A 56,548-nucleotide genomic window follows, 5' to 3' on the forward strand; every position below is an offset into this window, starting at 1 on the left:
GAGTACGGCCACCAGTGCGGCGGCGGACACACGCTTGACGAGGTTCACATCTCCTCCGGGGGATGGAAAGGGGCGGGCGTGCCCACGCATGTGGCGCGTCTGCGGGAGGCGCGCGGGCACGCCCGCCGGTCTCGCCCAGCGGCGCGGAGTCGGTGTCGTCACACCGCCGGGGAGTCGTCTACAAGGGAGTGACCGGGGCGCGTTCGCACTCGCGCCCCGGGGTGGCCGGGATCGGGGATTGCCTCCCGGCCGGTGATGCGTCAGATTGCGGTGGTGCCTTTCCGGGGTCGTACTCGGGCCGGAACGCGTTGCCGCGTTCACTGGAAGCACGGTCTCGAATGGCGCTTTCTTGGGACAAGAAGACGATCGGGAAAGGCAATGCCGCCCAAGTGCTTGGCGTTGCGGGACAACGTGTTATCCCGGAAGCGCGCCAACTCCTTTGCCAGTTGCGACATAGCAAAAACGCGGTTTCCGCGCAGGGCCTGGCAACTGGTGCCCAGGACGTGGTAGAAAACTGACCGGATTCGGGCGGACGCACCCGACCGGATTCCCTTACCAGCAAATCCTTTCCACCGTTTGTTCGGGCCGGCTGCGGTGCACGCACAACTGCACGACCGACGCGTCCGCGCCATCGCCACATAGGGCATGGCCGCCAAGAGGTCCCTACGAGAGGTGGAAATGCCGACCAAACGAGAGCAGTTCGTCCAGACGATCCGGGCCCAGTGGCTCGGCCAGCGGATGCGTGAGCTACGCGAAGAGCGCGGCCTCACGCTGAAGTACATCGCGGCATACCTCGGCGTGGAGTTCTCCACGCTGGCGCGATACGAGCGGGCCGAGTGGCCGTTCCGACGTGACCACGTGGTCGCGCTCCTCGACGTCTACGGCGTGTACGACGAACGGGAGCGGGCGCAGCTCGTGCAGCTCGCCCAGGACGCGTGGCGGGTCAACCGCTGGGACGACGATTTCGAAGGAACCGTCTACGACCAGACCTTTGTGGACTACCCGTGGCTGGAGTCGCGGGCGGAGGAGATCTGCACCTACTCCACGATGGTCCTGCCCGGCCTCCTGCACACCCGCGACTACGCCGAGTCCGCGATTCGGTACAGCGAGGGCGCGCAGGCCAATCCGCAGAAGATCGACCGGTGGGTGCGACTGCGCATGGAGCGGCAGCTCATCCTCGACGAGAAGCCGCCCAAGCGCCTCGCCGCACTCGTGGAGGAATCGGTGTTGCGGCGCCAGATCGGCGGCCGGTTGGTGCTTCGCGCTCAACTCGAGCACCTCGCGCGCGCGGTGGAGCGGCCCCACGTCGAGGTGCGGGTGATCCCGACACAGGTGGGTCTGCACGCCGGACTGGGCGGCAGTTTCACGCTTTTCAAGATGCAGCGGCCATATCCGGAGGTGGCCTATGTGGAGCATCTCGGCGGGCGACTCTTCATGGAAGCCACTCGCGCGCATCGCTACTCGAAGGCGTACGATGGCTTGCGGGAGGTCGCACTCAGCACCACTGAGTCGATGGCGCTCATCGCAACACTCGCGGAGGAGTTGTCATGAGCGAGACACTGCCAGGCGTCGCCTGGCACATCAGCACCCGGAGCGACAATCTCGGCGGCAACTGCGTCGAGGCCGGCCCGCTTGCCGACGGCAGCGGCCGGGTCGCGGTGCGGCACAGCAAGGCCCCCGACGGCGCCACGATCGTCTACACCCGCTCGGAGTGGGAGGCGTTCATCGGCGGCGTCAAGGATGGCGAGTTCGACTTCGGCGCCTGACGGTCGAGTCGCCAGCGCTCACACCGCCTGACGGCCGAGCCGTTTCGCGGTCGAGGCGCCTGACGATCCGGCTCTGAGTGGGGGCAGGCGATCCTGCCCCCACTCAGGGTCTACTTTGGATGACTGTCACACGCGCTTCCAACCTTGCCACCGCCTCGTCGTGATGCACTCGACGAAAGACCCGGGCAGACCTCGCTACTGTCCGGTTGGCGGCGGGTCGCTACCGAGTTCCTCAGCCGTTTGCTCTGGCGGCGCCGCCCGATATTTGTCGAGGGCGGCCCGCCGTGGGTGATACGGGCGGGCGACGGTAGAGGCGACCTTCGACCACATGTCGCGTTCGGCGGCGATCGTGTCCGGGAGCCGCAGTCCCATCGCCTCGGCGAGCGGCTGGCGGCCGAGGTTGACCAGTGATCGCACGCCGGCGGCCCAGTCGTCGGTGGCCCGGATCGCGAGTTCGTACCAGACGCGGGTCAGCGCGAACGCCGCGACGGCGAGAAGGTAGAGCGGCCACGCACCGGGGGCCGCCACCAGCGTGCAGCCGAGGGTGGCGACCGCGAGGAGCAGGTTGCCGTAGAGCATGGCGATGGTCATGTCCACTGTGGTGCGTGCCTGTTCGACCTGTTTCGTGGTGCGTTCGGGAGCGGCGGCGCTCAGTTCGTACCACATCCGTTGCGAGTCGAGCCGAAACCGGTCGTACCCGTACTCCTCCAGCCGCCGGATCGCGTTGCCGAGCCGGGTCGGCACCACCTGCCGCTCGTCCACCGGGTAGCGACCCAGCCGTTCCCGCAACAGCCCCAACTGGGAGGCGCTGCGAGCCAGGTCCGCGCGGTACGGTTCGAGGCGCGGATCGGCGCGGACCTCGGCGAGGCGTTCGCGGTCATCGGCGTCGGTCAGCCGGCCGGCGTCCTCGAGCTGGGTGAGCTCGACCAGGTCGACCCGGCCGAGCAGCACCTGCCGCCGCTCGATCTGGCGGCGCCGCCACCGCTCCAGCACGGCGCCCGGCCGCCAGCCGTGTGGCTCGCCTACCTTGGGGCGCCAGCCGACGTAGCCCTCCAGGAGCCGGTACAGCGGGGTCTGGACCGCGGCGAGCAGGAGCCCGACCACGACGGCGGCGAGCCCGACCAGCAGTCCGTCCTGCGAGATGCCCCGTGCGCCGGCGAGTCCGGCGCCGGGCAGGACCACAAGCACGAAGACCAGCACGTTGAGCGCGGCGGGGAGGATCCAGCCGATGAGCAGCGGCCAGCCACCGCCGATGATGCCCTTGACGATGTCGCTCATCGGTCTGTCGGAAAGTCGGGTCCCGGCGGTGGACCGAAGACGCCTTCGTCCGGTCCGTCCCAGTCAGGCTCCGCCGTCACTGCGCCAGGTATGCCTCGCCCGTCCCAGCCCGGATCCTCGGCGGCCGGCGTGTCAAGGTCGTCCGGGCTGCGGATCCAGGCCTCCAGTACCTCATCTTCGTCGTAGATGGTGACCTTTCGGAAGTCGCGCAGCGGCACCGGGTCCGCGCCCTGACCAAGCGCCCGCCATGCCTCCTCGGTGAGTGCGAAGGTCAGCGGCGGGTCGACCGCCGGGCCGTGCAAAGCCCTGGCCAGGCGCAGCGCCCGGTCGGGGCCGGTGTCGTGGTCGATCACCAACAGCACCGGACCGGGCGCCGCGACGAGGTGGCCGGCCAGCACCGCCGGAAAGCGGATCGCCACAGCCGCCGGATGGACGCCCTCGGACGGTACGACCAGCACGAACCGGCCGCCACGCTCCTCGATCCGGACAGCTCCGACGGATTCGGCCGCGGAACGTACCGCCTCGTCGAGCGCGCGGAGGTCGTAATCGCCAGCGTCGACGACAAGGATCCAGGGGGGACTCATGATCCCAGCATCCTCTCAGACGCTGAGGCGCTCCAGCAGCCAGCTCACATGAGGCATCGTCGTGACGGTTTTCGCGTCGTGCTTCGCGTACCCTGGTCTGGTGACTGTCGCGGCCGGCCGAGTGTGTTCGGTGCCGTTGCTGCGCTGGTTCATGGTCGCGGGGGCGTTGTTCACGATCGCGCTGTTCGGTGGCGTGTCGTGTGGTGACAGTCCGCTGGCGCCGGTGTCCGTGGCGGGGCATGTCGCCTGCCCCAACATCATCTTGCAGGCTTCGCTGCCCGGCGGGCTGGAGGCCAAGGCGGACGGTGGCGCTTCGGATGGTGGGCACGGTCTCGGTGAGACTGCGGCCAGCGCCTGCCTGTTCGTGGTCGTGGCGCTGGCTGGGCTGGCGTTGGCCGACGCGGTTCGCGGCCCACTGCTGGCCTACTGGGCGTCCTGGTGGACCCGGCTTCGCGTTCCTCGCCTCCGAGTGCCGGCGTCGGTTCCGATGTGGGTGGCTGTGCTGCGCATATAGGCGCGGCCTGAATTCCTTTCCGCGGTAGCTCCACTGTGGCTTCCGCATGCCTGCCCACACCCGTTTGCCGACTCCGGCGTCAACCATGAATCGAGGACTCACCATGCCACCGCACAAGTCGAAAGCCCGCCGCGCTTCGGCCGGCAAGCAGCGCAAAGGCCCCGGATCCACCGCCGCCACGACCGCCCAGCAGGACCGCCCGCAGGTGCAAGCCGCCAAGAAAGCGGTACGCCAGGCGCGTCGGCGCGGCATGAGCACCAACCTGAAGGTGACGTTGAGCCTCGTCGCGGTCGCGGTGGTCGCGCTCGCCGTCGTGTTCGTGGTCAACCGGTCCGGCGGCGAGGACCTCCTCGCTGGCGAGGTGGCGCAGACCGTGGTCCGGGATGACAGCCACCGGCTCTCCACCGCCGCCGATGGCAAGGTCACCGTGGTGGAGTTCCTGGACTTCGAGTGCGAGGCGTGCGGCGCCGCCTACCCGGGCGTGGAGCGGCTACGCGAGGAGTACGGCGACCGGATCACGTACGTGGTGCGGTACTTCCCGATCGCCAGCCACCCCAACGCGTTCAACGCCGCACACGCCGCGGAGGCCGCCGCGCGGCAGGGCAAGTTCGAGCAGATGTACATCAAGCTCTTCGACAACCAGACCGCCTGGGGCCACAACCAGCAGTCCCAGGTGGAGACGTTCGTCGGGTACGCCAGCGAGCTGGGGCTTGACGTGGAGAAGTTCCGCGCGGACATGGCCGACCCAGCGGTGGAGGCCCGGGTGCGCGCGGACGCCCAGGACGGCGCGCTGTTGGGCGTTCAGGGGACGCCCACGTTCTTCGTCAATGGCGCCCGCTACGAGCAGGAACCCACCTACGAGGCATTGAAGAAGACCATCGACGACGCCTTGGCGCGGTAAGGAAGGGCACGTGTCCAGCACCGTCCACATCCGGCCGGACCGCCCCGACCGCGCCGAACCAGACCAGGCCAGCCCGATCAGCGACCGGCTGATCGGCTGGGTCCTGGCCGTCGGCGGGCTGCTCGGCGGCGCCGCCGCGTTCACCCTGACCGTGGAGAAGATCGCGCTGCTGCGCGACCCCGACTACACGCCCAGCTGCTCGATCAACCCGATCCTGTCCTGCGGCTCGGTCATGAACACGCCACAGGCCGAGGTGTTCGGCTTCCCCAACCCGCTGATCGGCGTGGCCATGTTTCCACTCGTGGTCGCCACCGGCGTCGCCGTACTTGGCGGCATCCGGCTGCCCCGCTGGTGGTGGCTCGGCCTTCAAGCCGGCACCATCTTCGGCATCGGGCTGGTGCACTGGCTGTTCGCGCAGAGCCTCTACCGGATCGGCGCCCTGTGCCCGTACTGCATGGTCGTATGGGTGGTCACGATCGTGCTCTTCTCGTATGTGACCTTGCACAACCTCGACCGTGGACACCTGCCGGTCCCGCCCTCGTGGCGAGCGGCGGTCACCGTGGTCACCCGGCTGCACACCGCGGTCCCGGTCGCCTGGCTGCTGATCCTGACAGTGCTGGTCGGCGAGGCTTTCTGGACCTACTGGCGCACCCTGCTGTGACGGCGGGCACGCGCCCTGGGTCACCTCCCGCGTCTCGGCCGCCCGCTGTGGGAACCGTGCCGCCAGCACGTCTCCCGCGGCGGGCGCCGGCGGTGGAGTAGCCACCGGGCGACCTGACGACTACTGGGCGACAGTCCAGCCACCGTCGACGACCAGCACCACGCCGTTGACGTACGCAGCCAGCGGGGACAGCAGGAACAGGATCGCGTGCGCGACGTTCTCGGGCGCGCCGAGGCGGCCGAGCGGCACGCGGGCCAGCGCTCGTTGCCCGACCGGGCTTGCCGCGAAGCCCGCCAGCCGCGGAGTGTTTATCATTCCGGGTGCCACCGCGTTGGCGCGCACCTCGCCAGCGCGGCAGGCCGCCAGGTGCCGGGTGTAGCCGGCGATCGCCGCCTTCGCGGCCGGATACCAGTCGGGCGAGGCGCCGATCGTCGTGCCGGCGACGGAGGCGACGTTGACGACCGCGCGGCGCGGCTCCGCCGATCCGGGCACGGAGGCCGGCGGCAAGGGCGTCGCCAGCCACGCCGTGGTGACCCGCCGTACGCTTCCGGCGCCGAGCAGGATCCCCTCGTCAAACGGCCGCTCCACCCCGCTTGGCGGGCCGGCGTTGTTGACCAGGTAACGAACCGGGCCGAGGCCGGCCAGCGCCGCGCCCACCTGCTCATCGTCGCCCACGTCGACCGTGGCGGCGACGGTGGCACCACCAACGGCGTCAGCAGTCGCCGCGGCGGCCGCACCGTCGATGTCCCAGGCGACAACCCGCAGGCCCAGCGCCGCCGCGGCGAACGCGGTGGCGCGCCCGATGCCGCTGCCGGCGCCGGTCACGATGACCGTGTCGCCGGGTGTGAAGCCGAGGTGCACGCCGCTCATCCCTCAGCCACGCGGGCCACCGGCGACGTAGATGACCTGGCCGGTGACGAAGCCGGCTCCCTCGGAGGCCAGGAACGAAACGGTGTGGGCGATGTCGTCCGGGTTGCCGACCCGGCGTACCGGTGTCTCCGCCGCCCGCTTCGCCTGGAACTCGGCGAAGTCGACGCCGACCCGCGCGGCCGTGGCCGCGGTCATCTCGGTGACGATGAAGCCGGGCGCGACCGCGTTGGCGGTCACCCCGAACGGACCCAGTTCGATCGCGAGCGTCTTGGTCAGGCCCTGTAGGCCGGCTTTGGCGGTCGCGTAGTTGGCCTGGCCGCGGTTGCCGAGCGCGGAGGTGCTTGACAGCGACACGATCCGGCCCCACTTCTGGTCGACCATGTGCTTCTGCACCGCCCGGGCGCACAGGAACGCGCCGCGCAGGTGGACCGCCATCACGGTGTCCCAGTCGTCGTCGCTCATCCTGAACAGCAGGTTGTCGCGGATCACGCCGGCGTTGTTGACCAAAACGGTCGGCGGCCCGAGTTCGTCGGCCACACGCGTCACCATCGCGTCGACGGCCGTGCGGTCGGACACGTCGGCGCCCACAGCGATGGCCCGGCCGCCTGCCAAACCGATTGCCTCCACTGTGGACTTCGTTGCGGTCTCGTCGAGGTCGACCACGGCCACGGCCAGGCCGTCGTCGGCCAGCCTGCGCGCGGTCGCCGCACCGATCCCTCGCGCGGCGCCGGTTACCACCGCTACTCGTGTGCTCATCTGTTTACCATCCCTTGACGGTCGGCAGGACCTGGTCGGCGAAGCGCTTGAGGTCGGCGTACGCCTCCTGGTGCGGAACTCCCCCGGTGGGTCCGGAGTGGACGATGTCGGTGATCGGAAGTGTGTCGGCGAACTGCTTCAGTGTCGCGGTCACCGTGTCGGCGTCCCCGACGAGTTCGAAGTCGCGGTACGCCTCCGGCGCCGGCGGCAGGCCGTAATGCAGATCTGGGTCGCCTATCTCGGCCCGGATACGCCGGTAGAAGTCCCAGCGTTCGAAGACGAGTTCGCGGCGGCGTTCCCAGACCTTGTCCGGGTGCTCATCGGTGACCGTGATCGACCACGGGTTGGAGATGCGTGCCCGCTTCCTCGGGATCCCGGCTTCCTTGAGGCCGGCGAAGTACGCGGCGTGGAACTCCGGGTCGACGGAGGCGCCGTGCAGGTGAGCGCCGACGCGACCGGCGCGACGGGCGGCGGGCGGCGCGGTCGCGGCCACCCACAGCGGCGGGTGTGGCTGTTGCAGCGGTGCCGGTTGCACGGAGATGTCCTTGAGGTCGTAGTACCTGCCGCTGAAGCTGAACGGCCGCTGTGTCCAGGCCAGCTTCAGCACCTCGATGCCTTCGTCCATCCTGGACGGTCGAGTCTTCGGGTTGTAGCCCAGCGCCCGGTACTCGGCCGCGCTGTGCCCGGAGCCGACGGTCACGTCGAGCCGCCCGCCGGAAAGGTGGTCGAGCACGGCGGTCTCCTGCGCGAGCTGCGCGGCGTGGTGCAGCGGCAGGATGTAGACGTATGAACCGATCCGGATCGTCCGCGTCCGCTCGGCCAGCAACGTGAGGAAGATCGGCACCGACGGCGCGTACCCGTCGGGTTGGAAGAAATGCTCCTGCACCATGATGTAGTCAAAACCCATCGCTTCGCACTCGACCATCAGGTGCAGGCAGTCTTCCCAGTGTTCGCGCCAGGGACGGTTCAACGGGTTGCGCATGTCCATCGTGAACCCGACGTACATGGTTGTATCCCTTCAGACGCGGTAGCAGCGTTCGGCGTTGGTGGCGAACAGCGCGGCGCGCTCGTCCTCGCCCAGGCTCTCGGTCGCGGCCAGGTACGCCTCGGCGAGTTGGGCGAACGGGCCGAACAGCGAATCGACCGGGAAGTTGCTGCCGAAGAAGGCGCGATCGACGCCGAACGTGTCCACGCAGGTGTCGATCCACGGCCGCAGCGCCGCGGCGTCGAGTGTGTGCAGCGTCATCGGCAGCGCCGAAATCTTGCAGGTGACGTTGTCGAGCCGGGACAGCTTCGCCAACCCGTCGGCCCACTCCCGCCGCTGCTCTGCCTCACCACCCTCGGGCCAGCCGGCATTGGCCAACACCACGGGAACTTGGGGATGTTCGCGCAGTACCGGCAGCCAGGCGTCGACCTCGCCCGGCCGGATCACCACATCGAAGACGTGGCTGCCATGTTCCAGCGCGGCCAGCAGCGCGGCGGTCGCCGAGTCGGTCGCGGCGAACCCGGTCAGCACCCGGATGCCCCGAAACAGCGGGCTCCGCGCCTGCTCGGCGACTGACTCGGCGATCGAGGCCGGGTCCGGGTCGACGGTGCCGATGACCGCACGGACCAGCCCCTGCTTCTTCGCGACCTCGTCGAGCCAGCGCGCCTCGGCCACGGAGGTGCCTGGGGCGGTGACCGCGGACTGGTGCACGACGCCATCGACATCGAGTCCGGAGCCGGCGACGTCGGCCCGGTAATCGGCTGGCAGGTAGTCGCGACGCAGCCCGGCCATCTCGCCGAGGCCGAAGTCGTCGCTCCCCTCGGGCGGGTCCAGGGCGGGGTACCACTTGTTGACGCTCAGGTGCCACAGATGCATGTGGCTGTCGAGAAATCGCATGGTCACCTCCTGATCATCGATGGACGAGGTCCGCGATCGCGGCAAGTTTGGCAACGTCGCCGGAGACGAGCAGCGTGGTGACAGCCGACTCACGCCAGGCGGCGAGGTCGTCGGCGATCTTCGCGGGCGGCCCGACGAGGGCGACTGCCTCCACCATCGCGAGCGGCACCGCGGCCGCCGCCTCGGCCTTGTGACCGGCCAGGTACAGGTCCTGGACGCGCGTGCACGCGGCCTCGAATCCCATCCGCGCGAAGACCTCGTAGTGGAAGTTCGCGCCCTTGGCGCCCATCCCGCCGACGTAGAGCGCGAGCAGCGGGCGTACCCGGTCGGCCGCCGCCTCCACGTCGTCGGCGATCTCGACCTCCACCTTGCAGGTGACCTCGAACGCGTCCTGGGTGTGGCGCGCGCCGGGCCGGCTGAAACCTTCGGCTAGCGCCTTCCGGTAGAACGCGTCGTCGCGCGCCGGGTAGAACACCGATATCCAGCCATCGGCGATCTCGGCGGCGAGCGCGACGTTGCGCGGGCCCTCGGCGGCGAGCATCACCGGCAGATCGGTCCGCAGCGGGTGGACCGTCGAGCGCAGCGCCTTGCCGAGTCCGGTGCCGCCCGGGTGCGGAAGCTGGTAGTGCTTGCCGTGGTACGCGACCCGCTCGCGGGCCAGCACCTGCCGGACGATCGCCACATACTCCCGGGTGCGTTCGAGCGGTCGCGGGTACGGCTGCCCGTACCAGCCCTCGACGACCTGCGGCCCGGAGGCGCCGAGCCCGAGCACGAACCTGCCGCCGGAGAGGTGGTCCAGTGTCATCGCGGCCATCGCGGTGGCCACCGGCGTACGCGCGGACATCTGCGCGATCCCCGTACCGAGCCGCATGCGGGTGGTCCGGCTGCCCAGCCACGCGAGCGGGGTCAGCGCGTCCGAGCCGTACGCCTCGGCTGCCCACATCGACTCGTAGCCGAGCCCTTCCGCGGTGGCGACGAGCTCGGCCAGGCCGGGGGGCGGTCCGGCCGACCAGTAGCTGAGCGCCAGCCCGAGCTTGAGCTGTCCGGCCATGTCAGCCCCGCTCCTCGGCGAGCAGCCGCCGCGCGATGATGATTTTCTGGATCTCGCTGGTGCCCTCGTAGATTCGGTAAAGGCGGGCGTCGCGGTAGAGGCGTTCGACCGGCACGCCGTGCATGTAGCCCATCCCGCCGTGCACCTGCACGGCCCGGTCGACGACGCGGCCGAGCATCTCGCTACAGAACAGCTTCGCCGCCGACGGGCCGATCCGCCGGTCACTGCCGTCGTCGTAGGTGCGGGCCGCGTCGAGCACCAGCGCGCGGCCGGCGCACAGGTCGGTCGCGGACTCGCCGAGGTGCGCCTGCACGAGCTGGAAGTCGCCGAGCGTGGTGCCGCCCTGCTTGGCGGAGGCGGCGTAGCGGACCGACTCGTCGACCAGGCGCTGCGCCATGCCCACGCAGCACGCGGCGATGTGTACCCGCCCGCGCGCCAGCGAGCGCATCGCAGCGGCGTACCCGGCGCTCTCCACCCCGCCGATCAATCGGTCCGAGGGCACGCGTACGCCGTCGAAATGGATCTCGGCGGTGGTGGAGCCGCGCTGGCCCATCTTCTTGTCACGGGGGCCGACGGTGACCCCAGGTGTGTCGGTGTCGACGACGAACACCGAGATGCCGGCGGCGCCGGGTCCCCCGGTGCGGGCGAACACGATCAGGATGGTGGACCAGTTGGCGTTGGTGATGAAGCGCTTGTGGCCGTCGATGACGTAGTCGTCGCCGTCACGTACCGCCCTGGTCCGCAGCCCGCTGGGGTCCGAGCCGGCCTCCGGCTCGGTCAGCGCGAAGGAGGCGACGCACTCGCCGGTGGCCATCCGCGGCAGGAAGCGCTTCTTCTGCTCGTCGGTGCCGAAGTTGGCCAGAACCTGCCCGGCGATGCCGTTGTTGGTGCCGAACATCGACCGGAACGCCGGGGTGGTGTAGCCGAACTCGATGGCCAGTCGGGCGTCCTGGAGTGTGGTCAGCCCGAGGCCGCCGTACTCCTCCGGCAGGGCGTACCCGAACAGGCCCATATCCGCCGCGCCGCGGCGGATCGCCTCGGGGATCTCGTCGGTCTCCTCGATGACGTCCTCGGCCGGCACGACGACCTCGCGCACGTACGCCCGGACGGTCCGCAGGATCTCCTGGAACTCGGCTTCCTCCATCAGCGGCCTTCCTGTCTATCTTAAATAAGATAGCAGGTTAGCGTCTCAAGTAGGTCGTCTGTTCCGCCACCCCCACCAGCCGTGTGCCGGCCGACCACAGGCTCGCGCGGCCGACGGTGAACCGCTCCCCCCGCGCGACGAGCCCGATGTCGACCAGCACCCACTCGTCGACCTCGCCGTCGAACACGCGCAGCGTGGCGCTGACCGTACTGGCCCGCACGAGCGTCGGCTCCAGCCGGCGCATCAGGTACGGGATGTGGTCGCTGGCCACGGCAAGCCGTACCTCGTCCGGGACAGGCACGCGGGTACGCACCCACAGCCGCACCCGGCTGGCGTCACCCGCGTCGAGGCGCTCGCCGGCGACCCGGACGTCGAGCAGCGCGCCTACCCCCGGACCGGGCCCCAGGGTGTAGCGCCGCTCCGGGCAGTCGCCCGGCGGCGGTACGTCCGGCGGCGCCGCCGCCGTCTCGACCGGCCCCGGCCGGGGGCCGACCACCGCGGTGCCGCCGAGGACGAGTTGGCCGTCGACGTAGGCGTCGACGCGGCTGTGCCGCAGGGTACGCCCGGCCACGCCGACCTCGTGCCGCACGGACAGCAGGCTGCTGACGCGGACCGGGCGGTAGAACCCGGCGGCGAGGTCGATCACGGACCCGTCCCCGTCGCCGCGCGCGGCCTCGACGAGGAGCCCCAGGCCCCAGCCGCCGAAGAACCATCCGTCGCCACTGCACAGCTCCGGCACCGCGACCAGCTCTCCGGTCAGCCCGCTGACCGGCCATGCCGTGACCGTCACGCGGGCGACCGCTGCGCGACCGCGGCCCGGAGGTCGCGCTTGAGGAGCTTGCCGCTGGCGTTGCGGGGAAGTGCGGTCACGAACTCGACCCCGCGCGGCACCTTGAAGTTGGCCAGCCGCTGGCGGATCCAGGCGATGATCTCGTCGGCGTCGGGCTCCGCGCCGCGCCTCGGCACCACGTACGCCCGGGGCACCTCGCCGAGCCGCTCGTCGGGTACGCCGATGACCGCGACCTCGGCGATCGCCGGATGGCGGGCAAGCGCCTGCTCGATCTCCGCGGGCGAGACTGTGAACCCGCCGACGAAGAACAGGTCCTTCAGCCGGTCGGTGATCTTCAGGTTGCCGTCCGCGTCGAGTGTGCCGATGTCGCCCGAGTGCAACCAGCCTTCGGCGTCGATGGTGGCGGCGGTGGTTTCCGGGTCGTCCCAGTAGCCGGGGGTTACGTTCTCGCCGCGGATCAGCACCTCGCCTGGCTCGCCGGGCGGCAACGGGTTGCCGTCGAGGTCGACCACGCGCAGCTCGATCCCGGGCAGCGCACGGCCGCTGGTGTTGGCGATCAACTCGGCACCGTCGCCCTCGCGGCACATGGTCGCGGTGCCGAAGCACTCGGTCATCCCGTACGCGGTGATGAACCGCTCGAAGGGCAGGTCGGTGCGGGCCCGCTCGACCAGAGCCACCGGCACGACCGCCGCGCCGGTGGCGGCGACCCGCAGCGACGACAGGTCGTACGCCTCCCGGTCGGCCGACTCGAGCAGGGAGTAGAAGACGGTCGGCGGTCCGTTCATCACCGACACCCCGTGGTCCTGGATCATGCGCAGCACCTCGCGAGTGTCGAAGACCCGCAGGGGCACGATCGTCAGCCCCCGCATGAGCGAGGTGATCATGCCGGCCTTGTTGCCGGCGGTGTGGAAGAGCGGGTTGCTGACCAGGTAGCGGTCGCCGCGGCGCAGGCCCCAGATGCGGCCGTACTTCTCGTACAGGTCGAGTGAGTAGCCGTGCGGGATCGTGACCCCTTTGGCGCGGCCCGTCGTACCAGACGTGAAGATGATCTCGGCAAGGTCGCTGGGCTCGACGGCCAGCGCGCTCTCCCGTGCCGTCTCGGCGGAGACCGTGCCCGCGCCGGCCAGGAAGTCGTGCCAGCCGGTGACACCGGGCTTCGCTGCGCCGGCGTCCGCGATGTCGACCAGGGGTACGCCGGTCAGCACTCCCGGCTCCTCGCGCAGCGCGCCCGCGTAGTCGTACCCGAGGAAGCCGTCCTCCATGAACACCGCCGCCGCGTCGACACGGGTGAGGATGTCGCGGGCCTCCGGGCCGCGGAAGCGGGTGTTGAGCGGGACGACCGTCGCGCCGGCGCAGTGCAGGCCGAGCGACATGATGATCCAACGCTGCGAGTTGGGCGCCCACAGGCCGACCCGGTCGCCGCGCCGGATGCCCATCGCGATCGCGGCGCGGGCGACGTCGAACGCCGCCTCGCGCAGCGCCGTGTATGTCAGGCGGACGTCCTCGTCGATGACCGCGAGGTCGTCCGGGAAGCGGGCGGCACTGGCCAGGAGCATGCGTGGTGTGGTGCGCTCCGGCGCGCGCTCGGCTGCCGGTGCGGCGGGGTCTTCGGGGGGTGTCTGTTCGGGCACTTCCGGCTCCTTGGTCACTCTCCGCTGAATTGCGGCGGCCGTTTTTGGACGAACGCGGTCAGGCCCTCGCGGAAGTCCTTGCTGCGGGAGGAGATCTCCAGCGAGAAGCCCTCGGCCCGCAGTTGGTCGTCGAGCCGCTGGTCGGCCGCCTGGTTGATCAGCGCCTTGGTGAGGCCGAGCGCCACCGTCGGTCCGCCCGCGAGCCGGCTGGCCAGCGCGTGCGCCACGGAGCCCGCTTCGCCGGCGGCCACGACCTCGTGGACGATCCCCCACTCCGCCGCGGTACGCGCGTCGAGCCGCTCGCCGAGCAGCAGCAGGCGGCGGGCCCGCAACGGCCCGACTGCCCGGGTCACCAGCCAGGTCGCGCCGCTGTCCGGGGTCATCCCCCGGGTGATGAACGGCTCCCAGAACGTGGTGGTCTCGTCGGCGACCACGAAGTCGCTGGCCAGCGCGAGCTGCATGCCGATGCCGACCGCGTATCCACTGACCGCCGCGACGACCGGCACCTGGAGCGCGCACAGTTGGGGGATGAGCCGGTGCGCCTGCGACGGGAGCCGCCGCTGGATCGCGCCCACCCGGGGACGGTTGGTGGGGTCGGCGTTGCGGCGCACGATGTCGAAGCCGCTACAGAAGTCGTCGCCCTCGCCGGAGAGCACGACGGCGCGCACCTTCTCGTCGTTGTGGGCCGTCTCCAGCGCGTCGTTGAGCGCGCGGATGCCATCGTCGTTGAGCGCGTTGCGCCGGCCAGGGTCGTTGATGCGCAGGCTGAGAAGGCCGTCGCTTAGGTCGATCTTGACGCTGTCCAACGTCGGGTACGGCCTTAACATGCAAGCATTATAAAGATGGAAGGTCTGTAACGTCAGCCCCACTCGCATGTACTAGCTATCTTTACTATGATTGAATAGCGGAGCTGAACGGGACAGAGAGGGCTTCCATGAGCGTTGCACCAACGGAGGGCGAGCTGCCCACGGTCGCCCCCGGCAACGCTTCCCTACCGCATCTGCTGGACGGACACCCCGCGACGCCGGACACCACGATCGTCCACATGGAAAGCGGGTCGCTGACCCTCGCCGAGCTGCGGGACGCCGTGGCGCGGGTCGCCGCCGCCATCACCAGCGCCGGCATCCGGCCTGGGCACGCCGTGGGCGGCCTGGTCGGTTCGGGCCCTGCGGGCGTGGTCGTGATGTTCGCCGTCTGGACCGCCGGTGCGGTCTACATCCCGATCAACCGGCGTGCCGCACCCCGCGAGGTCGCCGGGCTGATCTCGGAGACCGCGGCCGACATGTTGCTGGGTACGCCCGAAGACCTCGACCGGCAGCACGTCGATGTCGGCATGGTCGAGCTGGACGAGTCGACGTGGGACGCGCGGGTGCGTCGCCCGCGCTCGGGTGGCGGCAATACGTACGCCCCCGATGTCGCGATGGTGCTGCGCACGTCGGGCACCACCGGGAAGCCGAAGGCAGTGCTGCTGCGCCACCAGAGCACGATCGACGCGCTCGACTCGAGCCTACGCAAGCTCGCCCGCCGCCGGGGCCCGCGACCGCGACGCGACCCCGGCGCCACGCGGGTCAACCTGATCCCACTCTCGCTGGCGCTGTGGAGTGGGATCTTCAACACACTTTTCGCGTTGCGTGCCGGTTTCGGCGTGGTGCTGCTGGAGCGCTTCTCCCCCAATTCGTTCGCCAGCGCGGTACGCGCGCACGGCATCAAGTCCACTGTGCTCCCTCCGGCGATGATCAGCGCGCTTTGCGACAGCGACGTCGAATCGCTGGCTCCGCTCGAGATCGTGCGCTCGATCACCGCGCCGCTGTCGCCCGCGACCGCGCGCCGGTTCCGCGACCGGTTCGGGGTGCTGGTGCTGAACTCGTACGGCCAGACCGAACTGGGCGGCGAGGTCGTCGGCTGGACGATCGAGGACATCCGGCGGTTCGGCGACGCGAAGCTCGGCGCGGCGGGCCGCCCGTACGACGACGTGGACGTGCGGATCCTCGACGACGACCGAGGCGAGCTCGGCATCGACCAGTCCGGGCACATCCACATCCGCTCGCCGTTCCGGATGCGTGGGTACGCCACCGGTGGCAGCCAGGATCCACCACCCGGCGACCGATTCGTCGACGGGTTCCTGAGCACCGGCGACATCGGCCGGCTGGACACGGACGGGTTCCTCTGGATCGAGGGCCGGGTCAGCGACATGATCAACCGCGGCGGGCTGAAGGTCTTCCCGGACGAGGTCGAGGAAGTCCTGCGTCGGCATCCGGCGGTACGCGAGGCCGCGGTCGCCGGGGTGCCGGACAGCCGGCTCGGCGAGGTACCGTACGCCTGGATCGTGGCCGTCGACGGCGAGTCGGTCGACGGGGCAGCGCTGGCCGCGTGGTGCCGGCAACACCTGGCGCCCTACAAGATCCCGGTCGAGTTTCTGGCCGCCGACGAGCTGCCCCGCTCGGACCTCGGCAAGCTGCTGCGCCGGGAGCTCCGGGCCGGCGTCGAGCGCCCGTGAGGTGAAGCATCTCCCCGTAGCACACCGGCGCCGGTGTCCCACGGCGGCTCCGACGGAGCCAGCGCACCTCATACCTCTACTTAGGGTACAATGATTGTATAGTTGGCAAGACGCATTGGACACGTGCTGCCTTGACTAGCCGAGCGGTGGCATTAAGTCTGCGTCGAAGCCTAGGTGCGAGAGGGACCCCGTGCGACAACTACGACAGCCGAGGTTGGCCGAGATCGTCGCGGCGAAGCTACGCGATGACATCCTGTCCGGCCGGTTGACCGAGGGCGACAGCCTGCCCCGCCAGGAGCACCTCTTCAACGAGTACCGGGTGAGCCTGCCGGCGGTCCGCGAGGCGATGCGGATCCTGGAGACCGAGGGGCTGATCTCGGTGCGGCGCGGTAACGTCGGCGGCGCGGTCGTGCACCTGCCGACGCCGATGCGCATCGCCCGCACGATCAGCATGGTCCTGCAGACCCGACAGACCACGATGAGCGACGTCAGCCTGGCCCTGCTCAACATCGAGCCGACCTGCGCCGCGCTGTGCGCCACCCGCCCCGACCGGGCGGAGACCTCGGTGCCGGCGCTGCGCAAGGCGCTCAAGGAGCAGCAGGACGCGTTCGACGACCCGGTGCAGTTCCCGATCCTGGCCCGCCGCTTCCACGAGGCGCTGGTCGCCAACTGCGGCAACGAGACGATCATCGTGATCATCGGTGCGCTGGAGACGCTCTGGACCGCGCACGAGTCGAGCGTCTGGTCGGAGGCCACACTGGTCGACGCCGAGGCCGACCCTTCGTCCCCGATGGGGCGCAGGTCGCTGCGGGCGGCCCTGCGCGACCACGAAAAGCTGGTCGACGCGATCGAGGCCGGCGACCGCGAGCGGGCAGTCCGTCTGGCCACCGCTCACCTGGCCGCCACCCGGCGCTCGAGTCTCGGCACCGTCGACGGCAACGTCAACACCAACCTCCTGGACGCCTTCGACCTGGGCTCCTCGTAGCCACGCGGTCCCCGGTGATCAAGGCTCCTCTCGATCAGCTCATTAGGAGCCTTGATCACGTCTACGCGCCGACGGCCTGGCGGCGGATCTCGTCGTCGACCAGGTTCGCGGCGGGAACGACCTCGGTGTACGTGAGCGTCCCCTTGACCGCCAGAAACATCTCCTGCATTTCGGTCAGCGTGTCCTCGTTCACGGTCAGCGTCGGGTCGAAGACGTAGAGGCCGCCGCCGCTGATCGTGGTGTCCGGCACCTTCATGAACGTCGCGAGCGCCTTGACGACCTCCGCGTCCTCGCGCCAATCGCCCTGCATCCGCTTGGCGCCGCAGGCCACCGCGGTCAGGTATTTGACACCGGTGGCACGGTCGTCCTTCAGCAGGTCGTCGCCGTAGATCACACCGGCGGTGGTGCTCGTGCCGTACGCCTGCTTGGAGTCCACAATGGCCTTGCCGGCGCCCTGCTCGACCGCCTGCTGGGTGTACGGCGCGATCAGCATCGCGCCGGCGATGCTGCCGTTCTTGAGCGCCGGCACCATGTCGGCCACCGCCAGCGGCACCAGCTCGACGTCGGCGAACGTGAGGCCACCGGTCGCCAGGGACTTGCCGAGCAGGTAAGAGGTGGCGGTGCCCACACTGCCGAGCACGGCGACCCGCTTGCCCCGCAGGTCCTGCACGGTCCCGATGCCGCTGCCGCCGAACAGCGCGCTGGGCGGGTCTTCGCCGGCCGGCGTGTTGATCGAACCCAGCGACGCCACCATCTTGAGGTTCGCGCCGCGGGAGACCTGGTTGAACAGGCCGGCCGACGGGGAGCCCACGTACGCGTGGATCCGGCCGTTGGCGAGGAACGCGATCGCGTCCGCCGGGTTGTTGATCGGCTGGAACTTGATCTGCAGCTCCTGCTCGGCGTAGCAGCCGAGGGCGTCGGCGATGAACGCGGGTGCCAGCGAGGCGCCCGGGATGTATCCGACCTCCAGAGTCTTGGGTCCGGTCGTGCCGCCCGGCGGTTCCTCGTCGTCGGAGCCGCACCCGGCGAGCACACCGAGGGCGAGGATCGGCACAAGGACAGCGGCGTGGAGACGGCGTACTCTCATGCCGGCGTTCTTCCTTTCGTCGGTCAGCGGTTCCAGGGGGTCAGCAGCCGCTCGACGCCGCGCAGCAACAGGTTCGCGAGGACGCCGATGAGCGAGATGGAAACGATGCCGACGTACATGTGCTCGGGCACGCCGAGGTTCCAGGAGTTCCATACCAGAAACCCGAGTCCCGCGTCGGCCGCCACGAACTCGGCGCCCACGATGACGATCACCGCGAGGCCGGAGGCCAGGCGCAGCCCGGTCAGCATCTGCGGCAGTGCCGCCGGCAGCGTGATGTGCCACAGCGTCGCCGCGAACGACGCCTTGCAGGAGCGGCCGACGTCAAGGTAGCGGTGTGAGACGCCGTGGACCGCGTCGATCGTGCTGATCAGCACCACGAAGAAGCAGGTGAGCGCGACGAGCAGTACCTTGGTGGTCTCGCCGAGGCCGAACACGAGCAGCAGCAGCGGCAGGATCGACAGCTTCGGGATCGTGTATAGCGCCGAGATTGTCGGCTCCAGCGCGGCACGCAGCAGCGGCCAGGAGCCGATGGCCAGTCCGAGGAGGAGCGCGCTGAGGCTGCCGGTCACGTAGCCGATGGCGATGCGTCGCAGACTCGCCCCGACCGCCTCCGGGTACACCCCGTTCGCGATGATGTCGCCCCACGCCGACACGATCACGCTCGGCGCCGGGAAGTAGTTGTTCTCCAGTACGTCGCGACTGGCCAGCATCTGCCAGACGGCGATGAGCACGACGGGTACGGCCACCGCCAGTCCCCGTTCGAGCAGCCGCCGCCGGCGGGCGTACCCGCGCGGGTCGCGCTCGACCGGGCCGGGGGTGAGCGACCGCCAGGTCCGCTCGTCGACGGTGGTCGCGGGCTCGTATGTCGTGCCGGTCATGCTGGTTGCAACTCCCTGCGCAGCCGGTGCCAGATGTCGTCGCGCAGCTTCGCGAAGTCCTCCGACGAGCGGATCCGGTCCGGGTCGCGGGGCCGGGGGAACGGCACGTCCACGACGGTGGAGATCCGGCCGGGTCGGGCGCTCATCACCGCGATCCGATCACCGAGCAGCAGCGCCTCGTCGATCGAGTGGGTGACGAAGACGACCGTGCTGCGGTTGGCCTGCCACAGCTCCAGCAGCTTCTCCTGTAGCAGCAGGCGCAGCTGCGCGTCGAGCGCCGCGAGTGGCTCGTCCATCAGGAGCAGCTCGGGGCGTACGGCAAGCGCGCGGGCGATCGCCACGCGTTGCTTCATCCCGCCGGAGACGGTGTCCGGGTACGCGTCGGCGAAGGCGGCGAGGTCGAGCTGAGCGAGCCAGTGGTCAGCGACCTCGCGCGCCCGGGCCCGCCGGACTCCGGCCTGTAGCAGCGGGAACATCACGTTGTGCCGGATCGTCTTCCACGGGAACACCGAGTAGTCCTGGAAGACGACGGCCGACAGCGTACGGCTCGGCTCGTCATGGCGGATGCGGACCACACCACTGGACGGCCGCTCCAGCTCGGCCACGATGCGCAGCAGGGTGGTCTTGCCGCAACCGGACGGGCCGAGCAGGCAGAGGAACTCGCCGTCGCGCACGTCGAGCGTGATGCCGGACAGGGCCTCCACCGAACCGGCGCGCGTGGAGAAGACCTTGCCGACGTCGCCGATCTCGACTTTGACAGCGGGCTCAGCCACGACCAGCCTCTCGGTCAACGAATGTAATGATGTAGAAGATAGATGTCATAGTCATGAAACACAAGGTGTCGAAAGCGCCTGGACGGTGGCTCACAACAGTTCGTCGGCCGCCCGGGTCTCGATCGCGTACGCCTCGGCAAGCGTGCCGCGTACCCCTTCGCCGACCGCCCGCTTGATGGCGCGTACGGCGGCCGGCGGGTGTGCGGCGATCAGCTCGGCGATGTCGAGCGCCCGGTCCAGCGCGGTGCCGGCCGGGACCACCTCGCTGACGTAGCCCCACTCCCGCATGCGTTCCGCGCCGAACCGCGCGCCGGTCAGCAGCACCTGCATCGCGGCCGCGTATCCGATCTGGCGCGGCAACCGGGCGACGGTGCCGCCGCTGGCCATGAAGCCGCGGCCCACCTCGGGCGTGCTGAACTGTGCGGTGTCGCCCGCGATACGGATGTCGGTGGCGCCGACGAGTTCGAACCCGGCGCCGAAGCAGATGCCCTCGATGGCGGCGACGACCGGAAACGGCAGCACCCTGTCGCGCAGGATCGCGCCGTGGATGTCGCCCCACAGGTGCTCGGGCAGCTCGCCGCCGCGCAGGGCGGCGGCGACGTCGTCCGGAAACGTCTTGAGGTCGGCGCCGGAGGAAAAGTCCCGTACACCGGTCACGACCGCGACCCGGGCGCCGTCCGCCGCGACATCGCGCCAGGCCCGCGAGAGCGCCCGGAACCCGGGCAGGTCCAGCGCGTTGCGGCGGGCCGGTTTGTCGAGCGTCACCAGCGCCACGTGCGGCCGGGGCGTCTCGACCCTGATCACGGCTTGGCCACCGGCCGGGTCACCGAGTTCGTACCGCCGAAGCAGAACTGGCTGCGCCCGGCCTTCGCGCCGACGACGAAGAACTCGAAGCAGTCGGCCGACGGGTTGACCGTCACCGGTGTCTCGGGTGCGTCGAGCAGCCACCGCAGCTCGGGGTGGGAGATCTCGAACGCCGGCATCGACTGGTTGAGCATCACCTGACGGAACGGCAGCTTGGTACGCCGGTGGATGGCCTCGCGGATCTCGGCCGGCCCCCAGCCCGCGTCCGCGAAGGCCGCCGCGTGGTCCGGCGCCATCAGCAGCATGTTGGAGAACGCGCCGTGGAACGGGTAGCCGGCCGACAGCGGCGCGTCCTTCTTGATGAGCCACGCGCCCGCGGACGGGGTGCCGACCGCGTGCGCGGTCAGCGTCGACCAGCTCTCGACGAGCTTGTCCGGATCGGAGTTCTGGAAGTCGAAGAACTCCGTCATTCCATAAGGGACGTTGACGGTCACGGTGGACTGCTCGCGGGCGAAGCCCTGCTGGACCCGCCACGGCTCCCACGGCGTACGCTCCTCGTTCTCGGCCACGCAGGCGGAGAACTTCATCGGCGTACCGATCGTGTCCATGTCGGTGATGCCCGGGTACGACAGGCCGACGTTCATCATCACCAGCCGCAGCGCCCGGCCGATGGCGACGTTGACCTCGGAGATCGAGCCCGGTCCCAGCGCGCAGATGCCCCGGTTCATACCGATCTCGTCCGCGATCGGCCCGGATACGAGGATCAGCGGCGCCTGCGGGCCAGTGGACATCGCCCACGTGCGCAACCCGATGGACGGGTCGAGCACGCACTCCATGACCGCCATCAGCACCGGCATCGCCTCCGGCCGGCAGCCCGCCATCACCGCGTTGGCGGCGATCTTCTCGACGGTGCCGATGCCGAAGCCGGGAGCGAAGTCGCCGACCTCGTGTGCGCCGTCGAGCCCGGACGCCTCGACCATCGCGGCCACCTTGCGTCGCGTCGGCGGCACGAGCGGCAACCCGTCGCTCCAGCCGTTGGCCACGAACCGCCGCTGCATCGCGTCGAACGCGTCCATCAGATCAGCGCCGTCGAAGTGCAGCTCCGGCGCGCCCTCCAGCACCATCGAGTCGAACTCGGGCAGCACGTCGTACACCGCGCGCGGCGTCGTGAGCAGCTCGACCAGCTCGTCGAACGAGTCGTCGACCATCGTCCGGATCTCGTCGGTGCCCTTGTTGGAGAAGCAGTCCGGCACGATCAGCGGGCAGGCTTCGGGTACGCCGAACGTCTTCGCGCTGAACCGGGCGTCCTCGTCGAAGATGGCGGCGGTGTAGCCAATTGCCGGCACCCCGCGCCGCTCGACCTCGCAGAGGTCGCGCACGAGCCAGCTACAGCAGCTGCCGCAGTCGGCGGTGGTGGCGACCACCGCGTCAACCTGCCGCTCGATGAACGCGAGCTGCTCGTCGTCGAGGTAGCGGGTGGTGCCGCCGAGCGCGCCGGTCAGCTCGACGAACGTGACGCCGGTGAACCGCTCCGCGATCAGCTCCCGGGCACGGGCGAGCGCGTCGAGCCCGTTCTGCTTGCCGTTCCAGTACAGCGCGACCGTGGCGCCGTCGAGGGTGGCCGGCCGGGGCGCGGGCGGGAACCGGTCACCGCCGGCGTGCGAGCGCGGCGTGGCCACCGGGTTGACGATCGTCAGCGTCTGTGTCGACGGCGCGGCCTGAACCCGCGGCTGCGTCTGGGTCACGGCAGTACCTCCACAACCAACTCGGCACCGGGACGGCGACGCCCCAGGGTTTCGGACATCAACTGGTGCAGCTCCTGCTGTGGCAGTACGCACACGTCGTCCTGGCAGTCCGGGCCGGCGTTGCCGGGCCGGTAGCCGACGCGCAGCACCTCGCCTTCGCTCTCCAGGAGCACGACCTGGCCGCCGTCGCGGCGGACCATCCGGTCGAACTGGGCGACGATCTCCGCACCGAGGGACGTCAGTGACATGGTTCCTCCTGTCGTCGACCTAATCTAGGAACCTAGTCTTGACCTCGCCATCAAGTCAATGTTTCTATCATTGCCCTGTTAGGAGGTCCGCATGTCCGACGACGCGCTGATCCGTTCCCTACTCGGCCGAGCCGCCCACCTTGCCGACGAAGGGACACCGGAGGACTACCGGGCGCTCTACACGCCCGGCGCCATCTGGACGATGGGCGAGAGCACGCAGACCGGTGTCGAAGAGATCATCGAGGCCACGCGACGACGGCGCGCCCAGGGCGTCAGCGGTCCCGGCACCGGGACGCGGCACTTCGTCACCCCGATGCACGTGACCGTCGACGGAGACAGCGCGACCGCCGTCTCGTACTTCCTCTTCCTCGGCGACACGGCCAACGCGCCGGCGGTGAAGCTGTTCGGCGTCTACACCGACGACCTGGTGCGGACGGCGGACGGCTGGCGGATCAGCCGGCGCGTCAGCCGGGCCGGATGACCGCGCCGCTACGCGGGATCGGTGAACCGGTGCACGGCGGACCAGGCCACGACCTGCTCGATCCGGCGCGGGTAGCCCTTGCGCAGCCGGCGACCGAATTCCTCCTCCAACTCGCGCATGAACGCGCCCGCCCGCCCCGGGTCGCGCGCGGCGACCGCCTCGTGCACCGCGCGCAGCCGGCGCAACACCTCCAGCCGGTACGGCTCGTCGGGGACGAAACCCGAGCTGTTGACGACCGCGCGCAACGCCGGCGACAGGATCACGAACAGCTCGTTGTGGCTGCTCGCGGCCAGGTGCCGCCAGTACCGCTCGTACGCCGCGGCGAACTCCGGGTAGGAGCCGACCACGCCCTCGATCGTGTCGAGGTCGGCCGCCATCCGCGCCACCTCCTCGTCGGTGGCGTTCTGGGCGGCGAGCTCGGCCATCCCCGGCTCGATCGCCACCCTGGCATCGAGCACGGCGCGCAGCGGCGCCCCGCCGAATTGCAGCAGCAGCGCGATCGTCGAGGCCAGGTGCTGCCAGCCGGGCGCCACGATCTCCGGGCCTCCGCCCGGACCAGGCCGCATGACGATCACGCCCTGGGCCTCGAGGAACCGCAGCGCCTCGCGGTAAGTGCCGCGGCCGACTCCGTGCCGGCGCATCGCCTCCGCCTCCGGCAGGTAGCGGTCGCCGGGCCCCATGCCGTCTTCGGCCATGGTGGCCACGATCTGGCGGGCCACCTCGAGCGAGAGCTTCGGGCGGCGGCCGGCGTTCGCCGTCGGATCGCGCATCAGCAGATGGTACGGGGGCGGTAGTGAACGACATCGGCATCGTCCGGCTCTCGCATGTCGGGTTCGCGGTCGGCGACATCGACGAGTTCCGGGGTACCTGGGGAGCCGCGCTCGGGATCACGTCCTGGGCCGTACGCGAGATCACGCAGGAGCCGGGGACGACCAAGCTTCGCGGCGCGGTCGCCGGGCCGGCGTTCTCGCGCATCGCGTTCGCCCGGCTCGCGGACACCTCGGTCGAGCTGGTCGAACCGCACCACGGCGAGACGCGCACCGCGCTGTGGCTGGCCGAGCACGGCCCCGGCATCCACCACCTGGCGTTCTGGGTCGCGGACCTGACGCGGGCGCTGCACGCGCTGGGCGACTCGGTCGAGGTCACGTACTCCCCGGTCGACGTCGCGTCGGCCGCGATGATACGCGGCACCGGCGCATTACCCACAGTGGACGATGTTGCCGGGTTCTGGGCGTACACCGAGCACCACGCCGCGGACGTGCCGTGGTGCCTGGAGCTGCTCGACGCCCGGCGCGCCGGGACGCTCCGCGCGACGTTCGGCGACCACCTCGTCTACCCCGACACCCCGGCGACGCGGCTCCCGGCGGACGCGGCATGACCGGCGAGTCGCTCGACGCGCTGCTCGCGGCCGCCGCCGCCGACGCCGCGGACGTCACCGCGCTGGTCTGCGGCCCGCGCCGCTACACGTACGCGGAACTCGACGCGGCCGTCCGCGCGGGCGCGGCGGCGTGGCTGCGCGACGGCCTCGCACCCGGCGACCGGGTCGCGGTCTGGGCCGCGAACACCGCAGACTGCGCGGTCGTCATGCTCTCGGTGATCGTCGCCGGCGGTGTGCTGGTGCCACTCAACCCCCGCTACACCGCCCGCGAGGTGGGTCAGCTGCTGCCGAGAGTGCGCTGCCGGTACGTGGTCGCCTCCGCGCACACCGCCGACCGGCGGCTGGCCGACGAGGTGCTGCCGATCGCGGGCGACGCCACCGTGGTCGTGATCGACGGCGAGCCCGGCGCTGACCCCGACCGCGGCACGCCACCAGCGGGCCCGCGGCACTGGGCCGAGCTGGTGCGCGGCGCTGGACCGGGCCAGGCGGCCCAGCCGTCGCCCCTGGCGGCGATCCAGTTCACGTCCGGCACCACCGGCCGGCCCAAGGGCGCGCTGCTGAAGCAGGCGCCGATGATCGGCACCGCGCGCACCTGGGCGCGCGTGGTCGGCCTGAGCCGCGGCGACCGGTACCCGGTGCTCTATCCGCTGGCGCACGTCGGCGGTTTCAAGACCGGGCTGGTGTCGTGCATCCACGCGCGGGCGACGATCGAGCTGTTGCCGGTCGTGTCGGCCGCGGGGATCGTGACGCTCGTCCGGGGCGGCGGGGTCACCGTGCTGAACGCCCCGCCGACGGCGCAGGCGTACGTCCTCGCCGCCCGGCGCGCCGGCGAGCTACCCGGGGACCTCGGCATCCGGACCGCGGTGATCGGTTCGGCGGTCGTCGCGCCAGAGCTGGTCCGCGGCCTGCTGCGCGACGTCGGCGTCGGCGACGTGGTCATCGGGTACGGGCTCACCGAGGCGACCGGTGTGTGCACGATGACCCGTCGGGGCGACCCGGTCGACCTTGTCTGCGGCACGATCGGGCGGCCCATCGACGGCGTCCGGGCGCGGGTGCACGCGCCAGGGCCGGACGGGGTCGGCGAGTTGGAGGTAGCCGGCTACAACGTGATGGCCGGCTACCTCGATGATCCACAGGCCACCGCGGACGCACTGCGCGACGGCTGGCTGCGCACCGGAGACCTGTGCCGGATCGGCGACGACGGCTACGTCCGGCTGGCCGGCCGGGCCCGGGACCTGGTCATCGTCGGCGGGTTCAACGTCTACCCGGCCGAGGTGGAGAACGCGCTCGGTGAGCATCCCGCCGTACGGGAGGCGGTGGTCGTGGGCGTGCCGCACGCCCGGCTCGGCGAGGTGCCGGCCGCCTACGTCGTTGCGTCCGATATGGACAGTGAGGCGCTCGCGGCATGGTGCCGCGAGCGCCTGGCGAACTTCAAGGTGCCCCGCCACATATGGCTCGTGGAGGACCTGCCGCGTACACCGCACGGCAAGGTCGCCCGCGCCGAACTCGCCGAACGGGCCGCCGCTACCGCGCCAGCCGGGCGCGCAGATCGGCCACCGCCGCCGTGAACGCGGGCTGCCGCATCGACCACTCCTGGTGGATCTGCTCGACCTCGGCGGCCATCCGGGGGTCGGTGATCGCGCGGCTCAACCGCATCGTGGACTTGGCCCGCCGGACCACCTCCGGCGCGCGGCGTACGACCTTGCGGGTCAGGCGGCGCACCTCGGCGTCCAGGCCGCCGTCGGGCACGCACCGCCAGACCAGACCGCTCTCCTGCGCCTGGCGCCCGGTCAGCGTGTCACCGAGCAGTACCAGTGCCGCGACGCCTTGGCGCCCGACGCGCTGTTCGAGCTTCCACAGGTGGCCGCCGCCGGGGTGGATCGCGAGGTCGAGGAAGCGCGGGTCGAACGTCGCGCTCTCCGCCGCCACGGCCACGTCGCAGGCCAGCACGAAGCTCACGCCCGCGCCGATCGTCGGGCCGTGCACCGCCGCGACCACCGGTACCGGGAGCGCTTCGAGCGCACGGAAACCCGCATACACGCCGATCGGATCCTCCGCGGGCGTACCGAGCGCGTGGACGTCGCCGCCGGCCGCGAAGACCGGTCCGTTGGCGCGCAGCACCGCGACGCGTACCTCCGGATCCTGGCCGACCTCACCGCACGCCGCCGCGAGCTGCGCGACCAGGACGGGGTTGAGACTGTTGCGGCGCTCCACGTCGTCGAGCGTGATCCAGGCGACGTGGTCGGCGACCTCGACGGTCACAGCCCGGTGTTCCGGCACGGCGTCCCCTCCTGCTATTCTATGAAAGATAGAGAGTATAGCTATGAAAGATATATATCATAGCGTCGGAGGATCATGGACGTACAGTTCAGCGCCGAGCAGCGCGCGTTACGCGATGCCGCGGCCAAGCTCGCCGCCGAGCTCGCCGGCCGATGGCACCGGGGGCGCGGGCCGGCCGACGTCGACCCGCCGGTCCCCGACCCGGCCGCCTGGGCGCTCGTCGTCGACGCCGGCTGGCTGGCGATGGGCCTGCGCGAGGAGCACGGTGGTGCCGGTGCGAGCGCGGTCGACCTGGGGGTCGTGGCCGAGCAGCTCGGATATCACGCGGTGCCGGCGCCCGTGCTGGGCACCATGATCGCGGCCGCGCAGCTCGAAACATCCGGCGCGCCCGCCGCCGTCTTGGAGGACGTAGCCGCCGGCACGCTGCGGGTCGCACCGGCTCTCGACCCCGACCTGCGGTCGCTGGCCGGCGACACCGACCGCGGCGACGCGCTCGCGTGGGACGCGGCCGGCGCGCAGGCCGCGCTACTCCCCCACACCGGCCGGTTGTACGCGCTGGGCGCACCGGTTCCGTACGCAGACCTGACCCGCGCGGTCCGGCCGCTCGGCAAGCCGCGTCCCGAGTCCTTCGAGCCGCGAATCCCGGACGCGGACACCGGCGACCGGCTGACCGCACTCGCGCTGAGCCTGCTGGTGGCCGACCTGCTCGGCACCATGCGGGCGGCGCTCGACGCCGCGCTCGCCCACGCCCGGGCACGCCGGCAGTTCGGTACGTTGATCGGTGCCTTCCAGGCCGTGCAGCAACTGCTCGCCGACGCGCACGTACTGGTCGAGTCCAGCCGCACCGCCGCGTACCGCGCCTGGTGGGCGGTCGACGCGCTGCCGGGGGCGGAGGCGCTGCGGGTCGCCAGGGTGGCCAAGGCGTACGCGTCACGGTCCGCGGTCACCGTGTGCGAGACCGCGGTCCAGGTCTTCGGTGGCATCGGGATGACCTGGGAGTCGCCGGCTCATGTCTGGCTGCGCCGCGCGCACGCCGACCGGCTCGTGCTGGGCAGCGAGCGACAGCACCACGCGGTCCTGGCCGGCGGCTTCGCCCCGGCCGGCAACGCCTCCGGGACGGTGTGACGATGGACTTCTCCGACGACCCCCAGGTGACGCGGTTCCGGGCCGACCTGCGCGCGTGGCTCACGGCCAACCTCGACGCCCACCGAGGCGAGACCGGATACCACAGCGCGGAGGCACTGGAGAACACCCAGCGCTGGCACCGCGCACTAGCCGCCGCCGGCTACGTCGGCGTGTCGCTGCCGGCTGAGTACGGCGGGCGTGGCCTCCCGGACCGGTACGAGGCGGTAATCAACACGGAGCTGGCGCTCGCGTCCGCGCCGCCGCCACCGCCGATCGGGCACCTCGCCCACGCGCTGGCCGACTTCGGCAGCGACGACCTCAAGGCGCGTACGCTGCCCGCGCTGGTGGCCTGCACGCAGATCTGGTGCCAGGGCTTCAGCGAGCCCGGCGCCGGCTCCGACCTGGCGAGCCTGACCACGACCGCGCACGCCGACGGCGACCGCTTCATCGTGAACGGGCAGAAGATCTGGACCAGCGGCGCGATGTGGGCCGACTGGTGCCTGCTGTTCGCCCGCACGGAGCCCGACCAGCCGAGGCACCGCGGGCTGTCGATGCTCGTGGTCGACATGACCTCGCCCGGCATCGACCGGCGCGAGATCACGCTGGCCAGCGGGAGCCGGGAGTTCGCCGAGGTGTTCTTCGACGGCGTCGAGGTGCCGGCGGCCAACCTGCTCGGCGCGCGGGGGCAGGGCTGGACGATCGCGATGCACCTGCTGACGTACGAGCGCGGACCAGCCGACATGGGCTGGGTCGGCCGGCTCGGCAACGTCGTCGCCGGCGTCCGCTCGGCACTCGCCTCGGGCGACCTCACCGCCGATCGGTCCACTGTGGAGCGCCTGGCGGCCGCCGCGGCGGACGTCGAAGTGCTCGGCTGGCACGTCGAGCGATCGCTGGAGAGCAGAGGCTCCGCCAACAGCTCCGCGGGATCGGTCGACAAGCTGCTGTCGACGAAGGTCGAGCAGAACCTCTACCACGTACTCGTCGATCTGCTCGGATCGTCGTTCGTGCTCGGCGGCCCGCAGCCCTTCGGTGACTACCTCTGGTCGCGGGCGCAGTCCATCTACGGCGGCACCGAGCAGATCCAGCGCCAGATCGTCGCCGAACGGGTGCTGGGCCTGCCGCGCGCCTGACCCCGCGCCCCGCCCGTGATCGAAGCTCCTTCGCAGCAGCTGATCTGCTTGGAAGGGGGGAGCTTCGATCACGGGGCCGGTCAGCTGCGCGGCAGCTCGCGCCAGGGGCGGCCCTTGAACGGGTCCGGCTCCTTGGGCAGGCCCAGCACCCGCTCGGCGATGACGTTCTTGTTCACCTCGGTGGTGCCGCCCTCGATCGTGTTCGCGCGGCTGCGCAGCATCCCGCGCACCTCGGCCGGCATACCCGCCCAATACTCGTCGGGGGTGGCCGCGGAGCCCGGCCACGCGATCGCGTCACCGCCGAGCAGGTCCGCCGCGGCCGCCTGGATCCGCTGGTTGAGGTCGGTGCCGTGCACCTTGCCGATCGAACTCTCCGGCCCGGGTGGCAGGTTGCCCGCCAGCCGCGCTCGGATCCGCTGGTTGGTCCAGGTGCGCACCTGCTCCTCGCACCACAGCCGGACAATCCGCTCCCGGGTCACCGGGTCGTCCCAGCCACCCGGCAGCCCACCGGCCGACCGCGCGCGGGCCAGCCGTACCAACTGCGAGGCGCTGCCGCCGCCGATCCGGTCGACGCCACCCGAGCCGGAGCCGGAGACCATCTGCCGCTCGCCGCGCAGCGTCGCCTGCGCGACCGTCCACCCGGCGCCGACCTCGCCGACCCGCCGGCTGTCCGGCACCCTCGCCCCATCGAGGAACACCTCGAAGAACTCCGCCTCGCCGCCGATGTGGCGCAACGGCCGCACCTCGACACCGGGCTGGTGCATCTCGACGAGGAAGTACGTGATGCCCTGATGCTTGGGCACGTCCGGGTCGGTGCGGGCGAGCAGCACGGCGTAGTCCGCGCGGTTGGCCCAGGTCGTCCACACCTTCTGCCCGTCTACGACCCAGCTGTCGCCGTCGCGCCGGGCCCGCGTGGCAAGCGAGGCGAGGTCGCTGCCGGAGCCGGGCTCGCTGAACAGCTGGCACCAGATCTCCTCGGCCCGCGCGATCGGGCCGAGGAAACGGTCGCGCTGCTCGGGCGTGCCGTGCGCGAACAGCGCCGGCGCGGCCAGGTTGAGCCCCAAGGGGTTCAGGCGCGGCAGGTGGTACGGGCGCAGCACCTGCTCGGCCGCGCTCGCGACCGGCCGCCGCCAGCCAAGACCGCCGTGCCGGACCTCCCAGGCCGGCACGACGAGGCCGGAGCGGCCGAACGCCGGATACCACTCCTGGTACTCCGCGACCGCGCGCATCGCCCGCACGGCCCGCGGGCCACCACGCTCCCCGGCGTCCCGCCAGGCCTTCGGCACGGTGGCGGCCACCCACTCCCGGACGGCCGCGACGGCGGTGTCCACGTCGACGTCCGGCCCAGTCGGACCGGCCAGTTCGCTGCGCACGCTCACGCCCGTCCTCGCTTCGCCGCGGGCGGGCACGAGGCTCCAACCGCACCGCGCCTGATGATTCGCTCGCTCATGAGTCCTCCTGGTCAGCGGCCGGAGCCGAGGCGACGGCCGCCGCGCGGGCGTCGGTGAGGCCCAGCTCCAGCGCCCGCCACAGCGCCCGCTTCACGGCCTGGTTAGCGGCGGCGTCGTTGCTGGCGATCGCTTCCGCCAACCGCTGCGCGTGCTCGGTCAGCACGTCGCCGTCGACGACCTCGCTGACCAGGCCGAGCTGGCGGGCGCGCTCGGCGTCGAGCCGCTCATGCGCGCCGATCAGCGCGACCCGGGCAGCGACCGTGCCCGCGCCGCGCCGCGCCAGCCCGATCGCCTCCCAGGCGCTGGCCTGCCCGACGCTCACGTGCGGGTCGACGAACGTCGCGTGCCGGGCCGCGATCACCACGTCGGCGTCCACCACGAAGTGCAGGCCACCTCCGGCGCAGACACCGTTGACCGCGGCCACGACCGGGGTACGGACGCCGAGGTGCCACCCGGTCAGCCGCAGCGCGGCGTCCCGGGTGCGGCGGCTCTGCTCGCGCAGGCTCTCCCGGTCGCGGGCCAGCGCCGCCACATCGAGTCCCGTGTGGAAGGCACGGCCGGTTCCGGTCACCACGATGCACCCGACCTCCGGGTCGGCGTCCAGCTCGCGCCACGCCCGGGGCAGCTCGGCCATCATCACCGCGTCCATCGCGTTGCCGACCTTTGGCCGGTCGAAGACGAGCCAGCCCACCGTGCCGCGGCGCTCGACCACCAGGGTCTGCCACACCGCCGTACCACCTCTCTCGACCCCAGCATTGCTATCTAGTATAAGATAACAAAGAAAGCCAACCGAAGGAGCGGCGCATGGTCGTGGACGAGAAGGCACCTCCACGCATCACTGACGAAGGCGTGGCGGCGCTGCGGGCGCGGATCGGCATCGCCCAGCCGAACCCGGTTCCGCCCCACTACCTGCGCCCGGGCACTGACACGTTTCGCATCGTCGCCCGGTCGTACGGCGACGACAACCCGCTGTGGTGCGATCCCGCGTACGCGACGGCCTCCCGGTGGGGTGAGCCGATCGCGCCGCCCCCGATGGTCGGCGGCGACAGCATCGTCGGCGAGGACGTGCTCACCGCCGACGACCTGGCCCGGCAGCACGAGCTCAAGGGCGATCCGCTGCGCGGCGTCCACGCCTTCTACTCCGCGTGCCTGCGCGAGTGGTGGGAGCCGCTGCGCGCCAACCACGGCGTACACCGGCGCAACGCGCTCGTCGGCGTGCTCGACAAGCCCAGCGAGTTCAGCGGGCGCGCGGTGCACGAGTGGAACGCGAACGTCTTCGCCGACGCCGACGGCACGCTGCTGTCCGGCCAGTACCGGCTGATGATCCGCACCGAACGCACCGAGGCCCGAAAGCGCAAGAAGAACGAGAGCGTCGCCGTCGAGCCGTGGACCGACGAACAGCTCGCCGAGATCGACGCCCAGTACGAGGCCGAGAAGCCGCGCGGCGCCGAACCACGCTGGTTCGAGGACGTCGAGGAGGGCGACGCGATCGACCCGCGGGTCAAGGGTCCACTCACGGTCACCGACATGGTCGTCTGGCACACCGGCATGGGCATGGGAATGTACGGAGTCAGCGCGCTGCGCCTCGCGTACCGCAACCGCCGGCGCATCCCCCGCTTCTACCACCGCGACCCGCTCGGCGTGTGGGACGCGATGCAGCGCGTGCACTGGGACCCGGAGTTCGCCCGCCGGTCCGGCAATCCGTCCACATTCGACTACGGGCGGATGCGCGAGACCTGGATGATCCACGCGTGCACCGACTGGATGGGCGACGACGCCTGGCTATGGAAGCTGCGCGTGGAGTTCCGCCAGTTCAACTACGTCGGCGACGTCCAGTGGATCACCGGCCGGGTGGTACGCAAGCACCTGATGACCGACGCCAACGGCGTACACCCCGCGGTGGACCTGGAGCTGGCCGCGACCAACCAGCGCGGCGAAATCACCGCACCCGCCTCGGCCACCGTGCTGCTGCCCAGCCGCGAGCACGGACCGGTGCGGCTGCCCGCGCCGATCGGTGGCGCGCGCACGCTCGACGAGGCCCTGCGGGCCGCGATCACCCACTTCGACCGCACGTGAGCCCGCCCGCCCCTTCCGGCCCGCTCCACGGGACCCTCGTCGTCTCCATGGAGCAGGCGGTCTCCGCACCGTACGCCACCCGCCAGCTTGCCGACCTCGGCGCCCGGGTGGTCAAGGTGGAGCGCCCGGACGGCGGCGACTTCGCGCGCCACTTCGACACGTACGCCAACGGCACCGGTGCGCACTTCGCCTGGGCCAACCGCAACAAACAGTCGCTGACGCTCGACGTCAAGGCGCCCGCCGGCCGGGCGGTGCTCGACGCGCTGCTCGCCCGCGCCGACGTGTTCGTGCACAACCTCGTTCCGGGCGCGGCGCCTCGGCTGCGCCTGGACGGGGCGAGCCTTCGCGACGCGTACCCCGGGATGGTGGTCTGCGAGATCTCCGGGTACGGCACCGGCGGGCCGTTCGGCGACCGCAAGGCGTACGACCTGCTGGTGCAGGCCGAGGGCGGGCTCGCGGCGATCACTGGCAGCCGCGACCGCCCGATCAAGCCGGGCATCGCGGTGGCCGACATCGCAGCCGGCATGTTCGGGTTCTCCACGATGCTCGCCGCGCTGCTGCACCGTCAGCGCACCGGCGAGGGCGCCACGCTGGAGGTCTCGATGTTCGACGCGCTCGCCGACTGGATGGGCTATCCGCTGGTGGTCCGCAAGCACGGCGCGACACCCGACCTCACATCGGGCATGAGCCACCCGGCCATCGCCCCGTACGACGCCTACCCGACCGCCGACGGGCGGCTGCTCGCGGTCAGCGTGCAGAATGACCGCGAGTGGGTACGGCTGGCCACGGCCGTGCTCGGCCGCCCGGAGCTCGGCACCGATCCTCGGTATGCCACCAACGAGGCCCGCGTCGCGCACCGCGGCGACATCGACGCCGCACTCGGCGCCGTGCTCGCGAGACTCGACAGCGCGACCGCCGTCGACCTGCTGCACCGGGCCGGCCTCGGTGCCGCGCTCGTCAACGACCTCGACGAGGTCGCCGACCATCCCCAGCTCGCCGCGCGGGACCGCTGGCTGACCGTGCCGGCACCGAAGGGACCGGTGACCGCGCCGCTGGCCCCGCCGGTCACCTCCGCGTGGCACACCCCGGCGGGCGCGGTGCCGGCACTCGGCGAGGACACCGACGCCATACTGCGCGAGCTCGGCTACGACGACGCGGCCATCGCCGACCTGCGCGCGGCGGAGATCGTGTGAACCCGGGAGCGACCATGACCGTCACCTCCGAAGAGGACCTCGAGGAGTTCCGCGACAGCGTGCGCGGCGCACTGTCCGAGGCGAGCACGTCCGCCAAGGTACGCGCGGCGATGGCAACCCCACGCGGTTGGGACGAGCGGACCTGGCGGTTGCTCGGCGGGCAGCTCGGACTGGCCGGGCTCATGCTCCCCGAGGACGCCGGCGGCGCGGGGCTGGGCCTGGCCGAGCTGTCCGTTGCGATCGAGGAGTGCGGCGCGCACCTCGCCTGCGCACCGCTGTTCGCCACCGCGGTGCTCGCGGTGCCGCTGCTGCTCGCGGTCGAGGACGCCGCGCAGCTGAAGAGGTACGGCCCGCCGATCGCCGGGGGCCGGCTGACCGCCACGGTCGCGCTCGCCGAGGCCGGGGCCCGCTGGGACGTCGCGACCATGGCCACGACGGCGACCCCGGACCGCGACGGATGGCGGCTCGACGGGACCAAGCACCACGTGGTCGACGGCGCCGCCGCCGACCTGGTGCTCGTCGTCGCCGGCACCGAGGACGGTCCGGGGGTGTTCGCGGTCGAGTCCGGCGCGCCCGGGCTGCGCCCCGAACCGCTTGTCACGCTCGACCAGACCCGCAAGATGGCGCGGCTGCACCTGGACGGGGTACCCGCGAAGATCGTCGGGGCGCCCGGCTGCGACGCCGCGCTGGCCGCGGCGGCCGACATGTCGCGGACGCTGCTCGCCGCCGAACAGACCGGCGTCGCCCAGCGCAGCCTCGACACGGTTGTCGAGTACGTCAAGACGCGCATCCAGTTCGCCCGCCCGATCGGCTCCTTCCAGGCGATCAAGCAGCGCCTGGCCGACGCGCTGATCCAGGTCGAGTCAGCCCGCTCGGGGGTCTACACGGCGGCCCGCTCCACCGGGGCCGACCTGGCCCGCAACTCGCGGCTCGCCGCACTCGTGGCTGCCGAGGCGGCCACCTGGATGACCGCTCAGGCGATCCAGCTGCACGGCGGCATCGGTTTCACCTGGGAACACGACGCACACCTGTACTTCAAGCGCGCCCGCGTGAACGCGATCCTGCTCGGGACCGTCGGCGAGCACGTCGCGGCGCTGGGCGCCATACTCGACCACGAGATCAGCTAGGAGACGCATGGGTACGTACGAGACGCTCAAGCTCGAGCGGCAGGGCCGCGTCGGTTGGCTGGTGCTCAACCGGCCCGAGGCGCTCAACGCGATGAACAACGCGATGCGCGACGAGCTGGCCGACGCGTGGCTGGAGCTGGACGCCGACCCCGAGGTGCGGGTGATCGTACAGACCGGCGAGGGGCGGGCCTTCCAGACCGGTGCCGACCTGCGCGAGATCGCCACCGACGGGCAGGGCTTCGAGCGCTACAAGGACAGCATGGTCGACTTCGATCTGCACTTCACGTCCTGGCACCAGAAGGTGAACAAGCCGGTGATCGCCGCGGTCAACGGCGTCTGCGCCGGCGGCGGACTGCACTTCGTCGCCGACGCCGACATCGTGATTGCCGCGAGCGACGCGACGTTCTTCGACCCGCACGTCAGCGTCGGCCAGGTGACCGCGATCGAGATGATCGGACTGGCGAAGAAGATGCCGTTCGAGGCGGTGATGCGCATGGCGCTGGTCGGCTCGCACGAGCGGCTGACCGCGCGGCGCGCGTACGAGCTGGGCATGGTCAGCCAGGTCGTCGACCCGCCGGAGAAGCTGCGCGAGGCGGCGCAGGAACTGGCCGAGAAGGTCGCGCGCAACTCGCCGGCCGCGATGGCAGCCACGAAGAAGGCGCTGTGGGCGGCGCTGGAGCTGGGCCTGACCGACGCCTGCCGGGTCGGCGCGCAGCACCTCGTCAGCGTGTGGGGCCACCCGGACCAGACCGAGGGCCCGCAGGCGTTCGTCGAGAAGCGCGAACCCCGCTGGAAGGTCCGCTAACCCTGGTCGAAGCTCCGTCCAAGCAGCTATGGAGTTTCCGAGTCGAGGCGTCGCGCCGCCGGGCCTGGTGTTGCGTGTTGGGGAAGCTATCGAGCTGGGCGCACCGGTGCGCCCACAGCTGGCCGGACGCCGGGATACGCGACTCGCGGCGTGGACGCCGGGCACGGTGGTTGCCGCGCCGGACCTGGCAGGTGTGTGTGGGCGATTGTCGGGGACATAGCCCCTTCAAACCGGCAGCAAGGGGCTATGTCCCCGACAAAGCCCCTTGTCCGGGCTGACCAGGCGGGGAGGCGGTCCGTCCGCGGCACCAATTGACCCCAGAGAGTGAACTCTTCGCCACGCACGACCGGACCGCCAAGACCGCGAGCAATCCTCGCCCCCAAACACCTCGATCGATCGTGGGGCCGCGGAGGGTGAGGCTGCGGGAGCAGCGGCCGCGAGCACGACGGGCATCGCGGCAGCTCCCCTGTGCCACACCAAAATCCAACCGCAAGGGACAGCGCGAACCTCCATCGCGAAAGATCTCTATATAGAGCTTTCGGGATCGACGTGGTTTCGCGCCACGCTGACCGCTGGCGATCGTTACCCCAAGACCACGCAGATCGTGGGAGTTAGCTGCCCGTACAGGGGCAGCTACGTACCATGATCTGCTCGGAGCAGCCGATGGGTGGAGCTTTGAGCACGGGAGCGGCTAGCTGGTGGCGCCGCCGTCTACGACGATCTCGGCGCCGGTGCAGTAGCTGGCGGCGTCGCTGGCCAGAAACGCCACCACCTGCGCGATCTCGTCCGGTGACGCGGCGCGGGCCAGCGGCTGCCGGGAGAGGTCCAGGCTCGCCGCGTCGATCATCGGAGTGTCCACCACGCCGGGGCACACGCAGTTGACCCGGATCCCCCGCGGGCCCAGCTCCTGCGCCGCGGACCGGCTGGCGCCGCGCAGGCCCCACTTCGTCGCCGCGTACGGCAACGCGCCGCCGAAGCCCCGAACGCCGGCGGTGGAAGCGACGTTGACGATCGCGCTGCCCGGACGCATCACCGCCGCGGCGGCGCGCATCCCGTAGATCGGCCCCAGCAGGTTGATCTCGGTCATCGCCTGGATCTCCGCGTCGGTCCACTCGGTCAGCGGCGCCTTGCGCCAGACGCCGGCGTTGTTGACGAGTACGTCCAGCCCGCCGTGCCCGGTGACGGCGGTGTTCACCACGCGCTCCCACGCCTCGCTGTCGGTCACGTCCAGCGGCAGGAACGGCGCCCCGATCTCCTCCGCGACCTTTGCCCCGGCCCGCTCGTCCCGGTCGGTGACCACCACGGTCGCGCCGGAGCGGGCGAACAGCCGCGCCTCGGCGGCGCCCTGCCCACTGCCGGCGCCCGTGATGATCACGACCCGGCCGCTCAACCCGACAGGGCCGGTCACCGGGCGCCGCCGAAGCGACGGGTGAGCACGAATCCCTCGTACCCACCGGCGGCGACCTCCGCGCAGATTCTGCGGTACGCCCCGAAACCACCGAGGTACGGCATGAAGACCCGCGTCTTGCCATCGATGTTGGCGCCCATGTACCAGGAGTTCGCCCGCGGGAACAGCGTCGCCTCGGCGGTCTCCGTCACGTGCGCGGTCCACTTCTCGGCGGCGTCGGCGCGGGGCTCCACCTCGTCGATCCCCTCCCGCCGGCACATGTCGACCAGGTCGACCACCCAGTCCACCTGCTGCTCGGCGTGCATGACCATGTTGGCCAACACCGACGGGCTGCCCGGGCCGTTGAGTACGAACAGGTTCGGCAGGCCGGGAATGGTCAGGCCGAGGTACGTCACCGGGCCGTGCCGCCAGGCGCCGGCGGCCGTGTCGCCGCGCGGGCCACGGATGTCGATGCGGGTCACCGCCCCGGTCATCGCGTCGAACCCGGTGGCGTAGATGATCACGTCGAACTCGTACCGCCCGGCGGTGGTGCGGATCCCGTCCGGCGTGACCTCGGTGATCGGTTCACGGCGCAGGTTCACCAGATTTACGTGCGGCAGGTTGAACGTCTCGTAGTAGCCGGAATCCGTGCAGATGCGCTTCGTGCCGATCGGATGGTCGGTGGGCACGAGCTCGTCGGCCACACGCGGGTCGGCCACGGTCGCCCGGATCTTCCGGACCACGAAGTCACGGGCCAGCTCGTTGAGCTTCTCGTCGACCATCTGGCCGTCGAACGTCTTGGCGAACAGCACTCCCCCGGTCCGCCAACGCTCCTCGAACGCCGCCTCACGCTGCTCGGCGGTCAGCTCCGACGCTGGGCTCGGGTGGCTGCGGTGCGGGGTGCCGGCGCCGCTGTCCCAGGAGACACGGCGCCGCTCCGGGTACTCGCGCTCGATCCGCTCCCGCTCCTCTGGCCCGAACCGGCGGATGTCGACCGGCACGCTGAAGTTCGGTGACCGCTGGAAGACCGTCAGCCGCGCGGCCGCGCGCGCCAGGATCGGGATCGACTGGATGCCGGACGAGCCCGTGCCGACGACCGCCACCCGCTGGCCGGCGACGTCGACCTCGTCCGTGGGCCACCGCGCGGTCAGCAGCGTACGGCCGGCGAACGTGTCGACGCCGGGTATGTCCGGCAGCACCGGCTGGGACAGGCTGCCGGTGGCCAGCACGAGGAACCGCGCCGCCGCGACCGTGCCGGCGTCGGTACGCACCCGCCAGCGCGCGGTCACCGAGTCGTACGCGGCCGCGACGACCCGCTCGCCGAGACGGACGTACCGGCGCAGCCCGAACCGGTCCGCGACGTGCTCGAGGTACGCGAGGATCTCCGGCTGGGTGGCGTAGTTCTCCGACCACTTCCAGTCGCGTTGCAGGTCGGGGTCGAACGAGTACGAGTAGTCGACGCTCTCCACATCGCACCGGGCACCGGGATAGCGGTTCCAGTACCAGGTGCCGCCCACGCCGCCGCCGGCTTCGAAGCACTGGACGGTCAACCCGGCCCGAGCGCACCTGTGCACGGCGTACAGCCCGGCGAACCCGGCGCCGACAACCGCCACGTCAACATCCACCGGCCACCTCGCGGGTCAGGTCGCGCACGTCCGACCAGAGAACCGCGCGGGCCGAGGCGCCGGCGGTGAACGGACCGATCGTCGCGAATCCGTGGAACATGTCGGGATACTCGCGCAGCACCACCGGTACGCCGGCCGCGCCGAGCGCCCGCGCGTACGCCACGCCTTCGCCGTGCAACGGATCCAGCCGGCCCAGCACGACCACCGCGGGCGGCAGCCCGGCAAGGGTCGGCGCGCGCAGCGGCGCGACCAGGTGGGCCGGCTCGGGCAAGCCGTCACCGAGATACTGCCGCCAGTACCACCGCATCGCCTCGGCGGTCAGGTAGTAGCCCGTGCCATGGCTGGCGTACGTCGCCGACGCGCAGTCGGGGTCGATCACCGGGTAGAGCAGCACCTGGCCGGAGAGCGTCGGCCCGCCGCGGTCCCGGGCCAGCGACGCGGCGACCGCAGCCACATTGCCGCCGGCGCTGTCGCCGACGACCACCAGCCGCCCACCGAGCGTGCCGGCGGCCCAGACCAGTGCGGCGTACGTGTCCTCGGCCGCGGCCGGGGCGCGATGCTCGGGCGCGCGGCGGTAGTCGACCGAGACGACCGTGGCGCCGGTGCCGCGTGCCATCGACCGGCAGAACGAGTCGTGACTGTCCACATCGCACAACACGAACCCACCGCCGTGTGCGAACACGATCGTCACCGCCGGGTCGGCCCGGTCCACGCCGTGCGGCTCGTAGACCCGTACCGGCACGCCGCCGGCGAGCACGTCACGCGCCGCCCGTACATCCTCGAGGTTGGCCACCGGCTGGACCCGGGCGGCGACCGCCGCGCGGGCCTCCAGCGGATCCATCCGCTCCACGGGCGGGAAGCCCTCGTCGAGCAGACGCAGCAGGTTCGCGACCTCCTGGTCGTACATCTACGACCGCTCCGCCGGCGCGGGGTCCTGCGCCGGCCCGGCGGTCGGGACGCGGCCCATGCACACGTCCTTGAGCCGGTCCAGGTCGTCGATCCGGTCGACCGGCGAGCTGAGCGTCACCTTCCCGATGTCGAGCACGGTCACGTGGTCGGCCACCTCGACCGCGGCTTCGACGGCCTGTTCGACCAGCAGGATCGCGAGGCCGGACTCCTTCAGCGCGGCGACCCGCGACATCACCTCGGCGACGATCGACGGCGCGAGGCCCCCAGACGGCTCGTCGAGCATGAGCAACCTCGGTCGGGCCATGATGGCCTGCCCGATCGCGAGCATCTGCTGCTGGCCGCCGGAAAGCGAGCCGGCGGGGTGCCGCCGCTTCTCGCGCAGCACCGGAAACAGCTCGTACACGCGGTCGCAGTCGGCGTCCAGCGCGGAACGCCGTACCCCGAGGCTGTACCCACCGAGCCGCAAGTTGTCGTCGACCGTCTGCTGACGGAAGACCCGCTTACCCTCCTGCACATAACTGATCCCGGCCTTGACCCGTTTGTGCGCGGCCATCCGGTCGATCCGCTGGCCGTCGTACCCGATCCGCCCGCCGCGGACCGGGTTGAGCCCGGCCACCGCGCGCAGCGACGTGGTCTTGCCGGAGCCGTTGCGCCCGAGCAGCGCGGTCACCTTGCCGGGAAAGACCTGGAACGACACGTCCCACACGACGCGGATGTCGCCGTACCCGGTGGCCAGGCCGTCGACGTCGAGCAGCGGCGCTGTCATCGGGCCGTCCGTTCCGGAACCGCGCCCGGTTCCCGCTTGGGCGAGGTTGTGGGCGCGTCCGCGGTGGATGCCTCGCCGTGCTCCACGATCCCGAGGTACTCGTCGCGGACCCGTACGTCGGCCTCGATCTCATCGGGTGTCCCCTCGGCCAGCACCGCGCCGCGGGCCAGCACGACGATCCGGTCGGCCAGCGACAGCACGAGCCCGAAGTTGTGTTCCACCAGGATCACCGCGCACCCGGCGTCCCGGATCCGGCGGATCACCGCGGCGAGCGTCTCCACCTCGGCCTCGTCCAGGCCGGAGGCGGCCTCGTCGAGCAGCAGCACCTTGGGCTCGCGGACCAGCGCCCGCGCGACCTCGAGCATCCGCCGCTGGCCCAGCGGCAACGTGGCCGCCTCGACGTCGAAGAGGTGCTCCAGCCCCACCAGCCGTAGGACGTCGTACGCGCGGGCCAGGTCGCGGCGGCGCACCGCGCGGAACCTCGGGCCGCGGAGCACGGCGCTGAGGAAACCGGCCCTATCGGTGGTGTACCGCCCGGACACGACCGTCTCGGCGACCGACACGCCCGGTGGGATCAGCGGGGTCTGGAACGTACGTGCGATACCGAGGCGGGCGATGCGGTGCGGCGAGGCGCCGTCGATCCGGCTGCCGGTCACCGTGATCGTGCCCGAGCCGCGCCGGTAGAAACCACAGACGAGGTTGAGCAGCGTCGTCTTGCCGGAGCCGTTGGGGCCGATCAGCGCGGTCACCCGGCCCGGCTCGGCGCGCAGCGACACGTCGCGCAGTGCCCGGTTGCCACCGAACGCCTTGGAGAGCCCGTTCACCTCGAGCGCGCCTCCCTCGATCGGCGACAGGTCCACCGTCCCGCCGGCGCCGACGGCCGCCCGGTCCGCACCCGCGGCCTTCGCCACCGTCTCGGGGCTCCGGGGCCACCGGCCGGCCGCGTGGTCGAGCCGCCGGATGCCGGTACGCAGCACGCCCGCCACCCCGCCGCGCAGAAGCACGCCGCCGATCAGCAGGAACGCTCCGAAGAACACCAGCGCGTACTCGGCGAAGCTGCTGGACTGGTCGTTGTTGAACTGGACGATCGACGACCCGAAAAGCGCGCCGTATACGCTGACCGAGCCGCCCAGGATCGAGGCGGCCAGCGCGCCGGTCGCCATGTGCAGCGTGAACGCCTCGGGCGTCACGAACAGGTCGAGGTTGGCCAGCAGCGCGCCACCGAAGCCCGCCGGCACCGCGCCGATCGCATAACCGGTCAGCTTGGTGCGGAACACCGACATACCGACCGACGAGGCGAGCACGGGGCTCTGCTTGAGCACCTGGAACGCGATCCCGTGGCGGGAGGCCACCACGTTGCGGAACACCGCGAACCAGATGACCGCGACCACGACGATCACGTAGTACATGTCGTCCGGTGTCACGCGCTGGCCGAACAGGGTCGGGTCGAGCATCGTCGCCAAGCCGAGGTGGCCGCCCGTCTCCTCCTCGAAGAGGTCGACGATGTCGGGCACCAGCAGCACCAGGAAGAACGAGGTCATCGCCAGCGACCACGACCCGAGGCGCAGGCCGGGTATGCCGGTGACGATGCCGACCACCAGCGCCGCGAGCCCGCCGGCCGCGATCTGCAGCAGCAGGTCGCTGTGGCCGGCCGAGGAGAGCAGACCCGCCGTGTACGCGCCGGCCGCGTACATCGCGGCCTGCCCGATCGCGAGCTGACCGGCGTACCCGAGCGAGATGTTCAGGCCGCTGACGACCAGCGCGAGAATCAGCGTGAGCTGGACATATCGGGTCAGCTCGTACTGCGGTTCGAACAGCGGCAGCGCCAGCAGGAGGACGGCGCCCACCGCCGGAAATGCCCAGGTCGGAACCTTGCGGACAGCGCTCCACGCCGCGAGCACGTCACACCACCCGTTCCTGGACGCGACCGAACAGGCCGGTCGGGCGGATCATCAGCACCAGCAGGAGCACCGCGAAGACGCTCAGGTTGATCAGGTTGGCGTCCAGGTAGCGGCCGACGACCTGTTCGACGAGCCCGATCACGAACCCGCCGATCAGGCCGCCGTACATGCTTCCGAAACCGCCGATAGCGAGCGCGACGAAGCCCTTGAGCGCGAGTGCGGCGCCGAGCGTGGCGACCGCGTACGTCTTCGGGGCGATCATCGCGCCCATCAGGCCGCCCAGCACGCCGGTGACCGCGAAGGCGACGAAGGCGAGCTTGCGTACGTCGATACCACGCAGCGTCGCCGCCTCCGTGTCCTCCGACATCGCCACGATGGCGAGGCCGCCCATCCGGTACCGGGTGTACAGGTTGATCGCGACCACCAGCAGTACCGCGAACACCACCAGCGCGATCTCGACCGGGTACGCCCGGCCGCCGGCGAACGTGATGGCCGTGTCGCCGCCGACGAACGGGACCGTCCGGGGCTGTGTGCCCCAGATGAGCTGAGCCACGCCGGTCAGCACCGTGCCGAAACCGAGCGTCGTGATGAGCTGCGTCTGGTGGTCGGACACGGGGCGGATGGCGATCCGTTCCTCGAGCGCGGCGATGGCCGCGACCACGACCATCGCCAGCGCTAGGACCGCCACCGTCGGCAGCTTGAACGTCACGTACCCCGCGTAGGTCACGAACGCGCCGATCATCATCAGTTGCGCCTGTGCGAAGTTGAACGAGTGCGAGGCGATGAAGACGATGTTGTAGCCGGTGGCGACGAGCGCGTAGACGGCACCAAGCGACAGGCCGGCGTAGATCAGCGTCATGCCGCCATTACCCCGCGCTGCCGATCTGGCCATCCTTGAGCACGCCGGGCTCGACGAACGTGTGCGTCTCGACCGGCAGTTGCGCCTGGTGGTTGTCGGCGGTGAACGGATATGTGTCGTAGACCGCCGTGCCGGCCTTGGTGTTGACCTCGGGCAGCAGCAGCGCGTCGGCGACCGCCTTGGTGTCGTTGGTCTTGGCGTGGTTGGCCGCCGCGGCCAGCAGCATGACGGCGTCGTAATTGAGGCAGTTGTTGAGGCTCGCCTTGATGTCACCCAACGACGCCATCGTCCGCACGGCCTTCTTCGTGGCCTCGCTGGCGGTGGCCGTGTTGACGCTCCTGGTGACCTCGATCTTGAGGTTCGCCGCGTCCGGCGTGCCGATCAGGCCGTCCGGCGGCATCGTGGTGACCAGCGGCGTCGAGGTCACCGAGGTGTCACCGAGGATCGGCACCTTCCAGCCGAGCTTGGTGATGCCCTTGAGGACCAAGCCCACCGGGGCACCGTAGCCGTTGAAGACCAGCACGTCCGGGTTCTTGGCCTGTACCGCGGAGATCTGCGCGGTCATGTCCAGCGACTTGGCGTCGTACTCGACGACCGTGACCTGGTAGCCCTTGTCGGTGAACACCTGCTTGGCCAGCGTGCCGAACTGCTTGGCGTACGCGGAGTTGCCATGCAGGACGCCGATGTTCCTGTAGCCGCTCTTCTCGAACTCCGGCAGGTAGCCCTCGACGACCGTCTTGAACGGTGCGGCGAGGTGGAACGCGTACGGGTTCTCGGCCGGCTTGTTCGTGTCGGCCGCGTTGCCCGAGTCGAGGAAGATGATGTCGTTCTGGCGCAGGATGCCGGCGACCGCGGCGCTGACGTTGGATCCGGACGCCACGACGTACGCGTTGGGCTTGTCCTTGGCGATCTGCGCCCGCAGGTTGGAGAGCGCCTTCTGCGGGTCGGCGTTGTCGGGTGACTCGATGAGCTCGACGGGCTTGCCGTTGATGCCGCCGGCATCGTTGACGACCTTGATCGCCGCGCGCGCCGAGAGCACACCGGTGGTGAGCTGGTCGGTCTGGCCGCCGGCGTCCGAGCCGCCACTGATCATGATCTTGTATGGGGCGTTGCCGCCCGTCTGCGACTCTCCCCCGTCGCCGCCGCAGGCGGTCATCATCAGGGAGCCGACTGCGGCCAGCCCGACGAAAAGTCCTAAGCGACGCTTCACGGTATCTCCACTTCGGGATGGTCTACTTGGCGAAGCCAACCGGCTATCTTATCTAAGATAGCCATCTTGGAAGGTAAGAGTCGCACGTCACACCGCGCTTGGCAAGCGTCTGGTCAGGCACGAAGCAGCCGTTCAGCGGCGTCGAGCAGGGCCGCCCGGGCGCGCTGGCACGCGTCGACATCCGGGAACATCCCGGTGGCACCGTGGAACAGACCCGGACTCATCCGCAGCTCGGTCGGTACGCCCTGGTCGGCGAGGCGACGAGCGTATTCGATGCCCTCGTCCCGCAGCGGGTCCGCCGAGCAGACCCCGACGTACGCCGGGGGCAGCCCGCTCAGATCGGTAGCGCGGGCCGGCGCGGCGTACGGGGGCACCGCGTCGCCGCACCCCAGCAGATAGTGGGACCAGCTGTCGAGCATGTTGGTGCGCGTCCACAGAGGCGTGTCCTCGTACCGCGCGGAGTCCGTCTCGGCGCGGTCGTCGAGCACCGGGATCTCCAACAGTTGGGCCGCGAGCGCCGGACCCCCCTCGTCGCGGGCGCGGATCGCGATGCCGGCGGCCACGCAAGCGCCCGCGCTCGACCCGGCGACCGCGATCCGCGCGGGATCCACCCCGAGCGCGTCCGCGTTCTCCGCCACGAAGCGCAGCACCGCGTAACCGTCGTCATGGGCCGCCGGGTACGGATGCTCAGGTGCGAGCCGGTAGTCCAGCGACAGGACCAGCCCGCCGATGGCCCGGGCCAGTTGCGCGCCGAGCAACTGGTCGCCCTCGGCGTCGCCCATCACGAATCCGCCACCGTGCAGATAGACGACCGCCGGCAGCAACGCCGCCGGTGGCGCGGACCGGATGCCTGTCTCGGCCACGGCGGGCCGGAACGCCAGCGCCGGCACCCCAGCCGGCGTGACGCGTTCCCGGACCAGGTCGGCAGGGACCTCGAAGGGCGGACGATCGGCGCGCAGCGCGACCAGCCGGGCGCGGGCGGCGACCGGGTCGCTGACGTCGGTGCGTGGCAGCACGGCGACGTAGGGTACGAGCGCCGGATCGATAAAGAGCGGCACGCGGCCCTCCGGGGTGGTCGGGAGCGCTGGTCGGCAGGTGCTGGACAGGTACGGGCTAGTCGAAGGGGACGGGTGGCACCCGCTCGGTCGTCGCCGGCTCGGTGTAGGCGATGCCGACCGGTGCCTGCCGGGCGCCGAGCAGCTCGCGGAACGCCCGGTCCACGTCGTCGGCCGTCCATGCTGGACGGTCGAGGATCGGCGCGATGATCGCGGGGTGGGCCATCAGCGACAGCCTGGTGCCGTCGATCCGCACGACCTGACCGTGTACGCCGGCCGCCCGGTCCGACAGCAGGTAGGCCACGACCGGTGCGTTGCTCTCCGGCGGCGGTGCGGCGAACGGCGCGTCGGCGTGGCCGTGGGCGATGAGGTAGTCATCGGTCATCCGGGTCATGTGACCCCGCGCGAACGGCGAGAGCGCGTTGACCCGTACGCCGGTGCCAGCGGCCTCGGCGGCCCAGGCGTAGGTCAGGGACGCGACCGCACCCTTCGTCGCCGCGTACAGGCTCATGTGCCGCAGGCCGAGGTGGGCGCCGGAGGTCACGTTGAGTATCGCGCCGGAACCTTGCCGGTACATCGGCCCGATCGCCTCGGCGGCACAGTTGGCCACGCCGACCACGTTGACGTCGAGGAGGTCGCGAAAGGCCTGCTCGTCGTACTCCCCCAGGTCGCCGACGGCCATCAGCGCCGCGTTGTTGAACAGTCCGTCGATCCGCCCGTACTCGTCGACGCAACGGCCGACCAGCGCGGCCGCGTCGGCGCGCGACGACACGTCACCGGGCTGCGCGACGGCCTGCCCACCGGCCGCCTCGATCCCGGCGGCAACCCGCTTCGCGGCCGCGGCGTCGACGTCGTTGACCACGACACGGGCGCCCAGCCGGGCCAGCTCGGCGGCACAGGCCGCGCCCACGCCCCGGCCACCACCGGTCACGACGATCGCCTTGCCCTCGAGCCCGCTCGTCGCGCCCATCGATCCCCCTCGCTTCGTGGCACAAGGTCACCTCGGCCATGGGGTTGTTAAGTTAACAATGATAGTATAGACACGCAACATGTACGACGTCATCGTGGTCGGCGCCGGCATCGGCGGGATCTACGCGGTGCACCGGTTCGCCCAGCAAGGTCTGTCGGTCGCGGGTGTCGAAGGCGCGCCGGGCGTGGGCGGCGTCTGGTATCACAACCGCTACCCGGGCGCGCGGGTGGACCTCGAAGGGATCTACTACTCCTACTTCGATCCTGAGCTCTACCGGCGGTGGACGTGGAAGGAGCGCTACCCGTCGCAACCGGAGTTGCTCGCCTACCTCAACTTCGCCGCCGACACGTGGGACGTCAAACGGCATTTCCGGTTCAACACGTGGGTCACAGGCGCGACGTTCGACCCGGCCACCGACCGCTACGTGGTCACCACCGACACCGGGTTGACGCTGGAGTGCCGGTTCCTGGTGATGGCGACCGGGCCACTGTCCGCCGCGCGGCAGCCGGACTTTCCCGGGCTCGACGAGTACCGCGGCGAGACGCTGCTGACCGCGCACTGGCCGGACCATCCCGTCGACGTGGCCGGCAAGCGGGTCGGCGTGATCGGCACGAGCGCGACCGGCGTGCAGGTCATCCCGGTCCTCGCGCCGCAAGCCAGCCACCTGTACGTGTTCCAGCGGACCGCGAACTACTCGGTGCCCGCGCACAACGGCCCGATGGACCCCCAGCGCCACGAGGAACACGTGGCCCGGATCGACGAATTGACCCACCAGTGCCTGCACCATCCGGGCGGCACCGACCTGCCGCTGGCGGACGGCCCCGCGGCATCGTTTAGCCCGGCGGAGCGCACGGCCCTGTTGGAGAGGCGCTGGGCGTACGGCGGGCACGCGATGGGCACCGTCTTCACCGACCAGGGCACCGACGTGGCCACCAACGAACTGGTCGCTGAGTTCGTCCGCCAGAAGATCCGCACAGTCGTCGCCAGGCCGGACGTCGCGGACAAGCTCATCCCGACCGCGTATCCGATCGGCACCCGCCGGCTGTGCGTCGACACCAACTACTACCAGACATTCAACCGTGACAACGTGACGCTTGTCGACATCCGCGAGGATCCGATCGAGTGCTTCACTGCGACCGGCGTTCGTACCCGCGCCGCGCACTACGATTTGGACCTCGTCGTGTTCGCCACCGGGTTCAAGCCGTTCACCGGCTCGCTCTTCAAGGCCAACATCCGTGCCGCCGACGGCACCGGGCTGTCCGATCTGTGGGCCCGCGGCCCGGTCACCTATCTGGGGCTGCAGGTGCGCGGGCTGCCGAACCTGTTCATCGTCAACGGACCCGGCTCACCGTCGGTGCTGGCCAACTTCTTCCCGACGACCATGCAGCAGTCCGCCTTCATCGGCGACCTCATCGCACACATGGCCGCGCACAACCACACCCGGGTCGAGCCAACCGAGCAGGCGCAGCGGGAGTGGACCGCGCACGTCGCCGAGATGGCCGCGCCGATGCTGCGCTACAAGACACCCAACTACATGGTGCACGTCAACGACGACGGGAGCCGGGCTTTCATCCCGTACCCCGGTGGTTTCGACCGGCACGCGCGCAAGTGCGCCGAGGTCGAGGCCAACGGGTACGAGGGCTTCGCGTTCTCCTGAGCCGCCGAGCAGCACCGGTGGCTGCCCGGCCCGGCTCACGATCCGGCGGCCAGGATCGCGGCAAGGTCGACCGGCAGGGGGTTCGCGCCCTCGAGCATCCGCTCGGTGCGCGACCGGATCGCCGGCCCGTACTCGGATCGGTGGGTCAGCACCCAGAACGTCCGCTGCCGGATCGCCGCGAGGACCTGATCGGCGATGGTCGCGGGGTCCGCACCGGCCTCGATGAGCGCCCGGCTGAGCTCCTTCTGCCGGGCGAGCGCGCCGGCGTCCGGCTGCTCGCTGGCGCCGTCTTGATGCCTCGGCCGGTTCCGGGCCGAGGTGTTGAAGTTGGAGCGCGTCGCGCCGGGGCACACGACCGAGACGCCGACGTGCGGCGCGAGCTCGGCCAGTTCGAGGTACAGCGTCTCGCTGATGGCCACGACCGCGGCCTTGGCGGCGTTGTACGGCCCGCCGAGTGCGAAGGGCACCAGGCCGGCCACAGAGGCGATGTTCACGACGTGCGCCTCAGGCTGGGCTGTCAGCACCGGGAGGAACGTGCGCAGGCCGTGGATGACGCCCCACAGGTCCACCCCGAGCACCCAGGACCAGTCCTCGATCGACTGCTCGGCGACCGGTCGGCGGACCGAGACCCCTGCGTTGTTGCACAGAACATGAACCGCGCCGTACGCCTGCTCGGCGCGGTGGGCCAGGGCCTCAACCGAGGCCGCGTCGGAGACGTCGGTGACGACGCCGATGCACTCCCGGCCGGCCGCCCGCAGCTCGGCCACCGCGGCGTCCAGCGCCGCCGCCTCGATGTCCGCCAGGACGACGCGGCACCCCTGCTCGCCGAGCGCGGCGGCCAGCGCCCGACCGATCCCGCTAGCGGCGCCGGTTACGACGGCGACTCTTCCCTCCAGCTCCATCCGGTCAGGTGCCGGAGTGTCCGACCGCGCGGGCGTAGAACGAGCGGTCCACGTAGCGGTCTTCGGGAATGACGTCGGTGTACTTGACGGTCTTGAACGCGATGAAGACCTTCTGCTCCTGTTCGCCCGTGCCCTGGCGGATCTCCCAGTCGAAGGTCAGCGCGGGCGTACGGGTCAGCGTCTCCGGCGGTTGCTGGGCGCCGGTGGCGATGGCGGTGAGCACCCGCTGGTCCTTGGTGTAGTCGCCGCGCAAGTACGTGTTGACGGTCCGGATGTACGCGCGGACGAACGCCTGCGTCACCTCCGGCCGCTCTTGCAGCAGCGACTTGCCGGCGTAGAAGCCACCCAGCGGTTCGCCCGGCACCTGCCCGCCCACCAGCACGTACTTGTCCGGCTCGTTGGCCGCCGCGAGCCAGTACGGGTCCAGCAGCCAGGCGGTGTCCACCGCGTCGTTCGACAGGGCGGTCATGAGGTCCGCCGCCGGCAGCTGCTTGATCTGCAGGTCCTGAAGGGAGATGCCGGCCTGGCGCAGTGCCTTGTCCATCGGGTACGCGATAGCGGACGCGGCGCCGACCGTGGAGCCGAGGGTCTTGCCCTTCAGCTCGGCGACGTTGGGCTTGCTCGGGTCGGCGAATGTGTCCCGGCGCGCCCAGAGTCCGGTCTGTGGCTGTGACAGGTCGCTGGCCTTGGGCTCCACGAAGTTGCCCAGGATCCACTTGATCGACAGACCCTGGTTGACGGCGTTGAACAGCCCGGCCTCGGTGCCGCCGTAGGAGATGTCCACCCGCCCCGTGGCGAGCTGGGGCATGGCGTCCGCGAACGGCAGGACCGAGAACTCAATCTTCAGGTTCTCTTTCTCGAACTCGCCCAACTCCATCCCGACGAAGATCGGCGCGAGGCTGCTGGAGCGGGATGCGGAGGTCATGCGGATGGTGGTCATCTCCTTGAGCGGCTGTGCCGCCGGAGCGTTCGCCTCACACCGGGCGATCTTGCGGGTCGGGGCGAGATCGGCCGGGTCGATGTACGCGTCCGCGCCGCAGCCCGCGACCGGCACGACCGCGCCGAGATCGCCACCGCTCACGACCTCTTCCCCACCGCAGGCCACTGTGGACAGCAGGAGCGCGGCGGCGCTCAGCGCCGCCGCCATGACACGAAGTCTCGACATGTGTTTCCTCCAGGGAATGCGGTGCGAAAGGGCGACTGGCGTCAGGAGGCGACGATGGCGTCGTCGTCCGCCCGCCACCTGATGAACAGGCGACCCACGAGCTTCACCAGGAGCGCGAAGAGGTAGCCGATGACCGCGACAAGCACGATGCCGACGTAGCTCTGCTCAAGCAGCAGCAGCGTGCGCCCCTGCTCGATGAGGTAGCCGAGGCCCTGGTCACTAATCACGAACTCGATGCCGACCAGCATCAGCACGGCGACGCCGGCCGCGATCCGCAGGCCGACGAAGATCTCCGGCAGCGCCGCCGGCAGCAGGACGTGGCGGAACATGTCCCACCGGCCGGCGCGCAGCATCAGGGCCGCCTCCCGGTATCCGGCGGGCACGGCCATGACCGCGGACATCACCGAGATCCAGACGAAGAAGTACACGGTCACCGCGATCAGCACGACGACCGAGGTGTCGCCGAAGCCGAAGATGGTGAGGAAGATCGGGAGCAGCGCCAGCTTGGGCACCGTGTACCAACCCCAGGAGAACGGCTCGAAGGCCGCCCGCAGCACCCGGGACATCCCCATGAGGAAGCCGACGAGCAGCCCCGCCGACGCGCCCAGCAGGTAGCCAAGGATCACCCGGCGGACGCTGACCAGCGTGGCGTCCACCAGCCGGCCCTCCTCCCAGAGCGTCGCGATGCCGTGGCCGAGCCGGCTCGGCGGCGGGTACAGGAAGGGGTCCACCCACTTCAGCTCCGCGCTGAGCTGCCACAGCACGACGAACAACACGGGCACCGAGACGCCCAGCGCGACCTTTGTCGCGGTCCAGCGCCGCCGGGTGCGGACCGGGTGGCGCTCGGCCGCTCCGGGCTGGCGGATCAGTCGCGCGGTCATCACTTCTGCCTTCCGGTGTCGAACTGGGCGACAACCTCCGAATGCAGGCTCGCCCACAGGTCGCCGCGGAGCTTGGCGAAGAGAGGGTCGGTGCGGACGGCACCGGAGCGTGGGCGCTCGAACGGCACGGTGATGTCGGCGATGATCCGGCCGGGCCGGGCGCTCATGACGACGACCCGGTCGCCGAGCAGGAGTGCCTCCTCCAGGCTGTGGGTCACGAACACGACCGTGCGACGGCGGGCCTGCCAGATCGCCAGCAACTCGTCCTGGAGCACCTCGCGCAGCTGAGCGTCGAGCGCGGCGAACGGCTCGTCCATCAGCAGCACCTCGGGGTCGATCGCGAGCGCACGGGCGATCGAGACCCGCTGGCGCATGCCGCCGGAGAGCGCACCCGGGTACGCGTCGGCGAAGTCGGTTAGCCCGAGCCGACCCAGCCAATCGTTGACGATCTCGCGCCGCTCCGCGATGGGCCGGCCGCTGAGGCGCAGCCCGAGGTCGACGTTGGCGCGCACGGTCTTCCACGGGTAGATGCCGTAGTCCTGGAAGACCATGGCGATCGGGATGCGGCTGTCGCCGGAGACCTCGATGGCCACCTCACCGGACGACGGCGCCAGCAAGCCGGCGATGATTTTGAGAAGCGTGGACTTGCCGCAGCCCGAAGGGCCCACCACGCAAAGGAACTCCGCGTCGCCGATGGACAGGTCGAGCGGCCCGAGGGCGTCCACCTTGGCCCGCCGACCGGCCACGAACGAACGGGTGGCCTGCCTGACCGCGATCCGCTGCGGGGCCGCGGGCGCCGCATCGGCGGCGGTGTCCACGTCGGTCAGTGGGGCGACGTGCTTCATGGGTCTCCCTGTCGGTTCGACCGGCAACGAAGGGGGTAGCGCAACATCGCTTTATTGCTAATATTTACAAGATAGTAACCTTAGCTAGCCGAGTCAACGGGTCTGGGAGGCCACGATGGCGGTACGCCTGCTGGAAGGTCTACGGGTGGTCGAGTTCGCGCTCCTCGAAGCGGGCGGCGTCGGCACGGTCCTGGCGGATCTCGGCGCCGACGTGGTGAAGGTCGAGCGGATCGGCGAGGGCGACTACATCCGCAAGGTGGGCTGGCCGTTCGTGCATGGCGTCTCGCTCATGCACCACCACCTCGGCCGAGGCAAGCGCAGCGTCGCCATCGACATCCAGCGCCCGGAGGGCGCCCGCCTGGCGGAGCGGATCATCGGATCGAGCGACGTCGTCGTCGAGGGCATGCGGCCGGGCGTCCTGGCCCGCCGCGGGATCGGCGTCGAGGCGATGCGCGCCCGCCACCCGGACCTGGTCTGGTGCACCGTCTCCGGCTACGGCACCGACGGCCCGTACGCAACGCTCGCCGCGCACGGCGTGGCCTTCGATGCCTGGGCCGGCGGGCTGCGGCTTGGCACCACCGAGGAGGGCTTCGCGTCGGCCGAGCTCGGTGTACCGCTGGGCACCCGGGTCACGCCGCTGCTGGCCGCGAGCGCGATCCTCGCCGCGACCCTCCGGGCCAGCCGCACCGGCCAGGGCTGCACGATCGACATCGCCCAGAGCGAAGCCGCAGCCTCGGTGGACTGGCTGACCGTCGAGGGCCACCGGGCACACCTGCGCCCGGAATCGGAGGTCAGCGGCAACCCCGCCGACGGCGGCGTCCGCCGCACCCCCGGCACCGCCGGGATGGGCGACAGCGTCCGGTACCAGGTCTACCCGACCGCCGACGGCCACGTCCTGTTCATGGCCACCGAACGCAAGTTCTGGGAGCACTTCTGCGCGGCTGTGGGACGCACCGACCTCTCCAGCGGGCGGCGTAGCGAGGCGGTCGCCGACCACGCGCTCGGCGACCACCATCTGCGGGCGGAGCTGACCAAGATCTTCGCCGCGCGGTCCACCGCCGAGTGGGTCGAGGTCGGGCTGACCGCCGACGTACCCATCGCCCCGGTCAACACGCCCCAGACGCTCCCCGACGACCCGCACTTCGCCGCCCGGACGTCCTGGCTGCCCGCCGAGCGGTACGGTGCCGACCTGCTGCCACTGCCGGTACACCTGGCCGGTGAGGAACTGGCCGCCCCGGCTCCGGCGGCAACCCCTGGCCAGCACACCGACGAGGTGCTGGCCGCGCTCGGGGTGGACGCCGGCGAGTTGACGACGCTGCGCGCGGCCGGCGTGGTCGGGTGACCGCGCGCTTCTACAGCACCTCGATCGCGGCCAGCACCGGGTCTCCAGCGCGGCAGACCTGCACGTCGAGCTGTGCGGCGCAGGCCGGGCAGAAGAAGTGCCGCACGGTGAAACGCTCCCCGCCCGGATACCGCGCACCCAGCGGTGCGCGGGCCGCGACTGGTCGATCCCGGACGACCAGATGCTCGTGCACCGACTCCCGGCCACCGCAGACCGCCGTGGCGCAACGCGCGCACGAGACGACGCTGTCATCTCCGTCCGGTACCAGATCCAACCCGGCCGAGAGCCGGCGGCCGCGGCGACCAGCGGTGGACAGCGGTGCCGGCGCCCGGCCGATCCGCTCGCGGCGCCGCCCGTCGCGCAGCCGCGCGGTCGCGTCCTCGTCGACCCGCGGGTCCGCCGGCTCCCCAGTGACGACCACCGCGTAGTCGCGGTACGCGCCGGCCGCCGTCACCAGCCCGTCCCGTACGTCGTCCAGCACGGCGGCCGGCTCCCGCTCGATCGGGTCGCCCAGCCCGCCGCCGCCCTGGGAGACCGAGACCAGTACGTCACCGGCGCCCACCTCCATCGTGGACAATGGCATCGGCAGCGGCCAGTCCGCATCGCCCGCCGCCCGACCCGCCAGCCCGGCGAGATCGGCCCGGGGCAGCACGGCGACCAGGCTCTGCCCGCCGAACTCACCACCGCACACGCCGGCCGCGAGTGGGTGCTGCAACCCCTGCCCGAACGACATCATCGTCATCGGCGCAGCCGTGCCGTGGACGGTCAGCGCGTGCAGCGCGCCGACGCCGCCGCGATGACGCCCGGGTCCGCCGGTGTCCGGCAGCTCGGTGCGACCCTCGTAGAGCACGGGCAGGTACGCCTCGTTCACCTCGACGTTGGCACAGGACGCACCCGGCGACGTGGTGTAACCAGAGGAATCGACGCCGTCACCGGTCCAGGTGGCACCGCCGCCTCCAGTGATCTCGTCCAGCGTCATGGTGGCGTACGCCGTGCCGTCCGCGCGCACGCCGTGCACAGTCCCGCCGCCGCCCCCGGCGGCCTGGCAGCTCGCCATCACCATCGACAGGAAGTCCTCTGTGGACTCCAGCATCCGGCCGATGCAGGCGTTGACCGACACCCGGATGGCCTGGCAGGTGGCCGCGGTGCTCATCGCCACCCCGGCCGGCCACCGGGCGTGCACCACCGTCCCCTCCCGGCTGCGTACACGCACCACTGGCCAGACACCGCCGGGCACCCAGGGCAGTCCGCCGCAGAGGTAGATGAGCACGCCGCCGATGGCGAAGTTGGCCAGCGCCGGATACGCCGCGTTGATCGCACCCGGCGCCTGCGGGTCACTGGCGGTGAAGTCCAGCTCCAGTTCGTCGCCACGCTTGGTCATGGTGAGCCGGACCGCGTAGATCGACTCGGGCTCGCCCGCGGCGCTGCCGTACGGCCGGTACTCCAGGTAGCTCACGTGCCGCCACCGCCCGTCCGGGATGGCCCGGAGCCGCTCGCGCAACGCCGCCTCGGTGCGCTCCAGCAGCCGGTCCAGCACCGCGCCGACCACCTCCGCGCCGTACTGCGCGCACAGCCCTTGCACCTGTTCGGTCACGTTGCGGTTGGCGACCACCTGGCCGACGAGGTCGAGTCGGTTCAGCTCGGCGGTACGGGACCGGGCCAGGTACTCGCGCTCGATGTCCCGGCGTATCCGGCCGTCCTCGACGATGCGGATCGGCGGCATGGGCGGCGCCTCGTCGAAGATGGAGCGCGCGTCGTACGTGATGCCGCCCGGGTTCGGACCGCCGACGTCGGGCTGGTGTGCCGTGGAGCCGCACCACGCCACCAGGCGGCCGTCGACGAAGACCGGCGCCACTACGACGACGTCGGGCTGGTGCAGCGCGCCGACGTACGGATCGTTGGTGACGAACTGGTCCCCCGGCCCATACCCGGGGTTGTCGGCGTACTGGTCGACGATGTCGCGGACCACCAGGTGCATCGACACCACCTGCGCCAGCACGTACCGTCCACAGCAGACGACACGGCCGTCCGGCGCCATGATGACCGTGTTGAGGTCGCGGGCCTCGGCGGCCAGCTGCGATCCGGAGAGCCGGGCCAGCACCGAGGCGGCGTCGTCGTTGATCGCGTCGAGCCGGTGCCGCAGCACCTCGAAGGTGATCTCGTCCAGCATCGCGTCCCTTTCGAGCGTTTGGGGCCTGGCCGGTGGATCTTGTTGGGTGCGAGGCGAGGTCCGGGCGCAGCCCTACAAGGACCCGCCGGACAGACCCTGAACCAGGTGGAGGTGGCCGTAGGTGTCGACGTGCGCCCGACGCTGCGGCGGTAAGACGACGGTGGTCTGCTCCGACTCGACAAACGCCGGGCCCTCGATCTGGGCGTCGGCGCCCAATCGCGACCAGTCGTAGACCGCGCACCGGTGCTCGACCCCGCCGAACCAGGCGGGCCGCTCGCCGATCTGCTCGGCCACGGCCGGTTGGCGGACGACCACCGGCGGCGCGGGCACCGGGACGGTCAGCTCGACCCGGACACTGAGCACTTCGACCGGCGTGCCCTCGGGCGCGGCGCCGGCACCGACGACCCGCTCGTACCGCTCCCGGAACGCCGCCGCCAGCCGAGCCAGTTCCGCCGCGTCGACTCGTTCGCCGATTGGCACGTCCAGGCGGCGCTGCTGGCGGTAGAAGCGTAGGGCGGCGCTGCGCCGCACCACCCTGCGCCGCCCCGAGGCGGCCGCGACGGCGTCCACCGCGGCGGTCAGGCCGGCCTCGATCTCGCCGGTCAGCTCCGCCAATGCCGCCTCCAGCGCCGCGCCCGCCTCGAGCACCGGCGACGGCACCAGCCCGCGTTCCGCGCCGATGGTCAGGTCGCTGGCCACCGCACCGTACGCGGACAGCTCGGCGGCCAGCTCCGGGACGACCACGTCGGTGAGCCCGAGGCCGTCGGCGTACCAGCTCGCGTACTGCGGGCCCGCGCCGCCGAAGGCCATGAGGGCGAACGCCGACGGGTCGTGCCCGCGCTGGATGGTGCACCGGCGGATCAGGTCACGCATCTGGTCGGCGGCGATCCGCACGATGCCCTCGGCGGCGGCTACGACGCTGATGCCGAGCGGCTCGGCGATGTGGGTGCGGATCGCCTCCCGCGCCGCCTCGACGTCCAGGTCGACGGCACCGCCGAGCCGGCGCAGGTAGC

Annotated in this window: 55 protein-coding genes (2 of these 55 only partly in view); 18 read left to right on the plus strand and 37 right to left on the minus strand. The window is 71.0% G+C overall.

All coding sequences use genetic code 11. The annotated features are described in order from the left end of the window. A protein-coding gene (locus tag ACFFIA_RS06305) for an ABC transporter substrate-binding protein (protein WP_377246833.1) crosses the window boundary here: on the minus strand, positions 1-48 show its beginning. It extends 1,020 nt beyond the left edge of the window; the window shows 48 of its 1,068 coding nt (coding positions 1-48); the start codon lies at positions 46-48; its stop codon lies off the left edge, out of view. 630 nt (positions 49-678) lie between these two features. Here ACFFIA_RS06305 and ACFFIA_RS06310 point away from each other — a divergent pair. Both ACFFIA_RS06310 and ACFFIA_RS06315 read left to right on the plus strand, forming a co-directional pair. Continuing rightward, positions 679-1,551: a helix-turn-helix domain-containing protein gene (locus tag ACFFIA_RS06310; RefSeq protein ID WP_377246836.1), complete on the plus strand. Its 873-nt coding sequence runs from the start codon at positions 679-681 to the stop codon at positions 1,549-1,551. Further along, on the plus strand, positions 1,548-1,766 hold the full coding sequence (locus tag ACFFIA_RS06315) for a DUF397 domain-containing protein (protein WP_377246839.1): 219 nt from the start codon (positions 1,548-1,550) through the stop codon (positions 1,764-1,766). Before ACFFIA_RS06310 ends, ACFFIA_RS06315 begins: the two co-directional genes overlap by 4 nt. A 195-nt stretch (positions 1,767-1,961) precedes the next feature. On the opposite strand, the gene ACFFIA_RS06320 is transcribed toward ACFFIA_RS06315, so the two are convergent. Together ACFFIA_RS06320 and ACFFIA_RS06325 are read right to left on the minus strand one after the other, a co-directional pair. Next, positions 1,962-3,044, minus strand: coding sequence for a hypothetical protein (locus tag ACFFIA_RS06320; protein WP_377246842.1), 1,083 nt, complete (start codon positions 3,042-3,044; stop codon positions 1,962-1,964). Further along, complete coding sequence (locus tag ACFFIA_RS06325) at positions 3,041-3,628, minus strand: hypothetical protein (RefSeq protein ID WP_377246845.1); 588 nt, start codon at positions 3,626-3,628, stop codon at positions 3,041-3,043. Before ACFFIA_RS06325 ends, ACFFIA_RS06320 begins: the two co-directional genes overlap by 4 nt. Positions 3,629-3,728: 100 nt before the next feature. On the opposite strand from ACFFIA_RS06325, the gene ACFFIA_RS06330 reads away from it, so the two are divergent. The 3 genes from ACFFIA_RS06330 (at position 3,729) to ACFFIA_RS06340 (ending at position 5,704) form a co-directional block, all read left to right on the plus strand. Further along, a complete protein-coding gene (locus tag ACFFIA_RS06330) occupies positions 3,729-4,142 on the plus strand; it encodes a hypothetical protein (RefSeq protein WP_377246848.1) in 414 nt (137 codons plus the stop codon). A 250-nt stretch (positions 4,143-4,392) separates the two neighbouring features. Continuing rightward, a complete protein-coding gene (locus tag ACFFIA_RS06335) occupies positions 4,393-5,043 on the plus strand; it encodes a DsbA family protein (RefSeq protein ID WP_377247042.1) in 651 nt (216 codons plus the stop codon). A gap of 28 nt (positions 5,044-5,071) precedes the next feature. After that, the gene (locus ACFFIA_RS06340) at positions 5,072-5,704 is read left to right on the plus strand and encodes a vitamin K epoxide reductase family protein (RefSeq protein ID WP_377247045.1); all 633 of its coding nucleotides are present in this window, start codon (positions 5,072-5,074) and stop codon (positions 5,702-5,704) included. Positions 5,705-5,824: 120 nt separating this feature from the next. Here the strand turns inward: ACFFIA_RS06340 and ACFFIA_RS06345 are convergent, their stop codons facing one another. Genes ACFFIA_RS06345 through ACFFIA_RS06385 form a run of 9 tightly spaced genes read right to left on the minus strand, consistent with a single transcriptional unit; the run spans position 5,825 to position 14,655 of the window. Continuing rightward, complete coding sequence (locus ACFFIA_RS06345) at positions 5,825-6,574, minus strand: SDR family NAD(P)-dependent oxidoreductase (protein ID WP_377246851.1); 750 nt, start codon at positions 6,572-6,574, stop codon at positions 5,825-5,827. 3 nt (positions 6,575-6,577) lie between these two features. Continuing rightward, positions 6,578-7,330, minus strand: coding sequence for a 3-oxoacyl-ACP reductase FabG (gene fabG / locus ACFFIA_RS06350; RefSeq protein ID WP_377246854.1), 753 nt, complete (start codon positions 7,328-7,330; stop codon positions 6,578-6,580). Between the two features lie 4 nt (positions 7,331-7,334). Continuing rightward, positions 7,335-8,336, minus strand: coding sequence for an LLM class flavin-dependent oxidoreductase (locus ACFFIA_RS06355; RefSeq protein WP_377246857.1), 1,002 nt, complete (start codon positions 8,334-8,336; stop codon positions 7,335-7,337). Positions 8,337-8,348: 12 nt separating this feature from the next. Next, the gene (locus ACFFIA_RS06360) at positions 8,349-9,212 is read right to left on the minus strand and encodes an amidohydrolase family protein (RefSeq protein ID WP_377246860.1); all 864 of its coding nucleotides are present in this window, start codon (positions 9,210-9,212) and stop codon (positions 8,349-8,351) included. A gap of 13 nt (positions 9,213-9,225) precedes the next feature. Beyond that, positions 9,226-10,263 (minus strand): LLM class F420-dependent oxidoreductase, encoded by a 1,038-nt coding sequence (locus ACFFIA_RS06365; protein WP_377246863.1) that lies wholly within the window; start codon positions 10,261-10,263, stop codon positions 9,226-9,228. Position 10,264: 1 nt separating this feature from the next. Continuing rightward, positions 10,265-11,407, minus strand: a complete 1,143-nt coding sequence (locus ACFFIA_RS06370; RefSeq protein ID WP_377246866.1) for an acyl-CoA dehydrogenase family protein — start codon at positions 11,405-11,407, stop codon at positions 10,265-10,267. A gap of 37 nt (positions 11,408-11,444) precedes the next feature. Beyond that, positions 11,445-12,197: a hypothetical protein gene (locus tag ACFFIA_RS06375; protein WP_377246869.1), complete on the minus strand. Its 753-nt coding sequence runs from the start codon at positions 12,195-12,197 to the stop codon at positions 11,445-11,447. Beyond that, positions 12,194-13,828 carry a FadD3 family acyl-CoA ligase gene (locus tag ACFFIA_RS06380; RefSeq protein ID WP_377246872.1) on the minus strand — a complete coding sequence of 545 codons (1,635 nt, stop codon included), beginning with the start codon at positions 13,826-13,828 and terminating at the stop codon, positions 12,194-12,196. The genes ACFFIA_RS06375 and ACFFIA_RS06380 overlap by 4 nt, the downstream gene beginning before the upstream one ends. A gap of 14 nt (positions 13,829-13,842) precedes the next feature. Beyond that, entirely contained in the window at positions 13,843-14,655 is an 813-nt protein-coding gene (locus ACFFIA_RS06385) for an enoyl-CoA hydratase-related protein (RefSeq protein ID WP_377246875.1), read from the minus strand. Positions 14,656-14,762: 107 nt separating this feature from the next. On the opposite strand from ACFFIA_RS06385, the gene ACFFIA_RS06390 reads away from it, so the two are divergent. Beyond that, complete coding sequence (locus tag ACFFIA_RS06390; protein WP_377246878.1) at positions 14,763-16,325, plus strand: class I adenylate-forming enzyme family protein; 1,563 nt, start codon at positions 14,763-14,765, stop codon at positions 16,323-16,325. A gap of 190 nt (positions 16,326-16,515) precedes the next feature. Next, a complete protein-coding gene (locus ACFFIA_RS06395) occupies positions 16,516-17,310 on the plus strand; it encodes a FadR/GntR family transcriptional regulator (RefSeq protein WP_377246881.1) in 795 nt (264 codons plus the stop codon). A gap of 61 nt (positions 17,311-17,371) precedes the next feature. Here the strand turns inward: ACFFIA_RS06395 and ACFFIA_RS06400 are convergent, their stop codons facing one another. From ACFFIA_RS06400 to ACFFIA_RS06425, 6 genes are all read right to left on the minus strand, one after another. Next, positions 17,372-18,397 (minus strand): ABC transporter substrate-binding protein, encoded by a 1,026-nt coding sequence (locus tag ACFFIA_RS06400; RefSeq protein WP_377246884.1) that lies wholly within the window; start codon positions 18,395-18,397, stop codon positions 17,372-17,374. Between the two features lie 23 nt (positions 18,398-18,420). Next, complete coding sequence (locus ACFFIA_RS06405; RefSeq protein WP_377246887.1) at positions 18,421-19,275, minus strand: ABC transporter permease; 855 nt, start codon at positions 19,273-19,275, stop codon at positions 18,421-18,423. Next, positions 19,272-20,066: an ABC transporter ATP-binding protein gene (locus ACFFIA_RS06410; RefSeq protein ID WP_377246890.1), complete on the minus strand. Its 795-nt coding sequence runs from the start codon at positions 20,064-20,066 to the stop codon at positions 19,272-19,274. The genes ACFFIA_RS06405 and ACFFIA_RS06410 overlap by 4 nt, the downstream gene beginning before the upstream one ends. Positions 20,067-20,138: 72 nt before the next feature. Next, a complete protein-coding gene (locus tag ACFFIA_RS06415) occupies positions 20,139-20,852 on the minus strand; it encodes an enoyl-CoA hydratase/isomerase family protein (protein WP_377246893.1) in 714 nt (237 codons plus the stop codon). Then, positions 20,849-22,597 (minus strand): UGSC family (seleno)protein, encoded by a 1,749-nt coding sequence (locus ACFFIA_RS06420; protein WP_377246896.1) that lies wholly within the window; start codon positions 22,595-22,597, stop codon positions 20,849-20,851. Before ACFFIA_RS06420 ends, ACFFIA_RS06415 begins: the two co-directional genes overlap by 4 nt. Further along, entirely contained in the window at positions 22,594-22,845 is a 252-nt protein-coding gene (locus tag ACFFIA_RS06425; protein WP_377246899.1) for a hypothetical protein, read from the minus strand. The genes ACFFIA_RS06420 and ACFFIA_RS06425 overlap by 4 nt, the downstream gene beginning before the upstream one ends. A gap of 91 nt (positions 22,846-22,936) precedes the next feature. Here ACFFIA_RS06425 and ACFFIA_RS06430 point away from each other — a divergent pair, with 91 nt between their 5' ends. Further along, on the plus strand, positions 22,937-23,326 hold the full coding sequence (locus ACFFIA_RS06430; RefSeq protein ID WP_377246902.1) for a nuclear transport factor 2 family protein: 390 nt from the start codon (positions 22,937-22,939) through the stop codon (positions 23,324-23,326). Positions 23,327-23,334: 8 nt separating this feature from the next. On the opposite strand, the gene ACFFIA_RS06435 is transcribed toward ACFFIA_RS06430, so the two are convergent. Continuing rightward, positions 23,335-24,096 carry a FadR/GntR family transcriptional regulator gene (locus ACFFIA_RS06435; protein WP_377246905.1) on the minus strand — a complete coding sequence of 254 codons (762 nt, stop codon included), beginning with the start codon at positions 24,094-24,096 and terminating at the stop codon, positions 23,335-23,337. 23 nt (positions 24,097-24,119) lie between these two features. On the opposite strand from ACFFIA_RS06435, the gene ACFFIA_RS06440 reads away from it, so the two are divergent. Both ACFFIA_RS06440 and ACFFIA_RS06445 read left to right on the plus strand, forming a co-directional pair. Then, positions 24,120-24,704, plus strand: coding sequence for a VOC family protein (locus tag ACFFIA_RS06440; RefSeq protein ID WP_377246908.1), 585 nt, complete (start codon positions 24,120-24,122; stop codon positions 24,702-24,704). Next, on the plus strand, positions 24,701-26,272 hold the full coding sequence (locus ACFFIA_RS06445; RefSeq protein ID WP_377246911.1) for an AMP-binding protein: 1,572 nt from the start codon (positions 24,701-24,703) through the stop codon (positions 26,270-26,272). The genes ACFFIA_RS06440 and ACFFIA_RS06445 overlap by 4 nt, the downstream gene beginning before the upstream one ends. Here the strand turns inward: ACFFIA_RS06445 and ACFFIA_RS06450 are convergent. Beyond that, complete coding sequence (locus tag ACFFIA_RS06450; RefSeq protein ID WP_377246914.1) at positions 26,229-26,984, minus strand: enoyl-CoA hydratase/isomerase family protein; 756 nt, start codon at positions 26,982-26,984, stop codon at positions 26,229-26,231. The two genes, ACFFIA_RS06445 and ACFFIA_RS06450, sit on opposite strands and share 44 nt — an antisense overlap. 75 nt (positions 26,985-27,059) lie before the next feature. Here ACFFIA_RS06450 and ACFFIA_RS06455 point away from each other — a divergent pair, with 75 nt between their 5' ends. Further along, positions 27,060-28,109, plus strand: coding sequence for an acyl-CoA dehydrogenase family protein (locus ACFFIA_RS06455; RefSeq protein WP_377246917.1), 1,050 nt, complete (start codon positions 27,060-27,062; stop codon positions 28,107-28,109). 2 nt (positions 28,110-28,111) lie between these two features. Beyond that, a complete protein-coding gene (locus tag ACFFIA_RS06460; protein ID WP_377246920.1) occupies positions 28,112-29,239 on the plus strand; it encodes an acyl-CoA dehydrogenase family protein in 1,128 nt (375 codons plus the stop codon). Between the two features lie 80 nt (positions 29,240-29,319). Here ACFFIA_RS06460 and ACFFIA_RS06465 read toward each other — a convergent pair whose 3' ends face one another. Next, positions 29,320-30,618 carry an acyl-CoA dehydrogenase family protein gene (locus tag ACFFIA_RS06465; RefSeq protein WP_377246923.1) on the minus strand — a complete coding sequence of 433 codons (1,299 nt, stop codon included), beginning with the start codon at positions 30,616-30,618 and terminating at the stop codon, positions 29,320-29,322. Positions 30,619-30,685: 67 nt separating this feature from the next. Continuing rightward, positions 30,686-31,417, minus strand: coding sequence for an enoyl-CoA hydratase/isomerase family protein (locus ACFFIA_RS06470; RefSeq protein WP_377246926.1), 732 nt, complete (start codon positions 31,415-31,417; stop codon positions 30,686-30,688). Positions 31,418-31,494: 77 nt separating this feature from the next. Here ACFFIA_RS06470 and ACFFIA_RS06475 point away from each other — a divergent pair, with 77 nt between their 5' ends. The 4 genes from ACFFIA_RS06475 to ACFFIA_RS06490 are packed head-to-tail and all read left to right on the plus strand — an operon-like array spanning position 31,495 to position 35,891. Next, positions 31,495-32,766, plus strand: coding sequence for a hypothetical protein (locus ACFFIA_RS06475; RefSeq protein WP_377246929.1), 1,272 nt, complete (start codon positions 31,495-31,497; stop codon positions 32,764-32,766). Further along, entirely contained in the window at positions 32,763-33,959 is a 1,197-nt protein-coding gene (locus ACFFIA_RS06480; protein WP_377246932.1) for a CaiB/BaiF CoA transferase family protein, read from the plus strand. Before ACFFIA_RS06475 ends, ACFFIA_RS06480 begins: the two co-directional genes overlap by 4 nt. Positions 33,960-33,973: 14 nt before the next feature. Continuing rightward, on the plus strand, positions 33,974-35,086 hold the full coding sequence (locus tag ACFFIA_RS06485; RefSeq protein ID WP_377246935.1) for an acyl-CoA dehydrogenase family protein: 1,113 nt from the start codon (positions 33,974-33,976) through the stop codon (positions 35,084-35,086). Between the two features lie 7 nt (positions 35,087-35,093). Continuing rightward, positions 35,094-35,891, plus strand: coding sequence for an enoyl-CoA hydratase/isomerase family protein (locus ACFFIA_RS06490; RefSeq protein ID WP_377246938.1), 798 nt, complete (start codon positions 35,094-35,096; stop codon positions 35,889-35,891). A gap of 691 nt (positions 35,892-36,582) precedes the next feature. Here the strand turns inward: ACFFIA_RS06490 and ACFFIA_RS06495 are convergent. The 9 genes from ACFFIA_RS06495 to ACFFIA_RS06535 all read right to left on the minus strand — a co-directional run bounded on the left by ACFFIA_RS06495 (position 36,583) and on the right by ACFFIA_RS06535 (position 46,573). Further along, positions 36,583-37,299, minus strand: a complete 717-nt coding sequence (locus ACFFIA_RS06495) for an SDR family NAD(P)-dependent oxidoreductase (RefSeq protein ID WP_377246941.1) — start codon at positions 37,297-37,299, stop codon at positions 36,583-36,585. Beyond that, positions 37,296-38,903: a flavin-containing monooxygenase gene (locus ACFFIA_RS06500; RefSeq protein WP_377246944.1), complete on the minus strand. Its 1,608-nt coding sequence runs from the start codon at positions 38,901-38,903 to the stop codon at positions 37,296-37,298. The genes ACFFIA_RS06495 and ACFFIA_RS06500 overlap by 4 nt, the downstream gene beginning before the upstream one ends. Further along, positions 38,893-39,810 carry an alpha/beta hydrolase gene (locus tag ACFFIA_RS06505; protein WP_377246947.1) on the minus strand — a complete coding sequence of 306 codons (918 nt, stop codon included), beginning with the start codon at positions 39,808-39,810 and terminating at the stop codon, positions 38,893-38,895. The genes ACFFIA_RS06500 and ACFFIA_RS06505 overlap by 11 nt, the downstream gene beginning before the upstream one ends. After that, positions 39,811-40,578 carry an ABC transporter ATP-binding protein gene (locus tag ACFFIA_RS06510; RefSeq protein WP_377246950.1) on the minus strand — a complete coding sequence of 256 codons (768 nt, stop codon included), beginning with the start codon at positions 40,576-40,578 and terminating at the stop codon, positions 39,811-39,813. Further along, positions 40,575-42,479: a branched-chain amino acid ABC transporter ATP-binding protein/permease gene (locus tag ACFFIA_RS06515; RefSeq protein WP_377246953.1), complete on the minus strand. Its 1,905-nt coding sequence runs from the start codon at positions 42,477-42,479 to the stop codon at positions 40,575-40,577. The genes ACFFIA_RS06510 and ACFFIA_RS06515 overlap by 4 nt, the downstream gene beginning before the upstream one ends. A gap of 1 nt (position 42,480) precedes the next feature. Further along, positions 42,481-43,338 carry a branched-chain amino acid ABC transporter permease gene (locus ACFFIA_RS06520; RefSeq protein WP_377246956.1) on the minus strand — a complete coding sequence of 286 codons (858 nt, stop codon included), beginning with the start codon at positions 43,336-43,338 and terminating at the stop codon, positions 42,481-42,483. Positions 43,339-43,345: 7 nt separating this feature from the next. Further along, positions 43,346-44,548 (minus strand): ABC transporter substrate-binding protein, encoded by a 1,203-nt coding sequence (locus tag ACFFIA_RS06525; RefSeq protein WP_377246959.1) that lies wholly within the window; start codon positions 44,546-44,548, stop codon positions 43,346-43,348. A gap of 113 nt (positions 44,549-44,661) precedes the next feature. Then, the gene (locus tag ACFFIA_RS06530) at positions 44,662-45,606 is read right to left on the minus strand and encodes an alpha/beta hydrolase (RefSeq protein ID WP_377246962.1); all 945 of its coding nucleotides are present in this window, start codon (positions 45,604-45,606) and stop codon (positions 44,662-44,664) included. Between the two features lie 55 nt (positions 45,607-45,661). Further along, complete coding sequence (locus ACFFIA_RS06535; protein ID WP_377246965.1) at positions 45,662-46,573, minus strand: SDR family NAD(P)-dependent oxidoreductase; 912 nt, start codon at positions 46,571-46,573, stop codon at positions 45,662-45,664. Between the two features lie 79 nt (positions 46,574-46,652). Here ACFFIA_RS06535 and ACFFIA_RS06540 point away from each other — a divergent pair, with 79 nt between their 5' ends. Further along, positions 46,653-48,230 carry a flavin-containing monooxygenase gene (locus tag ACFFIA_RS06540; protein ID WP_377246968.1) on the plus strand — a complete coding sequence of 526 codons (1,578 nt, stop codon included), beginning with the start codon at positions 46,653-46,655 and terminating at the stop codon, positions 48,228-48,230. Positions 48,231-48,265: 35 nt separating this feature from the next. Here the strand turns inward: ACFFIA_RS06540 and ACFFIA_RS06545 are convergent, their stop codons facing one another. From ACFFIA_RS06545 to ACFFIA_RS06560, 4 genes are read right to left on the minus strand one after another with little or no spacing between them, the layout of a single operon-like run. After that, positions 48,266-49,132 (minus strand): SDR family NAD(P)-dependent oxidoreductase, encoded by an 867-nt coding sequence (locus ACFFIA_RS06545; protein ID WP_377246971.1) that lies wholly within the window; start codon positions 49,130-49,132, stop codon positions 48,266-48,268. Between the two features lie 4 nt (positions 49,133-49,136). After that, entirely contained in the window at positions 49,137-50,297 is a 1,161-nt protein-coding gene (locus ACFFIA_RS06550) for an ABC transporter substrate-binding protein (protein WP_377246974.1), read from the minus strand. A gap of 41 nt (positions 50,298-50,338) precedes the next feature. Further along, positions 50,339-51,178, minus strand: a complete 840-nt coding sequence (locus tag ACFFIA_RS06555; protein WP_377246977.1) for an ABC transporter permease — start codon at positions 51,176-51,178, stop codon at positions 50,339-50,341. Next, complete coding sequence (locus tag ACFFIA_RS06560) at positions 51,178-52,023, minus strand: ABC transporter ATP-binding protein (RefSeq protein ID WP_377246980.1); 846 nt, start codon at positions 52,021-52,023, stop codon at positions 51,178-51,180. The genes ACFFIA_RS06555 and ACFFIA_RS06560 overlap by 1 nt, the downstream gene beginning before the upstream one ends. Before the next feature lie 115 nt (positions 52,024-52,138). Here ACFFIA_RS06560 and ACFFIA_RS06565 point away from each other — a divergent pair, with 115 nt between their 5' ends. Further along, positions 52,139-53,365 carry a CaiB/BaiF CoA transferase family protein gene (locus ACFFIA_RS06565; RefSeq protein ID WP_377246982.1) on the plus strand — a complete coding sequence of 409 codons (1,227 nt, stop codon included), beginning with the start codon at positions 52,139-52,141 and terminating at the stop codon, positions 53,363-53,365. 10 nt (positions 53,366-53,375) lie between these two features. Here the strand turns inward: ACFFIA_RS06565 and ACFFIA_RS06570 are convergent, their stop codons facing one another. Next, positions 53,376-55,535: a hydantoinase B/oxoprolinase family protein gene (locus ACFFIA_RS06570; protein ID WP_377246985.1), complete on the minus strand. Its 2,160-nt coding sequence runs from the start codon at positions 55,533-55,535 to the stop codon at positions 53,376-53,378. A 72-nt stretch (positions 55,536-55,607) separates the two neighbouring features. Next, positions 55,608-56,548, minus strand: the end of a protein-coding gene (locus ACFFIA_RS06575; RefSeq protein ID WP_377246988.1) for a hydantoinase/oxoprolinase family protein. Its footprint extends 1,171 nt past the window's final position; 941 of the gene's 2,112 nt are visible here — the last part of the coding sequence; its start codon lies beyond the right edge, outside the window; it ends in the stop codon at positions 55,608-55,610.

This window comes from Phytohabitans kaempferiae, assembly GCF_042433955.1.
GTDB classification, from domain to species: domain Bacteria; phylum Actinomycetota; class Actinomycetes; order Mycobacteriales; family Micromonosporaceae; genus Phytohabitans; species Phytohabitans kaempferiae.

Coding starts and splice junctions, on each gene's coding strand:
- ACFFIA_RS06310 (WP_377246836.1), top strand. CDS start 679: ATGCCGACCAAACGAGAGCAGTTCGTCCAGACGATCCGGGCCCAGTGG.
- ACFFIA_RS06315 (WP_377246839.1), top strand. CDS start 1,548: ATGAGCGAGACACTGCCAGGCGTCGCCTGGCACATCAGCACCCGGAGC.
- ACFFIA_RS06320 (WP_377246842.1), bottom strand. CDS start 3,044: ATGAGCGACATCGTCAAGGGCATCATCGGCGGTGGCTGGCCGCTGCTC.
- ACFFIA_RS06325 (WP_377246845.1), bottom strand. CDS start 3,628: ATGAGTCCCCCCTGGATCCTTGTCGTCGACGCTGGCGATTACGACCTC.
- ACFFIA_RS06335 (WP_377247042.1), top strand. CDS start 4,393: ATGAGCACCAACCTGAAGGTGACGTTGAGCCTCGTCGCGGTCGCGGTG.
- ACFFIA_RS06345 (WP_377246851.1), bottom strand. CDS start 6,574: ATGAGCGGCGTGCACCTCGGCTTCACACCCGGCGACACGGTCATCGTG.
- fabG (WP_377246854.1), bottom strand. CDS start 7,330: ATGAGCACACGAGTAGCGGTGGTAACCGGCGCCGCGCGAGGGATCGGT.
- ACFFIA_RS06355 (WP_377246857.1), bottom strand. CDS start 8,336: ATGTACGTCGGGTTCACGATGGACATGCGCAACCCGTTGAACCGTCCC.
- ACFFIA_RS06360 (WP_377246860.1), bottom strand. CDS start 9,212: ATGCGATTTCTCGACAGCCACATGCATCTGTGGCACCTGAGCGTCAAC.
- ACFFIA_RS06365 (WP_377246863.1), bottom strand. CDS start 10,263: ATGGCCGGACAGCTCAAGCTCGGGCTGGCGCTCAGCTACTGGTCGGCC.
- ACFFIA_RS06370 (WP_377246866.1), bottom strand. CDS start 11,407: ATGGAGGAAGCCGAGTTCCAGGAGATCCTGCGGACCGTCCGGGCGTAC.
- ACFFIA_RS06385 (WP_377246875.1), bottom strand. CDS start 14,655: ATGTTAAGGCCGTACCCGACGTTGGACAGCGTCAAGATCGACCTAAGC.
- ACFFIA_RS06390 (WP_377246878.1), top strand. CDS start 14,763: ATGAGCGTTGCACCAACGGAGGGCGAGCTGCCCACGGTCGCCCCCGGC.
- ACFFIA_RS06400 (WP_377246884.1), bottom strand. CDS start 18,397: ATGAGAGTACGCCGTCTCCACGCCGCTGTCCTTGTGCCGATCCTCGCC.
- ACFFIA_RS06405 (WP_377246887.1), bottom strand. CDS start 19,275: ATGACCGGCACGACATACGAGCCCGCGACCACCGTCGACGAGCGGACC.
- ACFFIA_RS06425 (WP_377246899.1), bottom strand. CDS start 22,845: ATGTCACTGACGTCCCTCGGTGCGGAGATCGTCGCCCAGTTCGACCGG.
- ACFFIA_RS06430 (WP_377246902.1), top strand. CDS start 22,937: ATGTCCGACGACGCGCTGATCCGTTCCCTACTCGGCCGAGCCGCCCAC.
- ACFFIA_RS06435 (WP_377246905.1), bottom strand. CDS start 24,096: ATGCGCGATCCGACGGCGAACGCCGGCCGCCGCCCGAAGCTCTCGCTC.
- ACFFIA_RS06445 (WP_377246911.1), top strand. CDS start 24,701: ATGACCGGCGAGTCGCTCGACGCGCTGCTCGCGGCCGCCGCCGCCGAC.
- ACFFIA_RS06455 (WP_377246917.1), top strand. CDS start 27,060: ATGGACGTACAGTTCAGCGCCGAGCAGCGCGCGTTACGCGATGCCGCG.
- ACFFIA_RS06460 (WP_377246920.1), top strand. CDS start 28,112: ATGGACTTCTCCGACGACCCCCAGGTGACGCGGTTCCGGGCCGACCTG.
- ACFFIA_RS06475 (WP_377246929.1), top strand. CDS start 31,495: ATGGTCGTGGACGAGAAGGCACCTCCACGCATCACTGACGAAGGCGTG.
- ACFFIA_RS06485 (WP_377246935.1), top strand. CDS start 33,974: ATGACCGTCACCTCCGAAGAGGACCTCGAGGAGTTCCGCGACAGCGTG.
- ACFFIA_RS06490 (WP_377246938.1), top strand. CDS start 35,094: ATGGGTACGTACGAGACGCTCAAGCTCGAGCGGCAGGGCCGCGTCGGT.
- ACFFIA_RS06505 (WP_377246947.1), bottom strand. CDS start 39,810: ATGTACGACCAGGAGGTCGCGAACCTGCTGCGTCTGCTCGACGAGGGC.
- ACFFIA_RS06510 (WP_377246950.1), bottom strand. CDS start 40,578: ATGACAGCGCCGCTGCTCGACGTCGACGGCCTGGCCACCGGGTACGGC.
- ACFFIA_RS06520 (WP_377246956.1), bottom strand. CDS start 43,338: ATGACGCTGATCTACGCCGGCCTGTCGCTTGGTGCCGTCTACGCGCTC.
- ACFFIA_RS06535 (WP_377246965.1), bottom strand. CDS start 46,573: ATGGGCGCGACGAGCGGGCTCGAGGGCAAGGCGATCGTCGTGACCGGT.
- ACFFIA_RS06540 (WP_377246968.1), top strand. CDS start 46,653: ATGTACGACGTCATCGTGGTCGGCGCCGGCATCGGCGGGATCTACGCG.
- ACFFIA_RS06545 (WP_377246971.1), bottom strand. CDS start 49,132: ATGGAGCTGGAGGGAAGAGTCGCCGTCGTAACCGGCGCCGCTAGCGGG.
- ACFFIA_RS06550 (WP_377246974.1), bottom strand. CDS start 50,297: ATGTCGAGACTTCGTGTCATGGCGGCGGCGCTGAGCGCCGCCGCGCTC.
- ACFFIA_RS06555 (WP_377246977.1), bottom strand. CDS start 51,178: ATGACCGCGCGACTGATCCGCCAGCCCGGAGCGGCCGAGCGCCACCCG.
- ACFFIA_RS06560 (WP_377246980.1), bottom strand. CDS start 52,023: ATGAAGCACGTCGCCCCACTGACCGACGTGGACACCGCCGCCGATGCG.
- ACFFIA_RS06565 (WP_377246982.1), top strand. CDS start 52,139: ATGGCGGTACGCCTGCTGGAAGGTCTACGGGTGGTCGAGTTCGCGCTC.
- ACFFIA_RS06570 (WP_377246985.1), bottom strand. CDS start 55,535: ATGCTGGACGAGATCACCTTCGAGGTGCTGCGGCACCGGCTCGACGCG.